At 53.1% G+C, this 51738-nt stretch carries 45 protein-coding genes and 1 riboswitch (1 of these 46 running past the window's edge); of the genes, 22 read left to right on the forward strand and 23 right to left on the reverse strand.

Translation table 11 applies throughout. The features are described from left to right. The 3 genes in view from H8K47_RS10265 to H8K47_RS10275 are tightly spaced (at most 16 nt apart) and all read right to left on the reverse strand, a layout consistent with a single transcriptional unit that may run on beyond the window. Positions 1-388: the 5' portion of a transglutaminase TgpA family protein gene (locus H8K47_RS10265; protein WP_186881305.1), read on the reverse strand. It extends 1607 nt beyond the left edge of the window; the window shows 388 of its 1995 coding nt (coding positions 1-388); the start codon lies at positions 386-388; the stop codon falls past the left edge of the window. After that, the gene (locus tag H8K47_RS10270; RefSeq protein WP_186881306.1) at positions 385-1371 is read right to left on the reverse strand and encodes a DUF58 domain-containing protein; all 987 of its coding nucleotides are present in this window, start codon (positions 1369-1371) and stop codon (positions 385-387) included. Before H8K47_RS10270 ends, H8K47_RS10265 begins: the two co-directional genes overlap by 4 nt. A gap of 16 nt (positions 1372-1387) precedes the next feature. Next, positions 1388-2308 (reverse strand): AAA family ATPase, encoded by a 921-nt coding sequence (locus tag H8K47_RS10275; RefSeq protein WP_186881307.1) that lies wholly within the window; start codon positions 2306-2308, stop codon positions 1388-1390. 168 nt (positions 2309-2476) lie between these two features. On the opposite strand from H8K47_RS10275, the gene H8K47_RS10280 reads away from it, so the two are divergent. Further along, on the forward strand, positions 2477-3415 hold the full coding sequence (locus H8K47_RS10280) for a histone deacetylase family protein (protein ID WP_186881308.1): 939 nt from the start codon (positions 2477-2479) through the stop codon (positions 3413-3415). 9 nt (positions 3416-3424) lie between these two features. Continuing rightward, the gene (locus H8K47_RS10285) at positions 3425-3988 is read left to right on the forward strand and encodes a nuclear transport factor 2 family protein (protein WP_186881309.1); all 564 of its coding nucleotides are present in this window, start codon (positions 3425-3427) and stop codon (positions 3986-3988) included. A gap of 23 nt (positions 3989-4011) precedes the next feature. On the opposite strand, the gene H8K47_RS10290 is transcribed toward H8K47_RS10285, so the two are convergent. Further along, positions 4012-4524 carry a GNAT family N-acetyltransferase gene (locus H8K47_RS10290; protein WP_186881310.1) on the reverse strand — a complete coding sequence of 171 codons (513 nt, stop codon included), beginning with the start codon at positions 4522-4524 and terminating at the stop codon, positions 4012-4014. A 271-nt stretch (positions 4525-4795) separates the two neighbouring features. Further along, positions 4796-4882, forward strand: a riboswitch (cyclic di-GMP riboswitch). A 64-nt stretch (positions 4883-4946) separates the two neighbouring features. On the opposite strand from H8K47_RS10290, the gene H8K47_RS10295 reads away from it, so the two are divergent. Continuing rightward, positions 4947-7595, forward strand: a complete 2649-nt coding sequence (locus H8K47_RS10295; RefSeq protein ID WP_186881311.1) for a putative Ig domain-containing protein — start codon at positions 4947-4949, stop codon at positions 7593-7595. Positions 7596-7688: 93 nt separating this feature from the next. Here H8K47_RS10295 and H8K47_RS10300 read toward each other — a convergent pair whose 3' ends face one another. Next, positions 7689-8021 carry a hypothetical protein gene (locus H8K47_RS10300; RefSeq protein ID WP_186881312.1) on the reverse strand — a complete coding sequence of 111 codons (333 nt, stop codon included), beginning with the start codon at positions 8019-8021 and terminating at the stop codon, positions 7689-7691. 324 nt (positions 8022-8345) lie between these two features. On the opposite strand from H8K47_RS10300, the gene ylqF reads away from it, so the two are divergent. After that, positions 8346-9278 (forward strand): ribosome biogenesis GTPase YlqF, encoded by a 933-nt coding sequence (gene ylqF / locus H8K47_RS10305; protein WP_186881313.1) that lies wholly within the window; start codon positions 8346-8348, stop codon positions 9276-9278. Between the two features lie 72 nt (positions 9279-9350). On the opposite strand, the gene H8K47_RS10310 is transcribed toward ylqF, so the two are convergent. Further along, a complete protein-coding gene (locus tag H8K47_RS10310; protein ID WP_186881314.1) occupies positions 9351-10022 on the reverse strand; it encodes a GntR family transcriptional regulator in 672 nt (223 codons plus the stop codon). A 326-nt stretch (positions 10023-10348) separates the two neighbouring features. On the opposite strand from H8K47_RS10310, the gene H8K47_RS10315 reads away from it, so the two are divergent. Then, positions 10349-11125 (forward strand): AraC family transcriptional regulator, encoded by a 777-nt coding sequence (locus H8K47_RS10315; RefSeq protein ID WP_186881315.1) that lies wholly within the window; start codon positions 10349-10351, stop codon positions 11123-11125. Positions 11126-11148: 23 nt separating this feature from the next. Here H8K47_RS10315 and H8K47_RS10320 read toward each other — a convergent pair whose 3' ends face one another. After that, positions 11149-12099, reverse strand: a complete 951-nt coding sequence (locus H8K47_RS10320; RefSeq protein ID WP_186881316.1) for a 4-hydroxyproline epimerase — start codon at positions 12097-12099, stop codon at positions 11149-11151. Positions 12100-12441: 342 nt separating this feature from the next. Between H8K47_RS10320 and H8K47_RS10325 the strand changes: the two genes are divergently transcribed. Together H8K47_RS10325 and H8K47_RS10330 are read left to right on the forward strand one after the other, a co-directional pair. Further along, positions 12442-14490 (forward strand): energy transducer TonB, encoded by a 2049-nt coding sequence (locus H8K47_RS10325; RefSeq protein ID WP_186881317.1) that lies wholly within the window; start codon positions 12442-12444, stop codon positions 14488-14490. 62 nt (positions 14491-14552) lie between these two features. Continuing rightward, positions 14553-15458 (forward strand): TIGR01777 family oxidoreductase, encoded by a 906-nt coding sequence (locus H8K47_RS10330; RefSeq protein WP_186881318.1) that lies wholly within the window; start codon positions 14553-14555, stop codon positions 15456-15458. A gap of 20 nt (positions 15459-15478) precedes the next feature. On the opposite strand, the gene H8K47_RS10335 is transcribed toward H8K47_RS10330, so the two are convergent. After that, complete coding sequence (locus H8K47_RS10335) at positions 15479-16657, reverse strand: hypothetical protein (RefSeq protein ID WP_230410190.1); 1179 nt, start codon at positions 16655-16657, stop codon at positions 15479-15481. Between the two features lie 152 nt (positions 16658-16809). Here H8K47_RS10335 and H8K47_RS10340 point away from each other — a divergent pair, with 152 nt between their 5' ends. Continuing rightward, positions 16810-17457, forward strand: coding sequence for a tRNA-uridine aminocarboxypropyltransferase (locus H8K47_RS10340; RefSeq protein WP_186881319.1), 648 nt, complete (start codon positions 16810-16812; stop codon positions 17455-17457). Positions 17458-17539: 82 nt separating this feature from the next. Here the strand turns inward: H8K47_RS10340 and H8K47_RS10345 are convergent, their stop codons facing one another. The 3 genes from H8K47_RS10345 to groES form a co-directional block, all read right to left on the reverse strand. Beyond that, a complete protein-coding gene (locus tag H8K47_RS10345; protein WP_186881320.1) occupies positions 17540-19522 on the reverse strand; it encodes an OPT family oligopeptide transporter in 1983 nt (660 codons plus the stop codon). A gap of 384 nt (positions 19523-19906) precedes the next feature. Beyond that, positions 19907-21556: a chaperonin GroEL gene (gene groL, locus H8K47_RS10350; protein WP_186881321.1), complete on the reverse strand. Its 1650-nt coding sequence runs from the start codon at positions 21554-21556 to the stop codon at positions 19907-19909. 48 nt (positions 21557-21604) lie between these two features. Continuing rightward, positions 21605-21895 carry a co-chaperone GroES gene (groES, locus tag H8K47_RS10355; RefSeq protein WP_162021341.1) on the reverse strand — a complete coding sequence of 97 codons (291 nt, stop codon included), beginning with the start codon at positions 21893-21895 and terminating at the stop codon, positions 21605-21607. Between the two features lie 1068 nt (positions 21896-22963). On the opposite strand from groES, the gene H8K47_RS10360 reads away from it, so the two are divergent. The 5 genes from H8K47_RS10360 (at position 22964) to H8K47_RS10380 (ending at position 28070) form a co-directional block, all read left to right on the forward strand. Continuing rightward, positions 22964-25936, forward strand: a complete 2973-nt coding sequence (locus H8K47_RS10360; protein ID WP_186881322.1) for a P-loop NTPase fold protein — start codon at positions 22964-22966, stop codon at positions 25934-25936. Positions 25937-26085: 149 nt separating this feature from the next. Beyond that, the gene (locus H8K47_RS10365) at positions 26086-26280 is read left to right on the forward strand and encodes a hypothetical protein (protein WP_186881323.1); all 195 of its coding nucleotides are present in this window, start codon (positions 26086-26088) and stop codon (positions 26278-26280) included. 334 nt (positions 26281-26614) lie between these two features. After that, positions 26615-27010: a GFA family protein gene (locus H8K47_RS10370; RefSeq protein WP_186881324.1), complete on the forward strand. Its 396-nt coding sequence runs from the start codon at positions 26615-26617 to the stop codon at positions 27008-27010. A 50-nt stretch (positions 27011-27060) separates the two neighbouring features. Continuing rightward, positions 27061-27477, forward strand: a complete 417-nt coding sequence (locus H8K47_RS10375) for a cupin domain-containing protein (RefSeq protein WP_186881325.1) — start codon at positions 27061-27063, stop codon at positions 27475-27477. Between the two features lie 242 nt (positions 27478-27719). Next, positions 27720-28070, forward strand: coding sequence for a DUF6404 family protein (locus tag H8K47_RS10380; protein WP_186881326.1), 351 nt, complete (start codon positions 27720-27722; stop codon positions 28068-28070). Positions 28071-28206: 136 nt separating this feature from the next. Here H8K47_RS10380 and katG read toward each other — a convergent pair whose 3' ends face one another. Beyond that, positions 28207-30399 (reverse strand): catalase/peroxidase HPI, encoded by a 2193-nt coding sequence (gene katG / locus H8K47_RS10385; RefSeq protein WP_186881327.1) that lies wholly within the window; start codon positions 30397-30399, stop codon positions 28207-28209. An 860-nt stretch (positions 30400-31259) separates the two neighbouring features. On the opposite strand from katG, the gene H8K47_RS10390 reads away from it, so the two are divergent. The 5 genes from H8K47_RS10390 (at position 31260) to H8K47_RS10410 (ending at position 37209) form a co-directional block, all read left to right on the forward strand. Then, positions 31260-32315, forward strand: coding sequence for an ABC transporter substrate-binding protein (locus H8K47_RS10390; protein WP_230410191.1), 1056 nt, complete (start codon positions 31260-31262; stop codon positions 32313-32315). Beyond that, a complete protein-coding gene (locus H8K47_RS10395) occupies positions 32312-33565 on the forward strand; it encodes a GGDEF domain-containing protein (protein ID WP_186881328.1) in 1254 nt (417 codons plus the stop codon). The genes H8K47_RS10390 and H8K47_RS10395 overlap by 4 nt, the downstream gene beginning before the upstream one ends. A gap of 222 nt (positions 33566-33787) precedes the next feature. Further along, a complete protein-coding gene (locus H8K47_RS10400; protein WP_186881329.1) occupies positions 33788-34051 on the forward strand; it encodes a hypothetical protein in 264 nt (87 codons plus the stop codon). A 141-nt stretch (positions 34052-34192) separates the two neighbouring features. Then, positions 34193-35617, forward strand: a complete 1425-nt coding sequence (locus tag H8K47_RS10405; protein ID WP_186881330.1) for a TolC family protein — start codon at positions 34193-34195, stop codon at positions 35615-35617. Between the two features lie 158 nt (positions 35618-35775). Beyond that, on the forward strand, positions 35776-37209 hold the full coding sequence (locus H8K47_RS10410; protein ID WP_186881331.1) for a multicopper oxidase family protein: 1434 nt from the start codon (positions 35776-35778) through the stop codon (positions 37207-37209). 49 nt (positions 37210-37258) lie between these two features. Here H8K47_RS10410 and H8K47_RS10415 read toward each other — a convergent pair whose 3' ends face one another. The 3 genes from H8K47_RS10415 to H8K47_RS10425 are packed head-to-tail and all read right to left on the reverse strand — an operon-like array spanning position 37259 to position 39643. Continuing rightward, positions 37259-37693: a hypothetical protein gene (locus H8K47_RS10415; protein ID WP_186881332.1), complete on the reverse strand. Its 435-nt coding sequence runs from the start codon at positions 37691-37693 to the stop codon at positions 37259-37261. Between the two features lie 5 nt (positions 37694-37698). Then, positions 37699-38703, reverse strand: a complete 1005-nt coding sequence (gluQRS, locus tag H8K47_RS10420; RefSeq protein WP_186881333.1) for a tRNA glutamyl-Q(34) synthetase GluQRS — start codon at positions 38701-38703, stop codon at positions 37699-37701. Between the two features lie 13 nt (positions 38704-38716). After that, on the reverse strand, positions 38717-39643 hold the full coding sequence (locus tag H8K47_RS10425) for a LysR family transcriptional regulator (RefSeq protein ID WP_186881334.1): 927 nt from the start codon (positions 39641-39643) through the stop codon (positions 38717-38719). A gap of 109 nt (positions 39644-39752) precedes the next feature. On the opposite strand from H8K47_RS10425, the gene H8K47_RS10430 reads away from it, so the two are divergent. Continuing rightward, positions 39753-40454 carry a pirin family protein gene (locus tag H8K47_RS10430; protein ID WP_186881335.1) on the forward strand — a complete coding sequence of 234 codons (702 nt, stop codon included), beginning with the start codon at positions 39753-39755 and terminating at the stop codon, positions 40452-40454. A gap of 50 nt (positions 40455-40504) precedes the next feature. Next, a complete protein-coding gene (locus H8K47_RS10435; RefSeq protein ID WP_186881336.1) occupies positions 40505-41077 on the forward strand; it encodes a flavodoxin family protein in 573 nt (190 codons plus the stop codon). Between the two features lie 59 nt (positions 41078-41136). On the opposite strand, the gene H8K47_RS10440 is transcribed toward H8K47_RS10435, so the two are convergent. The 8 genes from H8K47_RS10440 to H8K47_RS10475 form a co-directional block, all read right to left on the reverse strand. Beyond that, positions 41137-41982 carry a DUF2145 domain-containing protein gene (locus H8K47_RS10440; protein WP_186881337.1) on the reverse strand — a complete coding sequence of 282 codons (846 nt, stop codon included), beginning with the start codon at positions 41980-41982 and terminating at the stop codon, positions 41137-41139. A gap of 13 nt (positions 41983-41995) precedes the next feature. Then, positions 41996-42451 carry a hypothetical protein gene (locus H8K47_RS10445; RefSeq protein WP_186881338.1) on the reverse strand — a complete coding sequence of 152 codons (456 nt, stop codon included), beginning with the start codon at positions 42449-42451 and terminating at the stop codon, positions 41996-41998. Between the two features lie 185 nt (positions 42452-42636). Beyond that, positions 42637-44727, reverse strand: a complete 2091-nt coding sequence (locus H8K47_RS10450; RefSeq protein WP_186881339.1) for a M13 family metallopeptidase — start codon at positions 44725-44727, stop codon at positions 42637-42639. A 302-nt stretch (positions 44728-45029) separates the two neighbouring features. Next, positions 45030-45914, reverse strand: coding sequence for a sulfurtransferase (locus H8K47_RS10455; RefSeq protein WP_186881340.1), 885 nt, complete (start codon positions 45912-45914; stop codon positions 45030-45032). 126 nt (positions 45915-46040) lie between these two features. Further along, a complete protein-coding gene (locus tag H8K47_RS10460; protein WP_186881341.1) occupies positions 46041-46535 on the reverse strand; it encodes a GNAT family N-acetyltransferase in 495 nt (164 codons plus the stop codon). Positions 46536-46572: 37 nt separating this feature from the next. Beyond that, positions 46573-47418, reverse strand: coding sequence for a LytR/AlgR family response regulator transcription factor (locus H8K47_RS10465; protein WP_186881342.1), 846 nt, complete (start codon positions 47416-47418; stop codon positions 46573-46575). Beyond that, positions 47415-48560, reverse strand: a complete 1146-nt coding sequence (locus H8K47_RS10470; protein WP_186881343.1) for a sensor histidine kinase — start codon at positions 48558-48560, stop codon at positions 47415-47417. The genes H8K47_RS10465 and H8K47_RS10470 overlap by 4 nt, the downstream gene beginning before the upstream one ends. 169 nt (positions 48561-48729) lie before the next feature. Next, entirely contained in the window at positions 48730-49980 is a 1251-nt protein-coding gene (locus H8K47_RS10475) for a CaiB/BaiF CoA transferase family protein (RefSeq protein ID WP_186881344.1), read from the reverse strand. Between the two features lie 189 nt (positions 49981-50169). Here H8K47_RS10475 and ugpQ point away from each other — a divergent pair, with 189 nt between their 5' ends. Together ugpQ and H8K47_RS10485 are read left to right on the forward strand one after the other, a co-directional pair. Next, the gene (ugpQ, locus tag H8K47_RS10480; protein ID WP_186881345.1) at positions 50170-50916 is read left to right on the forward strand and encodes a glycerophosphodiester phosphodiesterase; all 747 of its coding nucleotides are present in this window, start codon (positions 50170-50172) and stop codon (positions 50914-50916) included. Between the two features lie 258 nt (positions 50917-51174). Next, positions 51175-51501, forward strand: coding sequence for a hypothetical protein (locus tag H8K47_RS10485; protein ID WP_212681201.1), 327 nt, complete (start codon positions 51175-51177; stop codon positions 51499-51501). The last annotated feature ends 237 nt before the right edge of the window (positions 51502-51738 follow it).

The following is a 51738-nucleotide window of genomic DNA, read 5'->3' on the forward strand; positions in this document are numbered from 1 at the left end:
GGTAAAAATAACTGGTCAGCAACAAGAAAAAAGCGAGAAACAGCACCACGAATAAGTCACGCCTGGCATACATTTCCAGTAGTTTGCAGGCCAGCAAAAGCACCAGCATCGTGACCCCTGCCTCCTTGCCAAAGAAAGTGCGGAAACTCAGGAAGATACCCGCCATCATCAACAGGCATGCGGGTAGCAATAACCACATTGACGGCAGACGGCGACCAGTCAATGTGAGCCAGATACGCCAACCCAGGGTCAGCGTGCATGCGATGCTGACCCACAGATTCACGTGCCAGAAATGCGGCAGCAGCACGCTGATGCAGGCTACCATCAGCAACAGCGTATTGCTCTTGTCGGCGCTGATATGATGTTCGTGGAGAACCTCGTTCTTCATGACGTTGCCTCCAGCGGATAGAGTGCAAGCGCACGCAAACAGGCATCCCTGTGCTGTGCACCTAAGGCTGGCGCTAAGTTCAGCGTGTCGAGCCGGAATGCATAGGGTAACCCCTGGCGTTCCGCTTGCAGCACCCAGCTGCACATGCGCGCCAGCTTGAGTTCCGTGTCTAGCCGGCGTGGCAGGCGGGTGAAATCAATCACGACGTCCGCACCACTTTGTCCTGCAAACAGTTTGCTGACTAATTGCCCGCCAGCGGCCGTATCGACACGTGCGATCTGCTTCCATGCCAGTTGGCGCAGCGGATCACCCGGCTGGTACGTGCGTACGCCGGCAAAGTCTTCATCGCCGTATTGACCCGCATTGGCGCTTGAAGCTACTCCATCCACAGGCAGTGGCGGTGGCTGCAGTTCCGGCGCCGGATATACGAGTGCCTGCACATCGGGCAACCAGGTGCTCCAGGCGCGCAGCAGACCCAGTGGGAACCAGGTCTGGATCGAGATTCTGGTCGCTGGTTGCCAGCCGCGTTGTACAGACGGCGCATGCAAAAATACACTGAGCTGCGATTGTGGCGCGATATCACAGGCTTTACTGATCTGATCCTTAGCTTGCCAGCCGACCCAGATCGCGTAGCGCGAATTGCGGCGTGGATTGTTCAGATAGAGCGGAAAACGGATTTCTTCGCCCACAAACACAGGATCGGGGCTGCCAGCCTGTAATTCCAGATACGCGAGATTACGAAATCCCAGCAAGGCATTCACCACCATCACGGCAGCCAGCATAAAGGTCAGCGCAAAGCCCAGGCTGAGGCTGTAATTGGTCGCAGTCACAAATAACAGCAGCAGCACCAGTAACATCATCCAGCCAGGCCGGCTGGGCAAGGTGTAGACCCGGCGTTGTTTGAGGATCACTGTGCCGGGCTCAGGCTGCTTTTCCAAAAAAATCACTCTGCGCAGATAGCTGCGGATCGCATTATTCGCCATGTTTGTAACTGACTTTTCAGACTGGAACGCTGCGCATCATTTGCAACAGCAAATCTGCATTGCCGCTGGTTTGTGTGTGAGTGGCACGGAGCGGACGCAGTCTGTGTGCAATCACCGCCACCAGCACAGCCTGCACGTCTTCCGGTAACACGTGGTCGCGCCCTTCCAGCGTTGCCCAGGCACGTGCAGCCTGCAGTAAGGCCAGCGAGGCGCGTGGGCTCATGCCTTCCGCAAACACGTCTCCCTGACGCGTTGCCAGTGCCAGTGCATACACATAGTCGATCAGTTTGGCTGAGACATGGATGTTGCGCACTTGCTGTTGCGCCTGCATAAACTCTTCAGGTGCCATTTGTGCACGTAACTGACTCAATAACTGGCGGCGATCTGCGCCTGCCAGCAAAGCCTTTTCTGAGGCAGCATCGGGATAACCCAGTGACAGGCACATCAGGAAACGATCCAGCTGAGATTCCGGTAGTGGAAAGGTGCCGATTTGATGCGAGGGATTTTGGGTCGCAATCACAAAGAAAGGTGCGGGCAGACGGCGCGTCTGACCTTCTGCCGAGACCTGTTGTTCTTCCATCGCTTCCAGCAGCGAGGACTGGGTCTTGGGTGTGGCGCGGTTGATTTCATCGGCCAGTAAAACCTGCGTAAACACTGGGCCGGGATGAAAAACGAATTGATTTTTTTCGCGCTCAAAGACGGAGACACCGATGATATCTGCCGGTAGCAGGTCGCTGGTGAATTGCAGGCGATTGAAACGTAAGCCTAGCGAGGTCGCCAGTGCGTGTGCCAGCGTGGTTTTGCCCACGCCAGGGACATCTTCAACCAGCAGATGACCACCGGCCAACAGGCAGACCATGGCCAGACGTATTTGCGATGATTTGCCCATGATGACTTGATTGACCTGATCTGCCACGCGATGCACTTTTGAAAACATAGCTGTTTGCCTCTGCCCTGAATGAAACTCGCAGTGTAATCTGATTCTGCTATCGCGGTTGTAACGGCGGGCGGGCAGACGTCTGATTACGCACAGAACTTATTGTGTCCGGTTTGCAAATTTATGTAATTCGCGGGAAACTGCCGGTAATTGAACTCAGACATGCCCATGACCACTGCTTACTATACTCACGATGATTGCAAACTCCATGAAATGGGGTCCTGGCATCCGGAATGCCCACAGCGATTGCAGGCGATAGAGGATCAACTGATCGCCAGCCGTATCAAGGATTTACTCGACTGCCGTGACGCACCCTTGGCGAGTGAGGCTAGCCTGGCCCGTGTACATAGTGCCGATGCGATTTACCGTATCCGCGAAAACTGTCCCTCAGAACGCTCTGAATATGAGCATTTCCCGCTGGATGCCGATACGGCACTCAATGCCTATAGTTGGAAAGCTTCTCTGCGCGCTGCCGGTGCCGCGATTGCAGCGACTGATGCGGTGCTCAATGCCGAAGTTGAGAATGCGTTTTGCGCGGTGCGTCCGCCTGGCCACCATGCAACGGCCAAAGAGTCGATGGGCTTCTGTATGTTTAATAATGTCGCGGTAGCGGTACGCCATGCGCTGGACGTACGTGGCTTGAAGCGGATTGCGATTGTGGATTTCGATGTCCATCACGGTAACGGTACTGAAGATATTTTCAGAAATGACGCGGCTGTGCTCATGGTAGGTTTTTTTCAGCATCCGTATTATCCCTATAGCGGTACTGAGCAGCCAGCCAGCAATATGGTAAATATTCCGGTTCCTGCACATAGTCAGGGGCAGGAAATCCGCAGTCTGGTTGAACAGCACTGGTTGCCGGCATTACGTGCATACCGGCCGGAGATGATATTCATTTCCGCCGGATTTGATGCGCATCGTGAAGACGATATGGGGCAGCTAGGCCTGGTTGAAGCCGATTATGTGTGGATTACGCGCGCAGTGATGCAAATTGCCGATGAATTTGCCCAAGGCCGCGTCGTCAGCTGCCTCGAAGGTGGGTATAACTTGTCCGCGCTGGGACGCAGCGTTGCTGCGCATATCAAAGTGCTGGCGGGTCTGGACTAGGAGTCAATAATGAAGATCAATCAATTCGCTGCATGCCGTGTGTTGCAAGTTCTGTTATGCGCCGCCGTTCTGCCGGTACACGCAGCGCCACAATTTGCCAATACGGCGGTCATCGCTTTACCTGCGCGTACTGCGAGTCAGTTGCAGGAAGAAGTCAATCGCTTTCTGAACGAATGGCACGACGATGCGGCGCATTCCCGGCTCAGCTACTTCGATAAAATGACGCCCGATGCGGTGTATATCGGCACCGATAAAACCGAGCGCTGGACACTGGATGAATTTAAAACCTGGGCTAAGCCGCATTTTGCACGGCCATCTGCCTGGGCGTTCAAGGTCAATCAACGCCATCTGCAAATGACGGAAGACCAAAGCGTGATTTGGTTTGACGAGCAGCTCACGACAGCCATGGGCCTGTGTCAGGCCAGTGGCGTAATCCGCAATACGCCTCAGGGTTTGAAAATCGCTCACTACCAGTTATCGCTGGCCGTGCCGAATGAATTGGTTGATTATTTGGGTAAAGCTGTGCGTCAGTGGGAAAGCAGCGGCAAACTACCGGCTGGCGACGTGAAATGAGTCAGGCTCCTGCGCCGAACTCGTTACAGGCTGTGGTTATCAACTAGCTTCAGCGTCATCAGAATTTCTTCTTGCATTTCCCCATTCACAGATAGCGCATCCGGTTCCCGCCCATACTCTGACCAGCCAGCACGTAGATACAATTGATGGGCGGCCGTATTGCGGGCATTGACGCTCAGTCGTACATGCAGCAAGCCGGGCTGCTGGCCCGCGACGCTGATTAGCAGTTGCAACAAACTTGCTGATATTCCTTGAGCACGATAGTTCGGTGACGTAAATACGCCCCATAGCTTGGCGCAATGACGCCGTTTAAGACCGCTATCACGCTGTAATCCCATCATGGCGATTAACTGTGTTCCGTCAAACGCACCGAAAATTCCGATATTGTCTGGATGGTTTATTTTCTCCGTAAAGTAGCTTGTTGCTTGCAAGGATTCTCGTCCAAAATTAGCTGGGGAGTCAGCTAGCGCCTGCAATCGCAATGCGCGCAGGGCGGCACTGTCGCTGATATTTAGTATTCTTAGAGTGAAACTCATCGTGTTCAAATTTTCTTTAAAAGTCTTTTTGATCCGTTTGGGTTAGATGCGGGCAAGTGAGGACACTCACGCAGAACAGGTTTGCTCAGCATTGCAGAGGCAATTGTCGTCAGTTCTGTTTTGTTAAGATGTGAGTTTAAACGTATTTTAAAATGACAAGCCATTGATTTTAAAAAGAAAAAAATTGTTACTTTGCGCGTTAAAGATACAATTCGTTACGGATTTTACTTTCTTTGAGGAAAATTCAGTTCTAGACTTGCCATGTAGTATTTTTTCTTGAGGGCAAACCCGTTGAAAGACGGAGACGCAAAGCCACCGGCCTACAGCGCATCTGCGCCATGGTAGCGGGGTTGCCAACGTGGCCAATATCTTTACCCGTTGACATTGCGTGGTCCTCGCCCCACTTATGGAGCGTAGTCACTATGCATATTCTTAAAACAACCAGCCAGTCCCCGGTTTTTTCGCGGACTGTGATTTTTTCCGGTGTCATGCTGATGTTGTCCGCTTGCGGCGACAGCAGTCAGCCAATTACACAAAATACTGCCGTCAGCGCAGCACCCGCAGAGCTTGCGACTGGCACCACCACGTTGCAGGCTGAACTGGCGGTTGTTCCTGCTGAAGCAGCCAATCAACTCGCGACACCGACCTTCCACGTTGCGCCGGTCTTGTTGGACGCGCCGGGTGATCTGGATGCAGACGCGAGTCAGCGTACAGCCTTGATGCCCGCACACCAGCAGCCTATCCCGGTCGCGACGCAGTATCTGTCACCGAAAGGACTGACGGTTGATCAGATTCGCAGTACACAGCGCAGTTTTGAACGCAATGCCAGTACCAATGTCAACGGTTCTGCCAGCGCAGAATTGAAACCGATGGCAACTGTTGCGGTCAGCACTTATACGCCGGCTCAGGTACGTGCTGCCTACAATCTGACAGCTATCCCGGCCAGCCTGACAGGTTTAACGGCAGCGCAAGCGGCTCAACTGGGTGCCGGGCAGACGATCTACATCGTGAACGCCTATCACGACCCGAATATCGTTTCTGAGCTGAATAACTTCAATCAGAAATTTGGCTTGCCCGCCTGTACCGTGAAAACCATCGCGACTACGGCAAGTCTGCCTTTGCCCACAGCATCAACCACTGGTTGCGAATTTTCTGTGGTGTATGCCAATGCGGCGGGTGGAATGAACGCATCAGCACCTGCCTATGATTCTGGCTGGGCTACAGAAATTGCGCTGGACGTGCAGTGGTCGCATGCAATTGCACCGCTTGCCAGAATCGTCTTAATTGAAGCACCAGACGCCTCGATTAACAGTCTGACCGGTGGTATTGCACTGGCCAATAAAATGGGGCCTGGTGCCGTGTCCATGAGCTTTGGTGCGGTCGAAGGCAGCTGGACTGCTTCAGTCGATGCGGTATTCGGCACTGCCAATATGACTTACCTGGCGGCGACCGGCGATTATGGAACGCAAGTGAACTGGCCCTCGGTTTCATCCAAAGTCGTGGCAGTCGGCGGCACTACGCTCAATTATTCCGGCACCGGCAGCCGTTCGGAATCCGCCTGGTCCGGTACCGGTGGTGGCGTCAGTGCCTATACTGCGACACCGTCCTACCAGACTGCAGCGGTCCCAGGGATGGGTACGCCAGTACGCCGCACTGTGGCTGACGTATCCATGAATGCAGATCCAAATTCCGGTCAGTACGTTGCCGTGATTAATCCTGGCAGTGCTACGGTCAACTGGATCAGTGCCGGTGGCACCAGCCTGTCGACACCACAATGGGCAGGTATCGTGGCAGTGACCAATGCCAGCCGCGCGCTGACAGCAAAAGCCCCTTTGGGAGCGGTGCATGCCTCGCTGTATCAGCAGGCTGCAGTACCAGGCAATTATGCAAAAGCCTTTGCTGATGTGACCAGCGGTTCGCATGGCAGCTGTGGCAGTTGTACAGCGAAGTCTGGCTACGATCAGCTGACCGGCCTTGGAACACCGAATGTGTCTGATTTCGTGACACTGATGGGTGGCAGCACGGTAGCTACTGCGCCGGTTGTGACGGGGGCTGCGATCAGCGGAAAAGTGGGTACTGCACTGAGCTTTACGGCATCGGTGACGGCTGCTAACCCTGTCACCTACACCTTAAGCGGTGCGCCTGCTGGCATGACGATCAGCACAGCAGGTGTGGTCAACTGGACGACACCACTGGCTGGTACTTACTCAGTAACTGTGAATGCGACTGACAGCAAAACAGCATTGGTCGACAAAGGTGTCTACACCGTGACCATCGCTCCAGCTGTTGCACCTGTCGTAACTGCCGCCACGATTGCAGGTAAAGCGGGCACGGCACTCAGTTATACCGTCACCACCAGCTCGGATTATCCTGTCACTTACAGCCTGACTGGCGCACCAACTGGCATGAGTATCAGCACTGCCGGTGTGATCAGCTGGGCCAGTCCGGTACTGGGTAATTACTCGGTCACAGTAGTTGCAACCGATAGCAAGACGGGTCTGGTTGGTAAAGGCGTGATGTCAGTCAGTATTACCGCACAAACGCCACCAGTGGTGACCGCAGCGTCCATCTCAGGTAAAGCGGGTACTGCACTCAGCTTCACAGTGTCTGCCTCTTCGGTGAATCCGCTGACTTACAGCCTCACTGGTGCACCTGCGGGCATGAGCATCAGCAGCACCGGTGTAGTGAGCTGGGCAGCACCTGCCGCAGGAACTTATCCGGTGACGGTGATTGCGAAAGACAGCAAAACTGGTTTGTCGGGTCAGGCCGTGTACACGGTCACGATTACGGCAGCAGCGCCAACGGGTCTGACAGTCAGTGCGCCAGCGATCACTGGTGTGGCGGGTAAATCGGTCAGCGGCGTGATTGCAATTTCCGCACCGGGCGCCAGCTGGGTCTCGGTCTCTATCTCCGGGGCGCCACTCGGTATGGGCTTCTCCATGAGTGGCCTGAATATCACCGCGATCTGGCCCGCACCGGTCACAGGCAGCTACGCCTTGAAAATCACGGTGACTGATTCGACCGGCCGCACCACCAGCACCACGATGCCGATCACGATTACGGCAAAGTAAATCGTTGCCCGAGAATTGCTAGATCGTTCAATAGTTTCAGCCAACGGGATCGGTTCACTGATCCCGTCTTTTTTTGAGGGACTACGAGTTCAGTCAGGACTTAGGCTGGCAAGTAGTGCCGACTTTGATCGGCCCGAAGACTTTTTGCAGGCCGCCTATCCCCCCAATTTGTTTGATGTACAGCTGTTGACGTGCCTTATCTATCGCCAGTGTGTAGTGATAGCTGTCTGAAATTCTGGGCCCGGTTTGCGGCATCAACGTGACAATCGCGAGTTCTTTATCCGCCGGGAATTGAGCGATAACAGGAAACGTATCCTGCACCCCGACCGTCGTAAAGCAAGCGCCAAGCTGGCGCTGGATATCACTCACCAATTGCTGATCAGCAGCAGTCGCCGGTTCTTTCAAGGTCGTTTCAGCATGCGCCATCGCGAGGCTCCAGCAAGTACAAAGGGAAATAGCAAGGGTATGTCCGAATAGCTGACTAAATCGCATTGTGGCTCCGCTTAAGTGAAGGAGAGATAACTAATGTAAGTCAGTCTGGTAAAAAATGCAAAAATGAGGCCCGGGAATTTGGCATATTTTTTCTGTGCCAATAATTATTTTAACCATATTCGTCATGACTGAAGGATATCTAGATGGCAAATGCACCCCGCAATCCGCCTGATTTACCATGCCTTACGGAATTTTTAGGCATAAGCCGGGCATACTTCCGTACAATATCGCTTTGATTTAGCAAAAAGAAGAATAAGCATGTCCATACAATGGTTCCCCGGTCACATGAACGCTGCGCGCAAGAAGGCAGCGGAAACCATGGAAAGTACCGATCTGGTGATAGAAGTGCTGGATGCCCGTATCCCCCAGGCCAGTTGCAATCCTATGGTTGAGCAACTGCGCACCTTCCGCCAGCGCCCCTGTCTCAAGATTCTGAACAAGGCCGATCTGGCGGACCCACAGGCGACCAAAGCCTGGCTGGATTATTTCAATGCCCAGAAAAATGTGTTTGCGGTGGCGATGAGCTGTAAGAAACCGGCCGATGTCGCTAAAGTGCCTGGCTTTGCGCTCAAGCTGGCACCACATCGCGGCGTGCCGACCAAGCCTTTGCGCATGATGATCATGGGTATTCCAAACGTGGGTAAATCCACGCTGATGAATGCCTTGCTTAAGAAGCGGGTGGCGAATGTGGGTGATGAGCCTGCGGTGACCAAGACCCAGCAAAGACTGTACCTCGGTAAGAACATGATACTGACCGATACACCGGGTATGCTGTGGCCAAAAATTGAACATCCTACCGATGGCCTGATGCTGGCTGCCAGCCACGCGATTGGTATCAATGCGCTGATCGAGGAAGAGATCGCGACTTTCCTGGCTGAGCTGTTATTGCAGCACTATCCGCAATCGTTGGTCAGCCGCTATGGCTTTCAGCTGGAAGGTATGGATGGTGTCGCCGTGGTGGAAGGCATCGCCAAAAAGCGTGGCTTTAAACTCAAAGGCGGCGACCTCGATTTCGAAAAAGCGTCCCATACGTTACTGCTTGATTACCGCAGCGGCGCGCTGGGTCGCATCAGTCTGGAAACGCCGGCCAGCCGCGCGCATTTACTCGCAACCTATGTGCCGCCAGTGCTGCTGGGGCAGGGTAAGAGCGTGCAAACGGGAATGGAAGAGCCAGAGCAGGAAGACGAGTAAGTCGCAGTCCGGCCCGCGACGCACGGAGCGTGGCAGACCTCTGCGGTGTGTCGGCATTGCTTGCGGCAAGTGTTACTTCTTGCCCATGACTTCGCTGGCAAATGTGACCAGATAATCCATCAGACCATGACTGGCTTTGACTGCCAGTTCCGCATTGCCTTTGGCAATAGCTTTGGCAGCCAACATATGGCAACGCGCACCTTCCTCGACATCGCCCGCATGCTGATAGGCGTACCAGAAGCGGCGGCACTGTATGACCAGCGGTACCACCGCCTGGACGGCGGAGGGATTACTGCAAGCTTCATGTACGATGATGTCAAATGCCTGATCGGCCGCCATATAAGCGCCCAGATCATGGCATTTGGCTGCGATGAGCATTTTGTCAGCCCAGAGCAGCATGTCTTTTCTTTGTTCAACACTGGCAAGTTGGGCTGCCTGCTGCGCGATCAAGGCGTCTAATACGCGTCGCGTCGCGATCACATTCATATACTCACTGGCGTGAATATCGCTGATTACCAGCCCACGGCGTGGCATCTGCATGATCAGGCCATTGGAAGACATGCGCATCAGGGCTTCGCGCAATGGGGTGCGGCCGAGGCCGGTTTTCTCGACCAACTCAGCTTCAACTACAGGCGCACCCGGTCGCAACTCGAGTTTGACTATCATACTTTCAATTGCATTATACGCAATATCTGCTGCGCGCATTTTTGGTGCATTTGCAGCAAGTTCTTGTTTTACGAGCATGTTTATTCCCTAATTTGGGCTAATTATTTTAAAGCTCAGTAGCCGTATGTTGGCGTTATTTAGGGATTTTACCTTGTTAAAAAATACAATTTCAATTATTTGCACTGTTTGAATGTCTAAAAGACAGTGCTGTCGCAGAGCGACACTCCGTTCATTCTCTGCGATCGTCTCGCATCTTGTTGTTCCTATGCACGTTTGTATGCCGGATTTTACGGCTGATGTCGTAACGCAGGGTATTTGGCTTGCCTATCAGGTATGCTGATGCCTGAGGTCTTAATATATTAACGGCGTCTCTTCAGGCGTGCTGGCGGGCAGAAAGGATGGGAATGGAAGAGGGCAGACAGTGTTTAGTAGGGAATCAGCGCACATGGCTGGCTCAGCATGTAGCGGATGTTTTTTTTGCCGAGAGTTTGTTCGACTCGATGAGCGATATCGTATTTTTTGTTAAAGATACGGCAGGCCGCTACATCGTCGTCAACCAGACTCTGGTCAGACGCTGCGGCTTGCGCGAAAAATCTGCTTTGCTGGGTCGCAGTGCCGCCGATGTGTTCCCCAGTTCCTTAGCTGTCAGTTATGCGACGCAGGATGCGATGGTATTGAAAGGTGCAAAGGAATTACGCGATCAGCTGGAATTACATTTATACCCCAACCGCAGTCCGGGCTGGTGTCTGACTCAGAAGAAGCCGCTGCGTGATCAGGCTGGTGCCATTCTTGGTTTATGTGGAGTATCGCGCGATCTGGCTGCCCCCGATCAACGCCATCCGGTTTATGCCAAGGTGGCAGCGGCCGTCAGCTACTTGCATCAGCATTATGCGCAGACCGTCAGCATGGCCGAATTAGTTGAACTGACCGGCTTATCGGTGGCCCAGCTGGAGCGCAATTTTCATAAGATATTTTCGCTGACGCCGCGTCAGATGATGGTGAAAATCCGGCTCGATGCGGCATCGGCCATGTTATCGACATCCGATTGCAGCATCACCGAAGTCGCGCTGGCCTGTGGCTATCAGGATCACAGCGCGTTTTCACGCGTATTTCGCGCCACCGTAGGAATGACACCCAGCGATTACCGTGTAGTGATGCGTGACAGTCAGCCTGCGACCTGATGTACGCAGGCCACGGTCAGAATTCAGACTGAAGGTATGCCCCAGATGAAGGGGTCGGCCTGGTTCAGGATCAGCCTGGCTTCGGCATTCACAAAAGCCGAGCCGCGCAGACTGGGCAAAATCCGCGTCCGCTCAGCATCGGCATAGCGGTAGCTCGCTTCAAATACGCTGCCGATAATGCTTTCCTGACGCCAGATTTGTTGCGCTTCCAGTTTGCCATCTGCCGCCAGACAAGCCAGCTTGGCGCTGGTGCCGGTGCCGCAGGGCGAGCGGTCGTAGGCTTTGCCGGGGCAAAGCACGAAATTCTTACTATGATTATTGGCAGAGTCGGCGGCGCCAAATAATTCTATGTGGTCGATCACTGCACCATGCTCACCACAGATGCCAGCTGCTTCCAGCGCCTGCCGTACACGCCAGGCAAAATCCGTTAACTGCTCAAGCTGGGTCAGTTGCAGCGGTATCCCGTGCTGGTTAATCAGGAAGAACCAGTTACCACCCCAGGCGATATCGCCGCTGACTGTGCCTATACCAGGCACTTCGACGCTGACCGCATGGCGGTAGCGGTAAGCCGGTACATTGTGCACCGTCACACTCAGGTCTTCATGCAGTTCCGCCTGCACGATGCCGACCGGCGTATCGATGCGATGCAGGCCAGGTGTAATGCGGCCCGCATGGGCCAGCGTGACCAGAAAACCTATCATGCCGTGACCACACATGCCCAGATAACCGACGTTGTTAAAGAAGATTACGCCAGCCACGCAATCCGGCTGCGGTGAGTGACAGGCCAGTGCGCCGACCAGCACGTCTGAACCGCGAGGTTCACACACCGTCGCCGTACGGTAATGGTCAAACTGCGTGCGGAAGATGTCCCGTTGCTGAGCCAGGCTGCCCTCGCCAAGTGGCGGGCCGCCCGCCATAATGACGCGGGTCGGTTCGCCGCCAGTGTGAGAGTCGATAATGTCTATGCTGGTCATGATGGGCCTTAGGTTTTTGTCCAGGAGCTGAGTGCAGAATGCTGATGTCTGATTTCAGACAGATGCAGGATTGATGTTGAGCTTATCACCCGCGTAGACATGCTGTCTTGATGTGATCAAGAGCCCAGCTTGTGGAAATCGGCACAGCAAGTCTGCGCAGGTCATTGTCGGTGGCTGGTCACAATCGCTGTCGTATCACGCAAATCCCATGTGCGTTGGCGCTGCGCAATGGTAAAGTAACGCCGGATATTCGGGCCTATTCACATTTAAATCGAACGCGTAATTTAAATGTTAACCGGCCCTAAGCCCGCTTCCTGATGAACTCCCGGATTTTTTGATTGCATGACTCTGAATGCGCACCAATCTGCAGCACCACTTCCTGACGAGGTAAAACGACGGCTGTCGTTTGGACTGCTGGTCTCTGTGCTCTTGCATCTGCTGGTATTGTCGCTGCGCTTTGGCATACCGGGCAGCGGTCCGGCCGCATCACTATCCTCAGCGCCGTCTTTATCTGAGCCAGTTGCCGAAGTGCCGCAACTGGCGTTGCGTATTACGATGCCTGCACCACCAGCGCAGAGTTCCGCAATGGCGACAGCCTCAGCATCGGCTGAAAAAACGCAGCCTGCATCGAACCCTGCTTTGTCCTCTGTCGCCTCGCAAAGCAGGACAGCAGAAGCAAGTGTGCATGGCATACAGCTGATTGCACCGCGTCCGCCTGCAGCCGTATCACCACCGCCACCCATACCAGCGAAAACGACTAAGACTAAGCGGGCACATGCGACACAGACACCGGTTGTGCCCAAGCGTAAGATAGCACTGTCTGAAGTGAAGGCAGTTATCGCCCAGGATCAATTCAGACTGGATAGCTTTGTGGTGGCTGCACAGGCACCGGAAGATGTCAAAAAAACGCCAGAGGAAGAAACCGAGCGGCGTCGTTTTCCTGATCCTGTCAGTCAAAGTGGTGAAGAAAAAGAGGATGATCCCGTCGCTGTTGCGCCGGAGCGCTATCAGGCTGATGCAGAAAAACGTCAGCGCAAACAGGCTGAGCGTGAGCGTCAGTTTGCGGCTCAGATCAGCGAGACCACGGATATGCGCAGTCAGCAAACTTTGGTGGGGCAGATTCAGCAAAACCAGAAAAACGACATAGCGCAGTTCCGTCTTGCTCAGGCAGAGACCGACCGTCAGGAGCAGGAAAAAGCAGAACAGGAAAAGCGCGCAGCAGAACTGCGGGAATTGAAAAAACAGGAACAGGAAAAACAGGAAAAACAAGAACAGCAGCGATTGGCTCAATTGCGCCAGGAGCAGCAATTGCAGCAAGCAAATACCGCTGCTGAGCAGCGTTTATCGGAAGTGTTGCAGCAACACAGTCAGCCTGCCGTTGTTGCTGACGCAGGTTTGCAGCAGCAACTTGCGCAAGAAAAGCAGATGCGCGAGCTACAGAAAAATCAACGTCATGCAGCATTGCAGAAGCGGGAGTTGGAACGCGAGCAGGAACGTGAACAGCAGCAGGAGCAGGAGCGTCAACAACTGGCGAAACAAAAGCAGGAACAAGAACAGGCCAGGCAGCAGCGCGCAGCGCAACAGCAGCGTGAGGCGGAGTTGCAGGCGGCTGCCAAAGCTACTCAGGCCGCTCAGGCTGCGCAGATCGCTGCGGCCCAGTCCAGTATGGCAGAAACGGCGCAAAGTCAGGCTCGGGCTGTACAGGTCATCGCTGGTAATAGCAGTGTCAGTCAACATGCAGCGCCCGCACAGGGAAAGGCGACAGTTGCCGGCGCAGGAGCAGCTGCGTCCGCCCAAGTGCAGAACAGCCAGTCTGGAAATGGAAGCGCAGGCAGCAATGGTCAAGCAGCAATACCCGGTGCCGGTAGTGGTAACGCCGGTGGTAACGCTGGTGTTAATGGCAACGCACTTGCAACAGCCAGTCAATCCAGTTTACAAAGCGATCTGGCTAACCGTTTGCGTGAACAGGCACGTGGCCTGGATTTGTTGCGCGGTGCTCCGCCAGTACCACGTGAATCCGCTGAAAAATCACGTCGTCGCAGTGTCTTCAGCAATAGCGAGCGCGATGTGCAGTTACGTGCCTATGCCGATAGCTGGAAACAGAAAATCGAACGCAATGGCAATCTGAATTATTCCAGTACCGCCAGAGATAAGGCGCGTGGCGACCCGATAGTTACGGTAGCGATACGCAGCGATGGTACGGTGGAGGAGGTGACCATACACCGCTCCAGCGGCCGTATGGATCTGGATCAGGCCGTGCGCAATATCGTGCGCCTCAATACGCGTTATGCAGCCTTTCCACCTGCGGTAGCGGCGCAATACGACGTGATTGAAATCCGCCGTATCTGGAGTTTTGATGACAGCCTGCGCTTATTGGAAGAATTGCGCTGATCAGCAAAATGCGATGAATTGCCCTACACTGAGGACAATTCATGAACAGGGCAGGACACTTTATGCATATCTTGATCACAGGCGGAACCGGGCTGATCGGCCAGCGTTTGTGCGCAGCTTTGCTGGCGCAGGGATATCAGCTCACGGTCCTTACGCGTCGTCCACAACAACTGGCCGCGTTGTGCGGTGCCGGTGTGCAGGCGATGCAGGACCTGGAGCAATACACGCCCGAACTGGAGTTCAATGCCATCATCAATCTGGCCGGTGAATCCATCGTTGATGCGCGCTGGACGGCGGCACGCAAACAATTACTGCGTCACAGCCGCATTACTTTGACTGAGCAACTGATGCATAAAATAGCGCAGGCCAGAAAGAAGCCTGCTGTACTGCTCAGCGGCTCGGCTATTGGCGTGTATGGCAATCGTGGTGACGAAGTGATCGATGAAACGGCCAGTGCCGGTGGGGATTTCGGTGCGCAGTTATGTGTGGACTGGGAAGCTGCCGCGATCCCGGCCGCGCGCTTTGGAACCCGGGTCTGCGTGCTGCGTACAGGTCTGGTACTCGACAGTGCAGGCGGTATTTTGAAAAAAATGCGCCTGCCATTTCAATTGGGTCTGGGGGGGCGTATAGGCGATGGACGTCAGTGGATGAGCTGGATCCATGTTGATGATTATGTGGCTATCGTGCTCAGATTACTCACCGACGAGCGTGCCAGCGGCTGCATTAACATGGTCGCGCCACAAGCTGTGACGAATCGCGAATTCACGCAGTTGCTGGCGCACAGTTTGCAGCGTCCTGCCTGGCTGTTCACACCGGCCTGGTTGTTGCAACTCGCATTGGGAGAATTGTCGGAATTATTGACTGGTGGCCAGCATGTACTGCCTGCCCGTCTGAATAAGCTGGGATACCAGTTCAGTTATCCCAGCCTCTTGCCTGCATTACAGCAGCTGAACCGTCAGCATGCCTGAAGGCGCTTGCTGGCTGCGGCTTACGGCAGGGCTGCCGGGTTTGCCAGGTAATTCGTCGTCAGGGTTTTGAATTGTCCGCCATCGGTATTGATGCTGGTCTGATTCACCTCACCGGTGCTGAATACCACGCCCAATCCACCTGCTGCCACCATGTCAGGCGCATGAGTCAGGAAGTAGCGCGCACGGTTATCGCGCCATTTGCCTGCGCTGCCACCGGCAACTGCAGACGGTACGCCGAGCGGTGTCTGCCACCACAGCACGGGTAATTGCAGACCTGTGTTATATGATTTTGCGAGCGCAAAATGCTCGGTGAAATTAGGGGACTTGATATTCGCCTCATCCCAGTACCAACCAGTACCGGCACGCTGGCAATAGCTGGGCTGGGGAATCGCTTCAAAGCAACCGGCATCGCGGTCCAGCGTTTGCATCACGATAAAATCGGCTTTGTCTGCGCCCAGTTTTTGCATGTAGCCGAGTGCGGTTGAATACAGATCACCGAACAGCGCAGGTGGAAAACCCACGTAGGCATTGGGCGCATATTTACGTGCAATCTGCACCAGGCATTGTGCCAGTCCGGCGACATGATTGCCCAGCGTGCTGCAATCCGGATCGCTGTTCACCAGTGCGAATACCGTAGCCGGATCTGCGTTGGTCGATAAGCGCTGGGTATAACCCCAGAAATCCGGTTCAAAATTCACGAGTACCGGTTTGCCATAGGTTTTGATTTGCTGGAACAGCAGACGCACGTTATTCCAGTAGCCAGTCATGAAGGTTTGATTCGACAGGCCGGACAGATTGCCATCACCATTGCTGGCCATTTGGTAGAGCGTGAACATAGGCACTGCGCCCAGGGTATCCGCATTTTTCGCAACGACTTGTACATAAGCGCCGCTGGGACTGTTCCAGGTCGGCCAGGCACCCGCACCGACGCCATTCAGATATTGATCATAAATATCAATTTTGAGGCTTTGTTTCTGAACATCGGCCAGATCAGCCGAACCCAGTCCGACCAGCATACGACTGGGCTTACCGAGCTTGGCGGCCAGTGCTGCGGCTTTCTTTTCCAGGGTAGTTGGCGGTGTCACCGGTGGGCTGACTGGCGGGCTTACTGTGTCACTGCCGGAAGCGTTACTGCCACCGCCACCGCAGGCGGAGGCGATCAGCAAAATCAACAGGGATAACAGATATGGCGTTTTCATGGCGGGTTTTCCGGCGATGCTGGTGACAAAATTACTGACATGATAGTCTAAGCCTGCGCAATGCGCCTTGGTTTAAGTAAAATCCGCAATGTGCAGCAGTTTGACCATGGAATCCTAACTGCTGTGTACCTCCCTCAGTTTGTAAGGTTTACATGCGTTCTCGTGAAACTTGTCAGCACTGTTTGCGTGCTGCCAGAAATTGTATCTGTTCTTGCGTCAGACCCGTTCATACCCGCCATGAATTACTGATATTGCAGCATCCGCTGGAGATCAGTCATGTCAAAGGCAGTGGACGCTTACTGCATCTGTGTCTGCCCGGATCGTCTTTGATACTGGCGGGTGAACAGTTTGAGCAGGCAGTACTGGCGCAGGCTTTACACGGAGACTGGCACAGCGGCGCAGTGGCGGAAGCGCCGCAGTCAGCCAGATTAACAGTCTTACTGTATCCCGATACGACGGAGTCTGAGGCAGAGGACTTGCACAGCCATGGCAGTGCCTGGGAACCGTCTGCCTGTGAGGCGCCGCTCAGATTAGTGGTGCTGGATGCGACCTGGCGTAAAAGCCGCAAGATGTTGTATCTGAATCCCTTATTGCAAGCATTGCCGCGTTGGAGTTTGCGCCAGATGCCGGCCTCGCATTACCGTATCCGTAAAGCCCATCAACCCGACCAATTGTCGACGCTGGAAGCCAGCACTTATGCGTTGATGGCACTGCAGCCCGAAGCCGATTTCAGCCCTGTGCTACAAGCCTTCGATCAGATGGTGGAGCGGCAGTTGGGCTGGATGCAGCAAGGCAGTTAGTTAGCAACGCAGTCCAGTCTGACAAAAAAAAGTCCCGCCAGTTTTGCATCTGGCGGGACTTTTTGCTGTAAGCAGGACAGGATCAGATCAATACATTCAGCAGCGCATTACCGATACCCATCAGTGCTGCACCGGAAATCAGACCGGCACAGATAGGTTCACAGCCTTCAACCCAGAACTGGTGACCTGCGGTGCCTGGTTCGGGATGCTTGCGACCCATCCACCAGAACGCAGCAGCGCCCATCCACATACCCAGGCAGGCTTCCGGTGGTAACACCACACCGAGACCAATCGCGACTGCGGACAGCGGGATTTTGCCTTTGGTGATCATTTTTCCACCTTCTATTACCAGTGCCGCCAAGGCCGCCACCACCATGGCGATAATCGCTGAAGTGGGCAGGCTGCTTACGCCTTTGGCAATCAGCTCCGCCATACCTTTCCATTGCATGGCAGATGGATGCGAGAAGCGGTCGCTGACGATGGTCGCCGTATCACGTATGCCTTGCGCATCGGCAGGCAGGAACAGCAGGTAGTAAATTGGGATACAAGCCAGTGCGCCAGAGATAATGCCGATCACATGACCGATCGCCTGCTGACGTGGTTTCGCACCCAGCATATAGCCCGGCGTGATATCCGACAGCAGATTGGATGCATTCGATGCGACTTCGGCGGTCATACCAGCTGGTATCATGTTCGTTGCCGGATTAGTACGGTCTATCACGCCCATGGTGATTTGCGTGATTTTGGACAGTGCACCAGTCGGTGACCAGGAAGTCAGCGCCATCGAGTTAGCGCAAATGACGGCCAACAGGAAGACCAGCGGTAAGGCAGCAAAAGTCAGCACCATAGGAACGCCGAAAAAGCTCAGGTTCAGCCATGCACCCAGCAAACTGAAGGCAGGGATACCGATGTAAGAAATCATCAGCGGCAGTTCTATATGCGCCAGTATGTCCGGGCCTTTGGTGACAGACTTTTGTTTACCCAGAGATTTGAACAGGCTGGTAAAAATTTCGGGTTTGGCAGCCAGCGTGACGATAGAGCCAACCACCATGATAGATACCGCCCACCACAGACCCCACTGGTTCAGGATTTCAACGCGGGAGATAGGTACCAGCTTGCCATTCGGTGCGATACGTTCGACGATATCGCCTCGTTGTATCATCATCGGTCCGAGCAGTGCGAAGTTCAGCAAGCTACCCAGCAGCAGGCTGCTCGCGACACGTATGCCCATCAGGCCACCAACGCCAAACATCGCGGCGTCAATCGTCAGGCGCAGACCCAGTGCACGGAAATCCACACCCAGGATTTTGGGTATCCACAGATCGTATTTCACAGCCAGCTGGTAATAGTAGGTATCGATGCGTTCCTGTAAATGCCAGGCTTCAGTCATGCCCGCCCATTTATCCATTTGCAGTACTTTGAATTGCAGCAGCTTCATCCAGCCATCGCTGATCAGGAATTGATAAGCGCCAGCCCACAAGGTGGTCAGGCCCAGCAGTCTGGCCTGGCGCATACCCTCTTTGCCATCACCGGAATACAGGGTATCGAGTACCACGCCGCAGGCACGCCCTTCCGGGAACGGTAGCTGATCTTCATTGATGAAGCGACGCTTGAGCGGAAATGCGACCAGCACGCCCAGGATAGAGCAGACCACCATCCAGATCAGCATTTGCCACCAAGGGATGATTTGTCCAGTCACCAGCATATAGGCGGTAATCGGCGCCACCATAGGCATGGTCATATAACCGGCTGCCGTGGCGATGGATTGGGCGCAGTTATTTTCCAGTATCGTAAAGTCTTTGGCGATGCCGGTTTTTGACAGAATTCTGAAAAAGGCAAAAGCCAGAATGACCGAGGTCAGGCCAACACCGATATTCACGCCGGATTTAGCAGCGATATACAGCGCGGTCGCGGACAAGATACCCCCTAGTAAAAAACCGGTCAGGGCAGAGCGCAAGGTGAGTTGTGGCATATCGCCACGGTAAATGTTTTTGAACCACCACTCGTCCTTTTGGGCGCGAGTCCAGGTCCGGATCTGCTCTTCATTCAGTTGTTGCAGGGCCATTGTGTCTCCAGGATCAGGAAGTCAGACTGGGCCAGCACAGATAAGTAGACATTCTGTCAGCAAGCCTGCATCGGTGCGGGTGCACTCTTGCTTTGAACGGCATATTAATCGTGTGGCATTGTTATAAAAGCGCGTTAGCAGCAGCCCCTTAAAGTTGCTACTTGCTGCTAGTGATGAAAATTTTCTTTCAAAGGCGGGAGTATCTTAGTCTGTGCCCACTGTGTCAAGCACGCATTCGGTCCTTGCGGTGGCGACGCAGGCTGCGTTGTCGGACATCATCGCAGAAGGGCAGCCGTCATCTGTTAAGACTGCGGCACAAAACAAAAAACCCCGCATTGCTGCGGGGTTTTTCAGTATGCAGGCGAGTGTCGCTTGCGACAGCTATTACATCATGCCGCCCATGCCACCCATACCGCCCATACCACCCATGTCGCCCATGCCGCCAGCTGGTTTGTCTTCAGCCAGTTCAGCAACCAGTGCGTCAGTTGTCAGGATCAGAGCTGCAACAGAAGCCGCGTTTTGCAGAGCAGAACGGGTTACTTTTGCCGGGTCCAGAATACCCATTTCGATCATGTCGCCGTAGGTGTCGTTAGCCGCATTGAAACCGTAGTTGCCAGAGCCATTGACGATGGCGTTCACAACAACGCTAGGTTCGCCACCGGCATTCGCTACGATTTCGCGCAGCGGTGCTTCGATCGCTTTCAGAACCAGCTTGATACCTGCGTCCTGATCCGCATTGTCGCCTTTGATTTCGCCAGCAGCAGCACGTGCGCGCAGCAGAGCAACGCCACCACCAGGAACCACGCCTTCTTCAACCGCTGCGCGGGTTGCGTGCAGTGCATCTTCAACGCGTGCTTTTTTCTCTTTCATTTCAACTTCAGTTGCAGCACCAACCTTGATCACAGCAACGCCGCCTGCCAGTTTGGCAACGCGTTCTTGCAGTTTTTCACGGTCGTAGTCAGAAGTTGCTTCTTCGATTTGAGCACGGATTTGTTTTACACGCGCTTCGATGCCAACAGCCTGGCCAGCGCCGTCGATCACGGTGGTGTTTTCTTTACCGATTTCGATGCGTTTTGCCTGACCCAGATCTTGCAGCGTTGCTTTTTCCAGTGTCAGGCCGACTTCTTCAGCGATAACCTGGCCACCAGTCAGGATAGCGATGTCTTCCAACATGGCTTTACGACGATCACCGAAGCCAGGAGCTTTAACAGCCGCTGTTTTCAGGATGCCACGGATGTTGTTAACTACCAGAGTTGCCAGCGCTTCGCCATCGACGTCTTCAGCGATGATCAGCAGTGGGCGACCGGATTTAGCAACTTGCTCCAGTACTGGCAGCAGATCACGGATGTTAGAGATTTTTTTGTCGAACAACAGGATGAACGGGTTTTCCAGAATAACCGCTTGTTTTTCCTGGTTGTTGATGAAGTATGGGGACAAATAGCCACGGTCGAACTGCATACCTTCAACGATGTCGAGTTCGTTGTTCAGGGATTTGCCGTCTTCAACTGTGATCACGCCTTCTTTACCGACTTTGTCCATCGCGTTAGCAATAATGTCGCCAATGTCAGCGTCAGAGTTCGCGGAGATAGAACCTACCTGAGCGATTTCTTTAGAAGTGGTGGTTGGCTTGGACAGCGTTTTGATTTCAGCAACCAGTGCGGAAACTGCTTTGTCGATACCACGTTTCAGGTCAGTCGGGTTAAAGCCCGCTGCCACGTATTTGAAGCCTTCACGTACGATAGCTTGTGCCAGTACGGTAGCTGTTGTCGTGCCGTCACCAGCATTGTCAGATGTTTTGGAAGCAACTTCTTTCACGAGCTGTGCGCCCATGTTTTCCAGTTTGTCTTTCAGTTCGATTTCTTTAGCAACGGAAACGCCGTCTTTAGTCACTGTAGGTGCACCGAAAGAGCGTTCCAGAACTACGTTACGGCCTTTAGGGCCCAGAGTCACTTTTACTGCGTTTGCCAGAACGTTAACACCGTTAACGACCTTAGCGCGTGCGTCATCGCCGAATACGACTTGTTTTGCTGCCATGTTAATTCTCCAGAATCTTGAGGATATCTATCGTGCTATAGAAAGGGATTACTTCTGTACGATCGCGAAGATGTCTTCTTCACGCATTACCAATACTTCGTTGCCATCTACTTTGACGGACTGGCCGGAGTATTTGCCAAACAGAACGCGGTCGCCAACTTTGACTTCCAGTGCGCGCACTGTACCGTTATCCAATTGCTTACCTGCACCAACGGCCAGTACTTCACCTTGGTCTGGTTTCTCTGCGGCTGCGTCAGGCAAAACGATACCGGAAGCGGTCTTAGTTTCTTGATCCAAACGTTTGACGATAATGCGATCGTGCAGGGGACGAAGATTCATACTAACTCCTAAAATAATTACAAAAGTAAAACTACCGAAGTAAAACAAGGCTTACAGCACAACCAGTTGCAAGACTGAACGCATTGCGCGGTTTAGCGTAAGGCCTATCAGCAAACAAACAAAAATGTGCGCCTTAGATGGGTGCCGCGTTACCACTTTCAAGCCCTGAACATGCAAATTTGCATACTTATTCGCTGCAAACCCATGTCGTGCCAGAGCGCACATCCCATCTACGGGCAGATTGCCCGCAATGCTGAAACCCAGAGATTTTAACATTGTTAGCACTCTCTTGTGTTGAGTGCTAATTGTAGGGGCGAGGTCAGGCTTTTTCAAGAGTTGGGTTTGTGTTGTCGAAATTCATTTATCTTTGAATTTTGGTCACTTATCTTTGAACTATTGTATGAATCCACTTAGCTTGGAACTCTGTTCAGCTAAATTGGAACTACTCAGGACGCTGGCACATTTTTCTGCCCAAGTAGTAGAGTTGATTTAAATTGCTATTATGGTAATAAATATGTTAGCTGTAATTGTATGCAGTGTAATGGTTGTTAACTTCGAGGCTTCCTAAGATACGCGAAATGATGGCAACATAGCTTGCGCAGCAGACCGAGATTCAGAGCTTCAACAGTATTGAAGATATTCGCGCCCTGAATAATTTCGTAGAAAGCAACCCTTTTCCTAGTCCGATTACAGGCGTCTCCTCGGTGATTACCGCTTGAACGAAGTGGGACATTGTTGTCTTCTCAAAGAGAACGGTAAGCTGTGCGGTGAGCGTTAATATGGGACAGCTACAATCATTGGAGGATATTGCGCCAGTGACAGATTTGGAGCTGATTCCCACCTTGTTACCGACAGCACCGATACATCAATTAGAAACGAAGGCGTGAGCGCTTATGGCCTACACGGCACTAGTCTGCTTGATTTGCACGATCACTACGATCGAGAGCAACTATGAGCTTCTGTCTCCCCGCTGACACGCTTCACTGAGCGCGGTACAGCCATCTAGCTGCAGTGACAAAGCACTTCAAAAAGCTTATATTTTAGTAAATAATAATTTTCCTCAAAGAAATGAAAACACAAATCAACATGCCAGAGTTGCTTATTTTCGCGAAGTCGCTTGCAATAGGCTTTTTAGCGGCTGAAATTTGGAGAATTGCGATCTACTTGGGGACAACTTCTGCTGCGACGATATCCTGGATAACTGTTGAGGTCAGAATCGCTGGAATCCTACTTGGTGCGCTGTTGTGTTTAACGTATGCATACCAACGGGATGCACACATCACAGCCATGCAGATGGGGCGTAGCCTTCGCTTCGATTTGCTCATTTCGATAGGAGTCGGAATCTGGATAAATAGCTTGACCTCCCAACGGTTGATCAAGGTTCACGAGGTCTTTGAACACGCCGATCCTCATTGGGGACTTGCGATATTCCTTCTACTCTCCTCAGTGCTACTGTCCCCAATTATTCGAAAGTATTGTGCACAGAACACCCCCCACCCTCCGCAACTGTATTTTATTTCTGATGAGGAAATCAGGAATGAAAAAGAAGACTTGCTCGCCAACGGATCGCTAGCCAAGTCGTTCGCGGAGACTGTACTAGCGAGCGGCGCGCATAGTGGACTTGTCTTTGGAGTTGACGGTCCTTGGGGGAGCGGAAAAACAAGCTTTATAAACCTCGCCGAGTGCTACTGGAAGAAAGAAACGGACAAAGCAATCGTTTGTCGATTCGAGCCTCTTCGCTATGCTTCTGAACCAGATCTTGTCGATCGTTTAATTCGAGATCTTTCTGCAGCGATCCAAAAAGAAGTCTTCGCTCCAGAGTTTCGGCCCGCAGTATCTAGGTATTCAAGGCTAATCAAAGGGAAAACGGACTTCTCCTTCCTTGGATTCAAACTCTCGGTAGAGCCGTCACCAGAAACTATTGACGAACTCCTTGATGACATTGATGACGTCCTGCGGCGGATAGGCCGTCGAATAATCATTGTCATTGATGACTTGGACCGACTGGATGCCAAGACAATCAACAACGTTCTGTTCGCGACGCGGCAAACTTTCAAGCTAACACAGGCCACTTACATCCTATGTTACGACACAGAAATTCTCGCTGGCGGCAAAGAAGAAGGAACGAGAGCCAGGGAATTTTTAGAGAAATTTGTCACCGCTAAGCTCAGTCTATTCATCGACAGTTCGAGCATACGTGCGTTCTTAACGAGAGATTGGCAACGCTTGGAGAATCAACTTGTTTCAATTCCCTCAGATACAATGTTGAAGCTTGGTGCCATTCTCAACGAGCTTGCCAGCATTCTTGATGGAGAGAAGGCCGCAAATTATCTCCCCCTTTTAGGTGACCTGCGCAAGGTAAAACGCTTTGTCAACGCTATGTTACTAATGCAGTTGGATAAGAGCGACTTGGGCCGGACTGATTTTAATAAGACTGACCTCATCAATCTGATGCTCCTTCATCTGAATTTCCCCGGTTTATTCAGGCGAATCTATGCCGAAGAAACTGAAGGCAGGAGCGGAACATTCTCCATTCGCCATGAGAATGGCGAGCAAGACTTCAAGAACGCTGACGATTTCACAAAGGTGGTCAAGGCCCAGACCGACATCGAACAGTTCCTGCTCACACAACTATTTGACGTAACTGCATTGAAACTTGGTAAGCGTGGGAACTTGAGGGAGGCTGTTCAAGCAACAAGAGCCTGCTTTAACGATACCGAATTCCGGAATCTGGAAGGGTATCTCAAACTCATTGTCCGATTCGCTACACCGGAACCCCGGAATACATTCGTTCTCTACCAAGATGCTTTCGAAAAGATTCAAAAAGGTAAGTCGATCAGATCAATTCTGACATCACCTGACTTCGATTTGGGGCTAGGAGAGCAGGCGCATGACCAATTCTGGCGAATACTTGTAAATCAATCCCATAATTTCACTTCAGGTGTCGCTGAAGACGCGATTGACACCCTCGTGGACTACCTGCCGCGATACTCGATGATCAAAGCTAATGATTTTAGCTTGCGATCGAGATCAATTTATTCCCTGCTTCGTCTTTTGGATCGAGTCGGTTGGGGAACAACGGTAACCCACCGAGTACCAAACAGCCCGGAAAATGTCGTTGAAATTGTGTGGCGAATATTTGGCGAAAACGCGTACAAAAATAGGGGGCTACTTGATCGGCTAACACGTAGCGAAAGAGGTGCTCTTGGCTGGTACGATTTGATGGCATTCAGACTTCAATGCTCCGCAGATCGCCAGGGACAGCTCCATAATCTTCATTCAGCGCTCATTGTTGATCAAGATAAAAATGCTCCGACATTTGGCTCACTCAATGAACTCGCGTTGCTGGGAATGAGACGGCTTTCCCAAGAAGTGTTTGCGCTTTTCAAACGAACTTACATCGACAAGCGAAGAAATTTTCTTGCTGAAGTTGACGATGCTCCGAGTGCGATGTTTCTTGGCGAGACTTCACAAGTTGACAGCGAAACATCGAAAGAGAAGCACCCAGACGCGGCTCGTTCTCTCTCCGCTCAAGACATTCTTGCGTCTCGCTCCAACGTAAAATCGTTCGTACTCTATCAGCTTAGCAACCCATTCCCCCCAACTGGAGCAGGCGTAGGTTGTGGATATTACGACGAATACGGATCGAAAGACGGTAAGGGCATTGCAACGATCATGAACGAATACATGTTCGGCTGCTGCTTCAACCCCACGGTTCATGAAGGTAACATCTTGCATTTCCTAAATTACTGCCTCTCGCATTTGAGTAATTCTTACATTCTAGGCGGTGGCTACATTGCCACGAAAGAGGGGCTACTGGGCGGCCTTGACCCGAAAGAAATGGGGCGATATTGGATTAAGTACGAGTCACAAATTCGCGAACAGATAGCTTCCATGGAAGACAAATCCCTCACGACATTGAGCTACATAGCTTCATACCGCGAGGATTTACCCGATGTCTTCAAGGTACTCGATGCTTTGGCTTCCGATGTATCAGATGTTGGGTTGGGACTGGAGACACTCGATTTGTCTCAAGGATGAAGAACAACAGCTCAAAAGTCCACACTAGTGTTCGTAAGCAGCGACTTGAGATGGCGAATTGTGTTGAAGTTAATTTGTGCTTGGAGTGGTTTTAATGCGGACACTTTAGTTCCAAGATAGCTGAACAGAGCATGTAAAAGTTCAAGGATATGCGACGAGGAAATGACGTATATGGTGCTATCGTCTCGGGCGACCATGAGTTCTATTCGACGAAAGCAGGCAATATCGTTAATAAGACCTTCCGTTCTTCATTTACGCACTTATTGCTGCTGAAAGACGGCATCTGGAAAATTGCACGCATCTACAGTTATGATCATCAGCGCGTAGTTGAGACGGAAAAGTAAATGCTACCTGATGCCTGTATCTATCCTGCTCCACTACGGCAATCAAGGTATATTCAACATTTGGGTTTCCGTAAATCGTTTTATCATACCTGCCTCAGTTCGGCAGACTCTGTGCATCTAAATCGTACGAGATTTGAGGGAAAAGTCAGAAGCATAATCCAGACTCGTTGCTGGTTTCAGCCTTGTGTTTGATGACGTTTTGAGAAATACTATTCGTGAGATGACTCCTATGGCACTTTCGTGTTGGTTTAATAGAGATTCGCACTTCTATCAAACTGGGTAATTTCTCTTTTTATGGATCAACGGTCAGATCAAACCGAAACTAATACAACCTATGACTCAACGCCTTGCCTCCTGCAGTTGTGGTCAGCTCACTGCGACAGTCACCGGTGAGCCGGTGCGTGTCTCGATTTGTCATTGCCTGGCTTGCCAGCGGCGTACTGGCAGCGTGTTTGGTCAGCAAGCCAGATTTTTGCGTACGCAAGTCGTCCTGTCCGGGGCATCGACGGTGTATGTGCGGGTAGCGGATGAGGGCGCGCATATACGCTTTCATTTTTGTCCCACTTGCGGAGCTACCGTCTATTATGAACCGCAAGGGTTGGAAGAATATCTCGCCATACCGGTCGGTGCATTTGCTGATCCGGCTTTTCCTGTTCCCCAATTTTCGGTGTATGAAGAACGCATGCATCACTGGGTGATTCCTCCTGCTGGGGCGGAGCATATACCCTGACTGGTTTTCCGCATCCGCGGAGCAGTGGTGCGAATGATTTGGGAGGCAATATGGGTGCGATGACTTTGGATGAACACTGCATCGTTCTGGATGCGAAGCTGACTGCCACGCCCGTGGCTCACACGCCAACGATGTACCAAGAGCTTGATGCGCGTTTTGCGCAATTCCAGGGATGTATGCTGCTTTCCCAGCATAGGTTTACCGAAGATTGGACCTGCTGGGAAATGCATCCGCATGGTGATGAAGTGTTGTATTTGCTGGCCGGGGCGGCGACTTTGTACCTCTTCGTGAACGGCACAACGCAGTGTGTGGAATTCCGGCAAACCGGCAGCGTACTGGTGATTCCTAAAGGTGTCTGGCATACCGCGAAAGTTGCAGCAGCTTGCACGATACTGTTCATCACACCGGGTGAGGGGACAGTCAATGGGCCAGACCCACGCGTGCAGAGTGGCCAGCAAGTTTTTTAATTTTTTCTGGCTATTTCAGGCTATATTTCGCGTGTTATTTATTTGTTTTTCAGATAATATTTCTCACCCCTAGGACTTACGCACAAATGTCCTGGTAAGGCATGGCGACGAAGGCAGTAGAACTTGTACGACAAGGAGCCATAACGCCGTTGGGGTGGTTTTGCATAAGTCCTGACCTGCATTCCCGTACCAGGTGCGCGGCAATGGTGGACATGAAAAGAAAACTTGAAAGGTGAATAGATATGACAAGTTCGACCAGGCGTGAAGCTGCGTTACGGTTACTGGAAACGACAGGCATGCGCAAATCCAGTTATGCGCCACCCGGCGTGCTTTTACTCTGGCGTCTGGGGATCGATTGTCCACCGCCCCATTTCGCCAGATTCTGGTCTTTGTTTGCACTGTCAGGTGTGTATTTCGGTATTTTTTTGGGGCTGTTGATGTGGCTGTTTAGTGCAGCAAGCAAGACGCTATTGCTGGCATCTTTACCGCTTGCGGCCTGTTTTGCCGGAGGCTTGTTTGGTCTGGGGATGGCGTTTTATTACGCATATGGCCGCAAAAAATATCAGCTACCGCTTTGGAACGAACTGCGTTGAGTCGCAACAGCGCCAGGCTGGAATCAAACGAATTAACACTGGCTTGATTCTGCACCTGTTTGCCCGCCCTGTGCGGCAATGACAAAAGGAGGATGTCCATCAATACGGACATCCTCCTTTGTTTTACTGACTTGCTTTATGCGAGGTCGAAGCGATCAAGTTGCATCACTTTGTTCCAGGCCGCGACGAATTCACGGATGAAGCGTCCCTGACCATCGCTGCTGCCATACACTTCAGCCAGCGCACGTAATTGTGAGTTGGAACCGAACACCAGATCGACCACGGTAGCAGTCCATTTCAATTCACCACTTTGACGATCACGGCCTTCCAATACACCCGCATTGGCAGATTGCTTCCAGCTGGTACGCATATCGAGCAGATTCACGAAGAAGTCATTGCTCAGTACGCCAGGACGTGAAGTCAATACACCGTGCAGGCTGCTGCCGGTATTCGTGCCTAACACACGCAAGCCACCAATCAGTACGGTCATTTCCGGTGCGGACAGGTTTAGCAACTGCGCTTTGTCGAGCAGGAGTTCTGCCGCGTGACCTGCCAGTCCGGATTTGACGAAATTGCGGAAACCATCAGCGGCTGGCTCCAGCACTGCGAACGAATCAACATCAGTTTGCTCCTGGCTCGCATCCATGCGGCCTGGTGTGAATGGCACCTGCACTGTTTCACCTGCCTGCTGTGCTGCGGCTTCTATGCCTGCGGCACCGGCCAGTACGATCAGATCGGCTAAGGACACTTGTTTGCCGCCAGTCTGTGCTACGTTGTAGGCTTGCTGTATCGCTTCCAGCTTGCCCAATACTTTTTGTAATTGCGCCGGTTGATTGGCTTCCCAGTTTTTCTGCGGCAGCAAACGGATGCGCGCACCATTGGCTCCACCACGTTTATCGCTGCCACGGAACGTGGAGGCGGAAGCCCAGGCGGTACTGACCAGTTCGCTGACCGACAAACCGGTCGCCAGTATCTGTGCTTTCAGGGCGGCGATATCCTGTGCATCGATCAGTGCATGCTGACGGACTGGAATCGGATCTTGCCAGATCAGGGTTTCTTGCGGCACCAGATGACCGAGGTAGCGGCTGACCGGTCCCATGTCTCGGTGGGTCAGCTTGAACCAGGCGCGGGCAAATGCGTCTGCCAGTTGCTCAGGATGTTGCAGGAAGCGACGGGAAATCGCTTCATACGCAGGATCGGCACGCAAGGCCAGATCGGCGGTGGTCATCATTGGTGCATGGAGCAATGCCGGGTCATGTGCATCCGGTACGGTGCTGCGGGCGGCCGCATCGGTCGGTGTCCATTGGTGGGCGCCCGCCGGGCTCTTCGTTAATTCCCATTCATAGCCGAACAGGGTTTCAAAATAGCCGTTATCCCATTGGATAGGATTCGGTGTCCATGCGCCTTCGATACCGCTGGTGATGGTGTGTACGCCTTTGCCGCTGCCGAAGCTGTTTTTCCAGCCCAGGCCTTGTTCTTCGATACCGGCGCCTTCCGGCTCAGCTCCTACCTGTGCTACATCGCCTGCACCATGGGCTTTACCGAAGGTGTGACCACCCGCAATCAGCGCGACGGTTTCTTCATCATTCATCGCCATACGGGCAAAGGTTTCGCGGATGTCGCGTGCCGAGGCGAGCGGATCTGGATTGCCGTTTGGGCCCTCCGGATTCACATAGATCAACCCCATCTGCACCGCTGCCAGTGGTTTTTCTAATTCGCGATCACCGCTATAACGTTGGTCTCCCAGCCATTTTCCTTCTGAACCCCAATAGATATCTTCTTCTGGCTCCCAGATGTCAGGGCGGCCACCGGCGAAACCAAAGGTTTTGAAGCCCATAGAATCGAGTGCAACATTGCCGGCCAGTATCATCAGATCGGCCCAGGAGATATGTTTGCCGTATTTCTGTTTGATCGGCCATAGCAAACGACGTGCTTTATCCAGATTGCCGTTATCCGGCCAGCTGTTGAGTGGCGCAAAACGCTGGGCCCCGGCACCGGCACCACCGCGACCATCGGTTACGCGATAGGTACCGGCGCTATGCCAGGCCATACGGATAAAGAAAGGACCATAGTGACCGTAATCGGCGGGCCACCAGTCTTGCGTATCGGTCATCAGCGCATGCAGGTCTTGCACCACGGCGTCCAGATCGAGTTGTTTGAAGGCTTCTGCGTAGTTAAAGTCCTCACCCATAGGATTGGCGCGCGCAGAGTGTTGATGCAGGATGCTGAGCTTGAGTTGATTTGGCCACCAGTCAGCATTAGAAGGGGCGCCGGCTACGGTTTGTTGGCGGGCGCTACCAGAAAAGGGGCACTTAGCTTCGTTCGACATTTTGTATCCTTTGGTGAGTTATTGTGTACTGCCAGAGTTATTCTAGAGATGTGCATGTTTTAGGTCTATTTGATTAAAAATATGATTTTGATTGATTTTTACTATTGGTTGGCATGGAGACCTGTGATGGGCACAGTCATGGGAATTTCAGACCGGGAAAAATACAGGACTTCGTTTTTTAAACAGCAGCACTTGATCAACAGGACTGGTAGCTCAGCGTATAAAAAACCGTGGTCTACGAACTGAGAAAACGCTATCACAAGGCTGCATCAGCGATTTGAAGCAGTGATGTTTTTACAGTGGTAGTGAAAATTTTTAACTGGTATGTATGCTTGTTGCGATAAACGGACATAATCTCTGGCCCTGAAGTCCATATCGAGGTATGGAATATTTTTTAAATGCAATAAATTTGTGAGTTTTTGTCAAGTCTGTTTTTTTATGTTACAGAATTGCGAAAATAGCGCCGATGCAAGGAAATATTTTCTTGTCACAAATTGGTGGGTCATGCCGCTCCGGATGTTGGCCAGACCCGCCAAAAGATAACCATCCAGTCGGGTCAGTGCTGTCCTGTATTCGGGGTTATCCAGTAAAAGTGCCTCGTTTGTGCAGTCCACCATGTACTGCACGATCAGGAGTAATGCAAAACCAGTGTATCACCGGTTTCTGTGGCTGATCTGTTAAGTACTGGAAGGTACAAAAACGGTGCCAGGTTCCACACAATTTGTTTGCGTTAGTTCTGACCATATTTTGAGATGAATATGTGGCAATTTGAGCACTTTGGAGGTTGTAGTATGTGGAAGCGTGTCGTTGCTTGCTTGTTGTCGATGTGCTGTATTTGTTGTGTGATACCGGCCTGGGCGATGACAGTCACTTTTTTAAATCCGGGTAAGTCTGATGAGATTTACTGGGTGAACGCCACGCAAAGTATGGAGGCTGCAGCGCGCAGCCTGGGTATACAACTGGAAGTGTTGTACGCCGAGCGTAATCATTTGCAAGTCTTGACTTTTGCGCGCCAGCTGGCCGCCAGACCCCGCTTCGCCCGTCCTGATTACGTCATTTTGTCCAATGACTATGCGACGGGTCCAGAATTGATACGCATACTGGACGCTGCGCATATCAAAACATTTTTATCTTTTAGCGGTATCTCTGACCAGAATGAACGTGCCCGTATGGGGGCGCCACGCAGTCTGTATCGGGGCTGGCTGGGAGGGCTGGAGCCGCAATCTGAAGATGCCGGTTATCTGACAGCGCAAGCCTTGATTGCTAAAGCGCGTGCTGCCAGACTGACTGCGCCTGACGGCAAGCTGCATATGCTGGTCATTGCAGGTGACCGCTCAACTACCTCATCACTCAAGCGTAATACAGGTATGCATCGTGCCGTGGGTGAGACGGCAGATGTCATCATCGATCAGGAAGTGTATGCGGAATGGAACCGGGCCAAGGCGCAGGAGCAGAGCCAGTGGCTGTATTTGCGTTACCCCCATGCGCGGCTGGTCTGGTCTGGTAATGATTTAATGGCCTTCGGTGCGATGGAAGCCTGGCGTGCCAAGGGGGGGAAACCCGGCAGCGATGCCTTATTCAGTGCCATCAATACCTCCGCAGAGGCCTTCACTGCGCTGGAGTCTGGCAGCCTGACTGCGTTGGCAGGCGGACATTTTGTCACGGGCGCATTTAGCCTGGTGATGTTATACGACTACCACAATGGAAAAGACTTCGCCGATGAAGGTATGGAATTAACCAAGTCTATGTTTATTTTATTCCCCAAAGAGGAACTGAGTCGTTTCCGTTTCATGTTTGGTGACATTAACTTCGCAAAAATGAATTTCCGTAAGTTCAGTAAAGTCTTGAATCCGTCCGTAAAAAAATATCACTTTAGTTTATCGCAATTAATGACACGGACTGGGGAAAGAAAATGAGTAACCGGGTCGTGGAGCCAATTTCAAGCTCATTGCTACGTCGTTTATTCAAGTGGCTCATACTTTGTATCCTGCTGTTCAGCAGTTTGCAGGCCTGGCTGAATTACCGCACGGTAGAGCGTAGTTTTAACATGATGATCAACGATGTGGCCGCCACGCATCTGCCTATGCTTTCGGTTGCGATCTGGGATATTGAACCACAGGCGATACAGAAGCAAATCAATCTGTTGCTTGAAAATTCGCATATCGCCTATGTCGTTATCCAGACCAGCACGGGCCAGCAATTTGTGGGCGGTGACGTCGAAAAAATTTTTAATGCAGAACGTATCGTCCGTTCTATTCCTGCTCCCGCAGAACAGAATGGTCATGTAGGCGTACTGGAGCTGGTGATCGATAAATCGGTATTGCGGCAGGAGATGATACGCAGCGGTCTGATGGTCTTGATCGAAGTCAGTGTGCTGGGTATTTTTATTCTGATGACGGTATCCACCATTTTACGCCGTGATCTGGAAACGCCCATGCGTCAGCTGGCAGAGTTTGTGCAAAATCTGCAGGCGAATCAATTGTCCGGACAGCCAGAGCCCGATCTGGAACCGCGCCACAGGTTGAGCGAAATCGGCTTGGTATTGGATGGTTTCCGCAGTATGCAAAACAGCATACAAAAACACATCCATCATCAGGATGAATTGGTACATGAGCGTACCCGGCAGCTGGAAAAAGCCATGGGGGCACTCAAAGAATTATCAGTCACTGATGGCCTGACTTCTTGTTATAACCGCCTGTTGTTCAACGAGCGTATGCCCGGTGAGCTGCAACGTGCGACACGCTATGAACGTGCTTTATCTGTGTTGTTCTGTGACATAGACTTTTTTAAATCGGTCAACGATCAGTATGGGCATTCTGTCGGTGATGCGGTGTTGGTCGCCTTCGCACAGACCCTGAAGCGGGAAATACGTACGGATGTAGACTGGCTGGTGCGTTATGGTGGCGAAGAATTTCTGGTGATTTTGCCTGAAACGGACTTACACGCTGCACTGGAAGTGGCTGAACGTATGCGGGTGGCAGTGCAAAATGAGTTGTCTGTGTTACTTCTGGATGGCAAGCTGTTGCGCATTACGGCCAGCTTTGGAGTGGCGCAGAAGCAGGACAAGGATAGCGTGGAAAGTCTGGTTCAACGAGCCGATCAATGGTTGTATTTTTCTAAAACCAATGGCCGCAATCAGGTGCAGCCGCGTTTGGACGAACACTGAGCGCACCGGCTTTGCCTGATCACAATGCGATTTATCGCAAAATGTGATAAGTTCCGTTTTATGAAATCTTTCTCCTGGCGCACTGTGATCTTAGTCTGGCTGACGCTGCTGCTTCCCTTACAAGGGCTTGCTGCGGTCAGCACATGGTATTGCGTCCAGAATAAAAATCTGCAACACAGTGTTAAGCCGCAGTCAGCTGAAGCGGATTCTCATTGTGAGCCAATGCAAGCGCGTAAACAGACTGACGCGGCTGATCAGTCCGGGTACGCTGCTTCTGACAGCACACCGTCCACTGATGCGCATCTGCAAAAACAAGTGCAGGCGGATCACTGCCAGGGTAAATCCCTGTGCTGTGTCGCGGCGCTGATGCCAGCTGCCAGTTTGAATACCCCAGGCCTGACCGTGACACGCATAGCAGCGGCAGCGCCTTTGCCCGCCTATCATTCAGCCGAATCCGCATTGCCTGAACGTCCTCCCCGGTTTTAAGTTAAAGCTCAGCGCACAGTCGCTGACGCATGTGTAGTCTGGTTTCAGCAATCGCAGGCTGACATCAGTTCGCATGCCGGTTTGCGCCCTGCGCTTCATGGCAGTGGGGCGCGTGATATCAGCTTTTTGAACTGGGATTGTATGTTTTCTCCTTACCGTTTTTCTCTCCTCGCGCTGCCGCTGTTGACGGCAGGATGCGCAGGATTTTCTATCGATCAGTCGACCACAGAACTGAATCGCCAATTTCCACAGCAGACTCAGGGTGAGTTGCAACTGGCGCGCGACAGCAGTCAGGCACAGGCGCTGCGTCAGCAGGCTGATGCTTTGTTGATGGCGCCACTGAGCCAGCACGATGCAGTCCGGCTCGCCTTGTGGAACAGCCCCGCCATCCAGTCCTGGCTGGCGCAACATTGGGGCGATGGTGCCCGTCTGGCGCAACAGGGCCGGATTGCCAATCCATTGCTGAATCTGGAACGCAGCCAGCTCGCCGGTGAACTGGAAATTGCCCGCAGCCTGAGCCTGGGCTTGTTGGATTTATTGAGCCTGCCACGTCGTCAGCAAGTCAGTGTGGCGCAATTACAGCAGGCACAATTGCAGTTCAGTCAGCAAGTGCTGCAACACATCACTCAATTGCGGCTGGCCTGGATACGCGCAGTCGCTGCGCAGCAAAGTCTGGAGTACGCCCAACAAGTCAACGAGGCTGCGGAAGCGGGAGCAGAGCTCGCGCGCAGAATGCGTACCGCAGGTAACTTCAGCGCTTTGCAGTCCGCACGTCAGCAAAGCTTTTCCGCCGATGCGACCGCCAGACTGGCACAAGCCAGGCAGGCGCAACTGGCCAGTCGTGAGGCATTGGTGCGCTTGCTGGGTCTGAATGCAGAGCAAGCACAACTTTTGCAATTGCCCGCACATCTGCCCGATTTGCCCGCCCAGCCTTTAGCTGCAGAGCAGGTCGCCAGCCAGTTGCCGCAGAACCGGCTGGATGTGCGTATCGCTGCGGCCGCACTGCAAACCGCGGCGCAACGCCAAGGCTTGCAGTTGCTGCAGGGATGGACCGATATCGAACTCAGTGTGAAGCGCGATACCGTGTTTGCCGCAGCAACTGACGGTGCGGCGGCGGGGCGGGTAAAGCGCGGGCTGGGTCTGAGCATCAGTTTGCCTTTCTTCGATCAGGGGCAGTTACAACGTGATGCGATGCGTGCTGATACGCTGGCTGCCAGCTACCAGTTGGAGAACAGTCTGCGTCAGGCAGCTTCGCAGCTCCGTGAAAGCTATGCGGTTTACCACAGCAATTACGAGATCGCACGCCATCATCGCGATGTGGTGCTGCCTTTGAAGCGTCAGATTGCTGAGCAAAACACGCTGCGCTATAACGGTATGCTGATCAGCGTGTTTGAATTGCTGGGTAGCAGTCGCGAACAGATAGAAGGCGTATTGGCGACGATACAGGCGAATCAGCAATTCTGGATTGCGGACGCGGAACTGCAGGCCAGTTTGCTGGGCGCGGCCAGCCCAACTGTACTGCGTCCTGCGAGCCTTGTTGCAACGCCGTCCGAAGTGGCGCATTAATTAATTAGACGTCACTGAATTGCCAGATACATCGATGCGACCGGCTGTAGTCGCCAGTCGCGATCAGAAAATTGACACGACTAAGAACCCAGAGATGCGTGGCAGTGGGCGGTCCATTGATGACAGCCATGCCTATGCCTCAGTCAGAAAGAAATACGATGAACTCAAGAAGATCTTTTTTTAAAGCAGCCAGTATGGCAAGTATCGCCGGTGGCGCGCTGGCAGCCAGCGCAGTCAGCCGGGTAGCACTGGCGGGATTGCCGGAAGTGGTCAGTCAGAACAGCGCGGCCTCCATGCCGCCGCTATTGCCACCGAATGGGCGTCCTTACCGTCCCGTCATGACGCTGAATGGCTGGACACTGCCCTGGCGTATGAATCAGGGGGTAAAGGAATTTCACCTGATCGCTGAACCCGTGGTACGTGAAATGGCACCCGGTATGAAAGCACATCTGTGGGGCTATAACGGACAAAGTCCGGGGCCAACCATTGAAGTGGTGGAGGGTGACCGGGTCAGGATATTTGTGACCAACCGCCTGCCCGAACACACCAGTGTGCATTGGCATGGACAACGCTTGCCGAATGGTATGGATGGCGTCTCCGGACTGACTCAGCCTGCTATTCAGCCTGGAAAAACCATGGTCTATGAATTTGTGGCGCGCCGTCCCGGCAGTTTCATGTATCACCCGCATGCTGACGAAATGACGCAGATGGCGATGGGCATGATGGGGGCCTGGATCACGCATCCGAAGCAGGCTCACCCGCTGATTGCCGAAGCGGACCGCGACTTTGTCTTTTTACTTAATGCTTTTGATATTGAACCGGGCGCATCGCGACCCACTATCTCCACCATGACGGACTTTAATCTGTGGTGCTGGAACAGCCGGGTATTCCCTGGCATAGACAGTCTGGCTGTGCGTCAGAATGACAGAGTGCGCATACGCGTCGGCAATCTCACGATGACCAATCATCCGATACATATTCATGGCCATGAATTTACGGTGACCGGTACCGATGGCGGCCCTATACCGAAAACTGCGCGCTGGCCCGAAGTGACTACCGATATCGCAGTCGGCCAGATGCGCCAGATTGAGCTGATTGCTGATGAAGAAGGCGACTGGGCTTTTCACTGCCATAAAAGCCACCACACCATGAATGCGATGGGCCACAATCTGCCATCGATGATCGGTGTCGATCAAAGCGGTGTGGCAGAAAAAATTCAACGCCTGATTCCGGCTTACATGAGCATGGGGGACAAGGGCATGGCGGATATGGGCATGATGGAGATGCCTTTGCCTGACAATACGTTGCCGATGATGACGGGGGAGGGGCCGTTTGGCGGGCTGGAGATGGGCGGTATGTTTAGCGTGATGAAAGTACGCAAACAGCAAAAGCCGGGCGACTATACCGATCCCGGCTGGTTTGCGCATCCAGCCGGTACCCAGGCTTGGGAATATACCGGGGAGTTGCCTGAGGCTTTACGCGCACCGCCGCCAGCCAGCGGTTCTGCACACAGTATGCACGGCAAGGAAGTCGAAGTGCAGGTGGTGAAACCGCAAGGCCACGGCGGACATGGCGGCCATCAAGGACATTAAGTGCAGTAAGGACTTTATGTATCCAGCAGCTGAAAACGCAGCTGCGTCTTCAGGGGCGCTTGGTCCCTAGCTGCGCTGCGGTAGAGACGATCTGGGCCTGCGTCCAGTGGCGTGTAATCCAGATCGTCAATGCACTGCCGCTCAGGGTTTTTTGCCATACGCCAGCCTGTGGCAGCTGTTGCGATAAATGCGCAGAAGCGATGCGCCAGGCAAAGCTGGTCACGGCTGGCGGCGCATCCTGACCAGTGGCGGAAAACAGATAGCTGACCGGATTCAGTTGTACCTCGTCGGCTGGCATCTGAAAGCCAGCCTGCGCCCATTGTGCAGCCTGCTGCTCCTGGCTCAGCAGCGTACTGCTGGGTTGCGGCATGGCTGACAGTTCGCGCAAACCGTAATAATACAAACCCCAGGGCAGCGCCAGACCAACGCTGGCACAGAACAGGGTGATGGCGAGCAGGGTGTTACGCAGGAAGTGAGATTTCATCGTGTTCATTTCAATGACATATGCGGCTGCTGTATGGGTTGTTGTGCGGGTTGCCGCGCTAAATACTGCGCCCAGGCGGCAGTAGCACTTTCCCAGAAAATATGGAGATCACGCACAGCTGGCGACATCTGTAAGCCCAGAAAGCGTGCTGCAGGCAGTAATGCCTCCTGCAATACATCATTGTCGCCACGATCAAAGGCCAGTGCGCCGGTTTGCTTGGATAATTTTTCTCCATCCGCATTGGTCACGACCGGCACATGCAGATAAGCAGGTCTTGGCAAGCCGAGTAACTGTTGCAGATAACACTGGCGCGCGGTCGAATCGAGCAAATCCGCGCCGCGTACCACATGGCTGATGCCCTGCTCCGCATCATCGACCGCCACTGCCAGTTGATATGCCCAGAAACCATCGGCGCGCTTCAGCACAAAATCACCGACTTCGCTAGCCAGATCCTGAGTCTGTGCCCCCAGTAAACGGTCTTCAAACTGAAAGACTGCAGCCTCACCATCTGGTACCCGCAAACGCCAGGCACGTGGCGCTTTCCCTGGTGCCAGTCCAGTGCGGCAAGTGCCTGGATAAATCTGGCTGGCGGTGCTGCCGGCACGCAGTCGCGAATCGGCAATTTCTTTGCGGGAGCAGGCACAGGGATAGACTTGCGCCGCCAGTTGTTTCAGTGCCTGTTCATACAGCGGCTGGCGCTGGCTTTGCCAGCTGACGTCGCCATCCCAATGCATGCCGCAGCGTTGTAATGAATTCAGGATGTGGCGATCTGCGTCTGCCACATTGCGGTCAAAATCCAGGTCTTCTATGCGTAACAGCCAGCGTCCCTGATGTGCTCTGGCATCCAGATAGCTGGCCATCGCAGCGACCAGTGAACCCAGATGCAACGGGCCGGTCGGCGAGGGCGCAAAGCGTCCGGTATAGCCAGGTGTGGGGCTGACGATGTTGGTGGACGTGGCCGATGTGACGCAGGTGTCAGATGCCACCGGAGTGCTATTAAAAACAGACATGTTCAGCGATGCCTTATTCTTTGTGCTTATCCATCAGGCGGCTTTGCACCTGTGGATCACTTAATTTTTGTAAAAACCATTGCAAGGCCTTGCCCTTATTCGCGCTGCGCCAGACGATGCGGTTATTGCCCGCCGGACGGTGGGCGCTGGTCTGTTTTTCGACCAGACTACCCTGATCCAGATAGGGTTGAGCCAGCCGTCGCGGCAGATGACCGCAGCCGAGCCCGGCCAGTTGCGCAGCCAGTTTAGCCTGTATCGATGGGACCGTCAGTGTATCCTGACCGCGCAGCACGCCGGCCGACATGCTGGGCAAGGTCAGACCGGTATCGCCAACGACGACCGCGCGATAGGTTTGCAGGGTTTCCGGCATCAGCGGTTCCGGCAAGCTGGCCAGCGGATGGGAAGGCGCAACGGCAAACACCCAGTCCAGATTGCCCAGCAAACGGCTTTGAAACTCCGCCTGAGTACGGAAGGCATCGGGCCCCTCGTAGGCGGCACCAATGGCCAGATCTGCACGTCCTGTCACCATCGCTTCCCATACACCGGACAATACTTCCTGACTGATGCGCAGGCGGGTACCACAACCCTGTAGTTCAAATTCCTGCAGTAAGGGGATCAGGTCTTCAAAACGGATCACGCCATCGAGCACGATGCGGAATTCGGCTTCCCAGCCGGAGGCGGTACGCTTGACCCGGTTTTCCAGCTCTTGTGCCGCATTCAATAAATGACGGCCCTGTTGCAGCAATTCTGCACCGGCTTCGGTCAGTTGTGCCTTATGCCCGCGCCGGTCAAACAGCAACACATCCAGATCTTCTTCCAGTTTACGTATGCTATAAGTGATCGCAGAGGGGACTTTGTCGAGCGCCGCCGCGGCCGCTGCAAAGCTGCCTTTACGCGCAATCGCGTCCAGTATTTGTAAGGCTTCCAGCGTCAGGTTCATGCTTGTTCAAAAAATTTGAATAAAGTCGATAAAATTTACACCTTATATTCGATAACATCAATATGTATAGTGTGGTTTCTGACATCAAAATATTTGAACGGGGGGCGCTATGCTTATTCGCAGAACATCAAAAGAACGTGGCTATGCAGAGCATGGCTGGCTGAAGTCGTACCATAGCTTTTCCTTTGCTGAATATTACGATCCTCAGCACATGGGCTTTGGTCCGCTGCGTGTGATCAATGATGACTGGATCGCTCCCGGCATGGGCTTTGGTACCCATCCGCATCAGGACATGGAAATCATTACCTATGTGCTGGAAGGCGCGATTGCGCACAAAGACAGCATGGGCAATGGCAGCACCATTCGTCCGGGTAATGTGCAATATATGAGTGCCGGTACCGGTGTGCGTCATTCCGAATTTAATCCGGACACAGCGCACCACACACGCTTGCTGCAAATCTGGATACAGCCTGATGTATTGCGTCAGCCACCGCGTTATCAGGAACAGCAATTTAGCCGTGAAGAAAAGTTAGGCCGTCTGCGCGTGGTCGCGTCGCCGGATGGTGCGGAGGGTTCGATTGCGATACGGCAGAACGCAACGCTCGCGATAGGCGTATTTGAAGCTGGTCACAGTCTGGAGCAGGCCATTGCAGCGGGGCGGCTGGTGTATGTGCATCTGGCACGCGGCAGCCTGACCGTGAATGGTATCAGCATGCAGGAAGGTGATGCGTTGATGTTGCAGGATGAAGCTATACTGAGTTTGTCTGAAGGTCAGGACGCCGAAGTGCTGGTATTTGATTTGCCACGTTAAGCCCGGGCGGCAGCGCCGCCTGGTTTATTTTCTCGTTGAAGGAGATACACATGAGTAAAGTAGCTATCGTTTTTCATTCCGGTTATGGCCATACCACCAAAGCAGCGCAAGCCGTCGAAGCGGGCGCGGCAGCGGCAGGGGCGCAGACTGAGCTGATACAGATCAGCGCTGAAGGCAGCATTAATGACGCGCAGTGGGCCAGCCTGGCAGCCGCTGACGCGATCGTGTTCGGCTCACCGACCTATATGGGAACGGTTTCCTGGCAATTTAAAAAATTTGCCGATGCCAGTTCCAAACAATGGTTCACCCAGCAATGGAAAGACAAAATCGCAGCTGGTTTCACCAATTCCGCGACCATGAATGGCGACAAACTGTCGACCTTGCATACTCTGTTCACGTTGGCACAACAGCATTCCATGATCTGGGTTGGTACTGGCCTGATGCCTGCTAACAGCAAGGCAGCACAGCGTAATGACATCAATTTTGTCGGCAGCTTTGCCGGTCTGATGACCCAGTCGCCCTCCGATGCCAGCCCGGACGAAGGCCCATTACCGGGCGATCTGGAAACGGCAAAGCTGTTTGGTCAGCGTATCGCTCAAGTGGCACAGCGTTTCAATCCATAAGCGGGTCTGATGAGCACCACCGCTGGCAAGCAGCCGGCGGTGGTTTCAGTTTGCTGTGTTCAGTCTGCGCGCACCAGCAGTACCTGAGGTGGTGAAGGCAATTGCTGCATAAATTTTTCTACCGATTCCACACTCACGGTATCGATCTGTCCCGCCATACGGCGTTCAAACGGATGGTCGTCGAAACTCACATTGGCGCGGAACATGCGAGCACCAAGCCGTGTCATACTGGATAGTCGCAAGTTCTGGGGCTGATAGCGCCGGGCTTTGAGCCAGTCCTGCGCCTGCTGCCGGGTTTGGATCGCCGGGTCGCTGGCTGCAGCGAGTACTTCCAGTCCCCACTGATTCGAATTCTGATAGCGTGTCGCGAAAGCGAAAGCCAGCATATTGTAGGAGGCTTCGTGCAACTGTCTGGCATGACCGGATGTGATCTGTTCCGCCAAGGCGTTTTGCAGTTCCGCTGACGGTATCAGTAACAGACTTTCAAAACGGTGCATATCATCCAGAAAAAAATTACCTAGCCCTTCGTGATATAAGGCGGAGTTTGCCGTGCCACAGTCATTGAGTTCGTGCATGACAGACCAGCGGCCTTCGGGCAATTTGCGGATGATGCCCAGATGGGAAAAACGCAGCTGATATGCCGATAAATCCTGACCCGCACGTGCGATCAGCGCCACTTGTGCGCCGCTGCTCTCCAGTGTTTGCCTGACCTTTTCAGCAAATTCCAGCGCTTGCATGGTTTTGGCAGGATCGTAGGCAGGTGGCTCGCAAGGGCGGCCCGCATGGGCAGGCTGGCTCAGTAGCATCAAACAGCTCAATAAGCTCAGCAAGCTCAGCAAACTCCATGCGCTGAAGTGACGCGCTCTTGTTGAGCTGCTCAGTGGAGGCGCAGCTATTTGTTTCATGTCAGCCTCCTGCTCAGGCACGTTGGTGGTGTAACAGGGCTTTGCCCGCTTCATTCGGGATGAAGGCGATCGCCTTGCCGGATGCGATCAGTAAATAGCCGGTGCTGACTGCACTCAGTTCCAGCACGCTGCCTGCCACCAGCGAGGTTTTTTCCAGTGCTTTGCCCGACAATTCGATGACAGTTGTGCTGGCCTGACCGGAAGCTTTAAGCACCACAGAGATGCCGTTGGCGCTGCCTTCTACAGCAGTGACGACTAACTGGCCGGAACCTGCGAGTGCTGATGCGCTGCCCAGTACCACGACACCCATTCCCAGCGAAATTGCTTCTGATCCTTTGGCTGAGCCGCAGGACAGACAGGGATCAGCCGCATACGCGACAGCACCGCTGCTCAGTAAGGCGGCCAGCAAGCCGTTCCGTATGAAACGGCGTAGCTTAGTCGTCGATGAGGATGGGGATGGTGTGTGCATGATCTGTCTCCTGTTGTTTGGGGTAGGGACAGCATACTAGGCACGCGCTTGCATTCCAGTGTTGAATCCAGAGTCGCATGACCTGTGCACAGAAGTAGCAACTTGTGCGACCTTGCACCTAAAAAAATGGCTGCACCGCGGGGTCGCAGGTGCAGCCATTTTTCAGGTTAAGCACTGCCCAGTACTTACCAGAGTTTGACGCGCTGTTCCGGTGGCAGGTACATCTTGTCGCCGGGTTTGACTTCGAATGAAGTATAGAAATCCGGATGGTTGCGCAGGCTGCCGTTGACGCGGAATTCGCCGGGTGAATGCGGATCGGTCTTGATCAGCACCAGTGCCCGCGATTCACGTGCCTTGAAGCGGCGTGCCTGAGCCAGCCCAAAGAACAGACGCTGCTCCGCAGTCCAGCCATCGATCACCGGTGCCGGTTTGCCACCCAGCGATAAGTGATAGGCTTTGACCGCCATGATCAGACCGGCATTGTCTGCGATGTTTTCACCCAGAGTCAGCTGACCATTGAGGAAATTGCCGGGTACCGGTGCGTAGCCATTGTATTGTTCGACCAGGATTTTGGTCCGCGCATTGAATTTTTCACGGTCTTCTTTGGTCCACCAGTCGCGCAGATTGCCGTCGCCATCGTATTGCGAGCCGGAGTCATCAAACGCATGGCTGATTTCGTGGCCGATAGAAATGCCGAGTGCGCCGTAATTGAAGGCATCTTCGGCATCGACATTGAACAGCGGTGCTTGCAGACGTGCTGCCGGGAATACGATTTCATTCATTTCTGGGCTGTAGTAGGCATTCACCGTTTGTGGTGTCATATGCCAGACGCTACGGTCTACCGGTTTGCCCAGGCGTGCAAATTCACGCGCATGATCGGCCTGACGGATGCGTTTGAGATTGCCAGTCAGATCGTCCGGCAAAATGCGTACCGCACTGTAGTCGCGCCATTGCTCAGGATAGCCTACCTTGACGCTGATTTTGCTGAGTTTGATCTGCGCCTGCTTCTTGGTTTCCGGGCTCATCCAGTCCAGTTCCTCTATGCTGGCTTTGAATGCAGCGAGGAAGTTTGCCACCATTTTTTCTGTTCTGGCCTTAGTTTCTGGTGCGAAATAACGCTGTACATACAATTTGCCTACGGCCTCGCCCAGCATCTGATCAGTCAGTGCCACTGCACGTTTTTCAGCCGAACGGTTTTCTTTGATACCGCTCAGGAAGGTGCCACGGAAGGCAAAGTTCTCATCGATAAAGGCTTGCGACAGATGCGGGCTGTAGGTGTTCAGCAATTGCCAGCGTAAGTAAGCCTTCCAGCTTGCGAGACTGTGTTTGTTGAGCACAGTGTTCAGACCGCGCAGATAGCTCGGTTGTTGCACCAGCACTTGCTGCAGGCCAGCACCAGCGTGACTGGCTTTCAGATAGCTGGCCCAGTCTAAGGATGGTGTCAACGCGCGCAGTTCAGCCAGGCTCAGCTTATTGTAGGTGCGCACAGGATCGCGGTTTTCCACATTGCTCCATTGGATAGCAGCGAGATCTGTCTCCAATGCCAGTATCGCCTGCGCATGTGCATCGGCCTCTGCGTCACCAGACAGTTGCAGGATTTTGCTGACATGGCTCAGGTAGCGGCTACTGATTTCCTGGTTGCGTACTTCATCCTGTTTCAGATAATAATCGCGGTTAGGCAAGCCCAGACCGGATTGACCCAGCGTCAAAATATATTGTGTTGATAGGCGGCTGTCTTGCTCTACGCTGGCGTGGAAAGGCGTAGTCACGCCGATTTGTTGCAGATGGGCGAACAGGCTGGCGAGTTCGCGCAGGTTTTTCAGCGCGTCGATTTTTTTGAAGTCGGCGGCTAAAGGATGCCAGCCAAGCTGATTGAGTCTGTCCTGATTCACTACGCTGTTATACAAATCGCCGATTTTTTGCAGATTCGCGTCGGTAGCGGCAGCACCGTTTTTACTCGCGGCGCTGAGTGCAGCCTGCTGTATCAGACCGCGCAACTGGGTTTGCACCTCTTCACGCGCCTGGGTAAATGCACCCCAGTCAGAGCGGTCGGACGGGATCGCAGTGTTCTTGAGCCAGCTGCCTTGTGCATGGCGGAAAAAGTCATCCTGCGGTCTGACTGCCGGATCGGACTGGCTACGGTCGACGCCGGAGCCGGTTGCCGTTCCGGCGTTGGTCTGGCTGGCGCTCGCTACTGTGTGTTCATGCGCATGACTGATGCCGGTTGACAGACTCATCAAGCTGAGTGCCAGGGTAGTGAGTAACAAAGGTTTCATAGCAAGGATTAGAGTTAAGCGCTTATCTGTCGCGATAAAATAGGCAACAGGAATTCAGCAGGAAAGTGAGCAACGATAGGTGGACGATTCAGCACCATCAGCAGACCTGTTGTGCCTGCATAAAGTTCCCGATGGACTTACTTTTGTTGCAGCGTATCCTGAGCCGCATCATTTGTTGTCCTATGTTCGCCGGGCATAGCCATCAGAATGAAAAAACGCACACCTGCAGTGACAGGGATGAGTTTTTTGCGTCAAATCAGCACTAAGGCTGCAGCCGATTCAGGCGGTACACTGAAGCGGGTTCAGGCCTGAGCCGGTGCGTCTTCGCGGCGCGCTTTTTGGCAATGCGGACAAGACACGCCAGCGATATACCAGGGAGATAATTGCTCACGTGGTGTGACCACGGCACGGCAGGCAAAGCATTGTTTGGTGTCGGTCGCTTCCAGCTGAGGATTGAGCGCAGTGCGGTAATCGAATACGAAGCAATCGCCGTGATAATGATCACCACCGACTTCTTCAAAGTATTTCAGGATACCGCCCTCAAGCTGATATACGCTGTTGAAACCCACATTCTGCATATGGATTGCTGCTTTTTCACAGCGGATACCGCCGGTGCAGAAGGTCACGACGGTTTTGTCGTTCAGTTCATCACGGTGCTCTGCTATGACTTGCGGGAATTCTGTGAACTTGGTGATGCGGTAGTCGATAGTGTTATCGAAGCTGCCTACATCGACTTCAAAGTCATTGCGGGTATCAACCATCACAACGGGTTTGCCATTATCGTCATGGCCCTGATCCAGCCAGCGTTTCAACGTATGTGCATCGACCGATGGCGCGCGACCTTCTTCCGGTTTGATCAGCGGCATGCGCATGGTGATGATTTCTGCTTTCAGCTTAACCAGCAATTTAGTGAAAGGCTGACGATCAGAAAAACTCTCTTTGGCGACCACGTCGGAGAAACGCGGGTCCGCATGCAGCCAGTCCATGTAGGCATCAATTTCATGGCGCAGGCCGGCCAGGAACATATTGATTCCTTCCGGCGTCAGCAGCACGGTGCCTTTCAGATTCAGCGCATTACATGTATCGATAAATTCCTGACGCTTTTCAGCCGTGTCATTGAACGTGATAAATTTGTAAGCAGAGATATTGACGTAAGGCGTCTCTGGGGACAGGGTGGCAACAGGCATAATAAGGTGATATCGGAGATTCAATGAAGGATGACTCAGTCTACTGACTAAGTCTTTGATTTAGCTGCATTATAGTTGAATTCCTTACTGCTGGCAGGCCTGTTCCGGAAGCCCTGCCTTGCACTGTCAGGTCTGGTCGCTGCTGAGCAGCATATCGATATGCGGTATGTCATCCTCCAGATACAGTTCCGACACTTGCACGAAACCAAAACTGCCATAAAATTTTTCCAGATATGCCTGCGCACCGATGCGTATGGCGGCTTGCGGATAAATCTCGCGCAGCGCACTGATGCCGCGCGTGAGCAGTTCACGGCCTATGCCACTGCCGCGCCAGCTGGCGCTGCTGAGCACGCGACCCAGCGAGGCTTCGGCAAAACTGAGGCCGGGCGGTACGATGCGTAAATAAGCAGCCAGTTGCTGCTGGCTGTCCCAGGCCATCAGATGATGCGACAGCGGGTCCTTGTGATCAATGTCCTGATACACACAATTTTGTTCAAGCACAAATACGGCGCTACGCGCCGCATAGATACTATGCAACTGATGTACGCTAAGTTCTGCAAACGGCAGGCATTGCCATTGCAAAGTTGCAGGCTGTTGGCTGGATGCGGATGGCTGATTCATACGATATTCGGTGTCCTGAGTAGTAGGGGCGTACTGCTTACATCTGCCGGAACAGATGCGCATAGACGCGGCTGACACTGAGTTTATCATCGCTGTCGCGCAGTTTCAGCGTGACTTTGCCAGACTCGTCACGCTGCGCCAGGCTGACCTGACGGATGTTAACCACGGTGCTGCGATGGATCTGCCAGAACAGGCTGCTGTCCAGTTGCGGCAGCAGTTCACGCAGGCTGCTGCGTATCAGCGAGGAATGTTCACGGGTGACGACGTTGATGTATTTATCGGTCGCTTCGAAATACAGCACATCTTCTATCGGGATCATGCGGACATTGTTACCGACCGCAGCCCGTATCACGTGTAGTTTTTCAGCGTTGCTGGCTGGGGTGGTCGCGGGCAGCGCTGGCGTTGCTAAGCCTGCACTGTGCTGCGCTGGCAGCAGATTGCGTAACTGACCCAGTACCCGCTCCAGTTCGTCACCTGCATTGTCAGCGGCTTTGCTTTGTAAGCGAGTCTGCAGCCTTTGTATGGTTTTTTGCAGGCGTTCTTCGCTGACCGGCTTCAATACATAGTCTGAAGCAGAGTGTTCAAAAGCTTGCACTGCGTATTCATCGTAGGCAGTCACATACACGATCAGCGGAAAGGCTTGTTGCTCCGGCCATTCTTCAGCCAGTTCCTGCGCTACTTCCAGTCCGGTTTTCCCCGGCATTTTGATATCGAGGAACAGGATATCCGGCTGCGCTTCCAATGCCAGTTGCACGGCTTGCACCCCGTTTTCCGCAAGCTGACAAATCTCCAGTTCCGGCCACAGTTTATTCAGCATACGCTGCAGTGTCAGGGCGAGTATCGGTTCATCTTCGGCGATGAGGGCGCGTCTTTGCTGGCTCATAGTTTTTCTGGTGTTTGCGTAGATAAAGGGAGAGTGATGATGGCTACCGTACCATCCGGTGTATTCGGTCCCAGGCTGAATGCGGCTTGCGGGCCGAAAATGGCCTGCAAGCGTTCACGGATATTGTTGTTGCCCAGGCCGTGACCATCGGCCGCGTTGGTGCTGCGTTCTGCGTAGTCAAACGCCAGTCCCAGACCGGTATCAGCAACCCGCAGCTCCAGTTTGTCTGCGTGCCGCGCTGCGCTGATATGCAGGCTGCCGCCTTCGAGCTTGGGCTCCAGCCCATGTTTGATCGCATTTTCCGCCAGCGGTTGCAGCAGCATAGGCGGGATAGACATCTGTGCCAGTTCTGCGGGTAAATCGAGTTGGTACTGTAAGCGTTTCCCCATGCGTATAGCGAGCAAATCCAGATAAGCACGCAGCAGGCTGAATTCGTTTTGCAAGGTGGTGCTTTTTGCGCGTGAGGCGCTCAGCGTGGCGCGCAGATAAGTGATCAGCTGAGCCAGCATATGTTGGGCACGTTCAGGATCGAGCGCAATCAGACCCTGCAGATTGGCCAGGGTGTTAAATAGCATATGGGGTTCAATCTGTGCTTGTAGCACCTGTAACTGTGCCTGCATGGCTTGCCGCTCTATCGCGGCAGAGCGCGCTTTCTCAGCTTCCGCTGCGGCGGTCAGCTCGGTGATTCGGATCCTGTTCCACAGCGACCAGGCGGCTACGGTACTCACGACACCGCTCAGGATGACAAAGCCTTGTACATAACGCCATTGCATAGCGAGTACATTTTGCACAGGATAGCCATACAGGAATGCCGCCAGCAGCGTGCCGCAGAAAAAACCGATAGGTGCCAGTACGATGCAGGTCAGATAAAAAGCCAGAGTTTTCGGATTTTGATTTGGCCAGATCAGGATTCTGGCAGTACGTATCAGGATATAACAGCAAAATCCTATGCAGTTAGAAAACACCCAGTTTTCCAACAGGCTGCTGCTATGGCGCATGACATACGTCACCAGTACGGTGCAGATGACATTGATGATCAGGATGAAAGGCAGTTCGCGCAGGATTTTTATTGCCGATGTACCTGAGACCGCAATGCGTACCTGTTGCCAGTAAGTGGTGTTTGTCGTGGATGGATGACTCATAGTCTGCCCGGATCAAGGTGAGCTGTGATGGATAAGGGGAGAGTGTATGCGCTTGCTGCTGCCTGTGCCATAGACTTGCGACCAAAGGCAGCAGGCGTTCGCGAAGCAATCAGGCGATGGCGTCAACTGCATTTCAAATTTCAATGCGCTGCGCCCGATTGCAATCCTGTCAGATGACTTTTTGTGCACGCAGCTCAGCGATGTGCGCCGCGTCATAGTGCAGGATATCGCTCAAAATCTGCTCCGTATGCTGACCCAGCAGTGGCGGTGCATTGCGATAGCTGACCGGTGTGGCGGACAGCTTCATCGGACTCGCTACCAGTGGCGCGCTGCCAGCGCTGGGGTGGGGCAAGCTGATTTGCATCTGGCGCGCCTTGACCTGGGGATCGTCAAATACTTCATTGAGGCGGTTAATCGGACCACACGGCACGCCAGCTTGCTCCAGCAGTGTGATCCATTCCTGCTTGGTTTTCAGTTTGACCATTTCAGCCAGCAGCGGTATCAGTTGCTCACGGTGTTGCACCCGCGCTGGATTGCTGCTGAAGCGCGCATCGTCAGCGAGTTCGGGACGGCCGCCGATTTGCACAAATTTTTTATACTGACTGTCGTTACCCGCTGCAACAATGATGTGTCCATCTGAAGTAGCGAAGGTTTGGTAGGGCACAATATTGGCGTGCGCATTGCCCCAGCGTTGAGGTGCGACGCCGGTGGTCAGGTAATTCATATTCATATTGGCCAGCATCGCCACCTGGACATCGAGTAAGGCCATGTCGATATACTGGCCTTCACCAGTCCGGTCTCGGTGACTCAGTGCTGCCATCACCGCGATGGTGGCATACATGCCTGTCATCAGATCGGCAATCGCAACACCGGCTTTTTGCGGCCCGCCACCGGGTTGATCATCACGCTCGCCGGTCAGCGACATGAACCCGCCCATGCCCTGCACAATGAAATCATAGCCAGCACGTGCCGCATATGGACCTTCCTGACCAAAACCCGTGATGGAGCAATAGATCAGATCGGGTTTGATTTGTTTGAGAGAGTTGTAATCCAGTCCGTATTTGGCGAGCTGACCGACCTTGTAGTTTTCCAGCACCACGTCAGATTGTGCTGCCAGCTCACGGATAATTTGCTGGCCTTGCGCTGTTGCGATATCGACAGTGATGGCGAGTTTGCCGCGATTCGCGGTCAGATAGTAAGCGGCTTCTGAGGTGTTTGCTCCATCCTCATCACGCAGATACGGCGGTCCCCAGCTACGCGTATCATCGCCCGCGCCGGGGCGTTCGACTTTAATTACTTCCGCCCCTAAATCGGCCAGATTCTGGGCGCACCATGGACCCGCTAAAACACGGGTCAGATCGAGTACGCGTAAATGTCCTAATGCAGTTTTTGTTGAAGTTGTTGCTGTCTCCGGGCTCATCCTGGTTTATCCTGTTATGAATTCTTCTCGTTATTTTATGTGGGCTGGCGCAAAGCTGTTCACACGATTGGCTGGCCGCGCTGCATGGCTATCATACAACGCAGCCCGGTTATCGTTGATTCGAGTGCCCGCTTAGTTTCAAGTAAAGCTGCTGATCTCCCATCTTGCTGCAAATGAAGGAAAACAACCATGTGGCCTTATCCTAAAGTGTTGGCACATCGCGGTGCGGGTAAGCTGGCGCCGGAAAATACCCTGGCGGCCTTGCGCTGCGGGCTGGCACTGGGGTTTCATGCGGTCGAATTTGACGTGATGTTATCAAAGGATAGCGTCCCTGTGCTGATGCATGATCCTGAATTTGGACGTACTGTGGCGGGAAGTGGACTGGTCGCCGGGACGAATGCAGCAGATTTACAGGAGATGGACGCTGGCAGTTGGTTTGATGTCCGCTTTCGCGGCGAGCCGGTACCCAGCTACGAACAAGTCATCCATTTTTGTCGCGGACACCAGATTTGGATGAATACCGAAATCAAACCCAGTCCTGGCCATGACGAAGCGACCGGACGCATTGTGGCCGAACTGAGTGCAGCTTGCTTTGCAGATGTGGTCAGCGGCGACCCGGCACGGCTGCCCTTGCTCTCTTCATTTTCGATGACTGCATTGCGTGCTGCCAAGCGAGCGGCACCGCAAATCCCGCGTGCTTTGCTGCTGGATAACCCACATCCTGATTGGAAATCGATGTTACAGGAACTGAGTGCAGTTGCCCTGCATGTGAACCACAAACACCTGAGCCAGGAATGGGCTGCCGAGATAAAAAATGCGGGTTATGGTTTGTTTTGCTACACGGTCAATGAGCCAGAACGCGCACACGAACTGCTACGCTGGGGCGTGGATGCATTTTGCACTGATTATCCGGACCGGATTCCTGCCGATTTCTAAGCAGACCCTGTTTCAGGCTGGTTGGTCGATTATCGATAACATGAAGCTTGCTGTTCTGGGCGGGCTTTTTTCATCCTGATACAGTGTGCATAGTCTGCTACGCCTTGTTACACGCACATACAAAACCCTGTCAGCGGGGAATCCGTCTGGCCGTTATACAGCTAAGAATATCAGCGACACACTCATCACGCTGCATTCCCAGATCGCAGCTCAATACTTTGTTGAGCCTTATCTCTACCGACCAAGACAGGAGTCACAATGAAAGCGCATCCATTTGCAGTATTAGCCCTGATCAGCCTGTTTGCTGCACCGGCTTTTGCACAAAACACCAATACCCCGAAAATCGATCAGCGTCAGGTGCGTCAGGAAAAACGTATTGCGCAAGGTGTCAGCAGCGGTGAACTGACCGCCAAAGAAACGGCGAATCTGGAAAAGCGTGAAGCGAAAATCGAGGCCGACAAGCAAGCCGCAAAAGCCGATGGCGTCGTAACTAAGCAGGAGCGTACCAAACTCAGGCATGAAGAAGATGTTGCCAGCCGTCGCATAGAACAGAAAAAGCACAATGCTCGCAAAGTGACGCCCTGATACACGGACTTTCCAGTTTGAAGCGGCTGGCATCTTACCTGCTGACTGTCCTGAGGGGTTAGATCTGGGCATAGCTGGATACGAACCAAGGTTTAAGAAAAACCAGCGCGATGAACTGCACCCCAAAAGTTGGACACCCGTCCATACTTTTGGGGTGTTTTCATGAGTAAATATACAAAGCAATTCAAAGTACAGGTTGTTGAGTACTATCTGCAGGAGAACGCTGGCTGCGCTCTG

This window comes from Cognatundibacterium rugosum, assembly GCF_014284365.1.
Lineage (GTDB): Bacteria > Pseudomonadota > Gammaproteobacteria > Burkholderiales > Burkholderiaceae_D > Undibacterium > Undibacterium rugosum.

What these genes read in the sequence shown, in the direction of transcription:
- ylqF (WP_186881313.1), top strand. Translation starts at nt 8,346, where the DNA reads ATGTCCATACAATGGTTCCCCGGTCACATGAACGCTGCGCGCAAGAAG.
- H8K47_RS10315 (WP_186881315.1), top strand. Translation starts at nt 10,349, where the DNA reads ATGGAAGAGGGCAGACAGTGTTTAGTAGGGAATCAGCGCACATGGCTG.
- H8K47_RS10425 (WP_186881334.1), bottom strand. Translation starts at nt 39,643, where the DNA reads ATGAACCTGACGCTGGAAGCCTTACAAATACTGGACGCGATTGCGCGT.
- H8K47_RS10400 (WP_186881329.1), top strand. Translation starts at nt 33,788, where the DNA reads ATGCAAGCGCGTAAACAGACTGACGCGGCTGATCAGTCCGGGTACGCT.
- H8K47_RS10410 (WP_186881331.1), top strand. Translation starts at nt 35,776, where the DNA reads ATGAACTCAAGAAGATCTTTTTTTAAAGCAGCCAGTATGGCAAGTATC.
- H8K47_RS10280 (WP_186881308.1), top strand. Translation starts at nt 2,477, where the DNA reads ATGACCACTGCTTACTATACTCACGATGATTGCAAACTCCATGAAATG.
- H8K47_RS10440 (WP_186881337.1), bottom strand. Translation starts at nt 41,982, where the DNA reads ATGAAACAAATAGCTGCGCCTCCACTGAGCAGCTCAACAAGAGCGCGT.
- H8K47_RS10485 (WP_212681201.1), top strand. Translation starts at nt 51,175, where the DNA reads ATGAAAGCGCATCCATTTGCAGTATTAGCCCTGATCAGCCTGTTTGCT.
- H8K47_RS10290 (WP_186881310.1), bottom strand. Translation starts at nt 4,524, where the DNA reads ATGAGTTTCACTCTAAGAATACTAAATATCAGCGACAGTGCCGCCCTG.
- H8K47_RS10380 (WP_186881326.1), top strand. Translation starts at nt 27,720, where the DNA reads ATGACAAGTTCGACCAGGCGTGAAGCTGCGTTACGGTTACTGGAAACG.
- H8K47_RS10320 (WP_186881316.1), bottom strand. Translation starts at nt 12,099, where the DNA reads ATGACCAGCATAGACATTATCGACTCTCACACTGGCGGCGAACCGACC.
- H8K47_RS10465 (WP_186881342.1), bottom strand. Translation starts at nt 47,418, where the DNA reads ATGAGCCAGCAAAGACGCGCCCTCATCGCCGAAGATGAACCGATACTC.
- H8K47_RS10455 (WP_186881340.1), bottom strand. Translation starts at nt 45,914, where the DNA reads ATGCCTGTTGCCACCCTGTCCCCAGAGACGCCTTACGTCAATATCTCT.
- H8K47_RS10325 (WP_186881317.1), top strand. Translation starts at nt 12,442, where the DNA reads ATGACTCTGAATGCGCACCAATCTGCAGCACCACTTCCTGACGAGGTA.
- H8K47_RS10270 (WP_186881306.1), bottom strand. Translation starts at nt 1,371, where the DNA reads ATGGCGAATAATGCGATCCGCAGCTATCTGCGCAGAGTGATTTTTTTG.
- H8K47_RS10300 (WP_186881312.1), bottom strand. Translation starts at nt 8,021, where the DNA reads ATGGCGCATGCTGAAACGACCTTGAAAGAACCGGCGACTGCTGCTGAT.
- H8K47_RS10470 (WP_186881343.1), bottom strand. Translation starts at nt 48,560, where the DNA reads ATGAGTCATCCATCCACGACAAACACCACTTACTGGCAACAGGTACGC.
- H8K47_RS10475 (WP_186881344.1), bottom strand. Translation starts at nt 49,980, where the DNA reads ATGAGCCCGGAGACAGCAACAACTTCAACAAAAACTGCATTAGGACAT.
- ugpQ (WP_186881345.1), top strand. Translation starts at nt 50,170, where the DNA reads ATGTGGCCTTATCCTAAAGTGTTGGCACATCGCGGTGCGGGTAAGCTG.
- H8K47_RS10345 (WP_186881320.1), bottom strand. Translation starts at nt 19,522, where the DNA reads ATGGCCCTGCAACAACTGAATGAAGAGCAGATCCGGACCTGGACTCGC.
- H8K47_RS10285 (WP_186881309.1), top strand. Translation starts at nt 3,425, where the DNA reads ATGAAGATCAATCAATTCGCTGCATGCCGTGTGTTGCAAGTTCTGTTA.
- H8K47_RS10460 (WP_186881341.1), bottom strand. Translation starts at nt 46,535, where the DNA reads ATGAATCAGCCATCCGCATCCAGCCAACAGCCTGCAACTTTGCAATGG.
- H8K47_RS10330 (WP_186881318.1), top strand. Translation starts at nt 14,553, where the DNA reads ATGCATATCTTGATCACAGGCGGAACCGGGCTGATCGGCCAGCGTTTG.
- H8K47_RS10450 (WP_186881339.1), bottom strand. Translation starts at nt 44,727, where the DNA reads ATGAAACCTTTGTTACTCACTACCCTGGCACTCAGCTTGATGAGTCTG.
- katG (WP_186881327.1), bottom strand. Translation starts at nt 30,399, where the DNA reads ATGTCGAACGAAGCTAAGTGCCCCTTTTCTGGTAGCGCCCGCCAACAA.
- H8K47_RS10395 (WP_186881328.1), top strand. Translation starts at nt 32,312, where the DNA reads ATGAGTAACCGGGTCGTGGAGCCAATTTCAAGCTCATTGCTACGTCGT.
- H8K47_RS10310 (WP_186881314.1), bottom strand. Translation starts at nt 10,022, where the DNA reads ATGCTCGTAAAACAAGAACTTGCTGCAAATGCACCAAAAATGCGCGCA.
- H8K47_RS10370 (WP_186881324.1), top strand. Translation starts at nt 26,615, where the DNA reads ATGACTCAACGCCTTGCCTCCTGCAGTTGTGGTCAGCTCACTGCGACA.
- H8K47_RS10430 (WP_186881335.1), top strand. Translation starts at nt 39,753, where the DNA reads ATGCTTATTCGCAGAACATCAAAAGAACGTGGCTATGCAGAGCATGGC.
- H8K47_RS10415 (WP_186881332.1), bottom strand. Translation starts at nt 37,693, where the DNA reads ATGAAATCTCACTTCCTGCGTAACACCCTGCTCGCCATCACCCTGTTC.
- H8K47_RS10435 (WP_186881336.1), top strand. Translation starts at nt 40,505, where the DNA reads ATGAGTAAAGTAGCTATCGTTTTTCATTCCGGTTATGGCCATACCACC.
- H8K47_RS10275 (WP_186881307.1), bottom strand. Translation starts at nt 2,308, where the DNA reads ATGTTTTCAAAAGTGCATCGCGTGGCAGATCAGGTCAATCAAGTCATC.
- H8K47_RS10405 (WP_186881330.1), top strand. Translation starts at nt 34,193, where the DNA reads ATGTTTTCTCCTTACCGTTTTTCTCTCCTCGCGCTGCCGCTGTTGACG.
- H8K47_RS10375 (WP_186881325.1), top strand. Translation starts at nt 27,061, where the DNA reads ATGGGTGCGATGACTTTGGATGAACACTGCATCGTTCTGGATGCGAAG.
- gluQRS (WP_186881333.1), bottom strand. Translation starts at nt 38,703, where the DNA reads ATGTCTGTTTTTAATAGCACTCCGGTGGCATCTGACACCTGCGTCACA.
- groES (WP_162021341.1), bottom strand. Translation starts at nt 21,895, where the DNA reads ATGAATCTTCGTCCCCTGCACGATCGCATTATCGTCAAACGTTTGGAT.
- H8K47_RS10360 (WP_186881322.1), top strand. Translation starts at nt 22,964, where the DNA reads ATGAAAACACAAATCAACATGCCAGAGTTGCTTATTTTCGCGAAGTCG.
- H8K47_RS10445 (WP_186881338.1), bottom strand. Translation starts at nt 42,451, where the DNA reads ATGCACACACCATCCCCATCCTCATCGACGACTAAGCTACGCCGTTTC.
- H8K47_RS10390 (WP_230410191.1), top strand. Translation starts at nt 31,260, where the DNA reads ATGACAGTCACTTTTTTAAATCCGGGTAAGTCTGATGAGATTTACTGG.
- H8K47_RS10335 (WP_230410190.1), bottom strand. Translation starts at nt 16,657, where the DNA reads ATGAAAACGCCATATCTGTTATCCCTGTTGATTTTGCTGATCGCCTCC.
- H8K47_RS10295 (WP_186881311.1), top strand. Translation starts at nt 4,947, where the DNA reads ATGCATATTCTTAAAACAACCAGCCAGTCCCCGGTTTTTTCGCGGACT.
- groL (WP_186881321.1), bottom strand. Translation starts at nt 21,556, where the DNA reads ATGGCAGCAAAACAAGTCGTATTCGGCGATGACGCACGCGCTAAGGTC.
- H8K47_RS10340 (WP_186881319.1), top strand. Translation starts at nt 16,810, where the DNA reads ATGCGTTCTCGTGAAACTTGTCAGCACTGTTTGCGTGCTGCCAGAAAT.
- H8K47_RS10365 (WP_186881323.1), top strand. Translation starts at nt 26,086, where the DNA reads ATGCGACGAGGAAATGACGTATATGGTGCTATCGTCTCGGGCGACCAT.